This is a genomic window from Thermodesulfovibrio sp. Kuro-1, assembly GCF_006538445.1.
Classification (GTDB): domain Bacteria; phylum Nitrospirota; class Thermodesulfovibrionia; order Thermodesulfovibrionales; family Thermodesulfovibrionaceae; genus Thermodesulfovibrio; species Thermodesulfovibrio yellowstonii.
In genome coordinates this window covers 1-57,671 of record NZ_BJKS01000005.1, presented here as the reverse complement: position 1 = coordinate 57,671, position 57,671 = coordinate 1, and the positions used below count along the sequence as shown (strand labels likewise).

Annotated in this window: 52 protein-coding genes, 1 tRNA gene, 1 pseudogene and 1 CRISPR repeat array (1 of these 55 running past the window's edge); of the genes and pseudogenes, 32 read left to right on the top strand and 22 right to left on the bottom strand. The window is 33.9% G+C overall.

Features of this window, described 5'->3' with window-relative positions; all coding sequences use genetic code 11:
* The 6 genes in view from FLY87_RS07595 to FLY87_RS07570 are tightly spaced (at most 48 nt apart) and all read right to left on the bottom strand, a layout consistent with a single transcriptional unit that may run on beyond the window.
* Nucleotides 1-328, bottom strand: the 5' portion of a protein-coding gene (locus tag FLY87_RS07595; protein ID WP_012546622.1) for a response regulator. 47 nt of this gene lie to the left of the window's left edge; only the first 328 of its 375 coding nucleotides appear in the window; its start codon is at nt 326-328; its stop codon lies off the left edge, out of view.
* Entirely contained in the window at nt 309-2,165 is a 1,857-nt protein-coding gene (locus tag FLY87_RS07590) for an ATP-binding protein (RefSeq protein WP_181406009.1), read from the bottom strand. Before FLY87_RS07590 ends, FLY87_RS07595 begins: the two co-directional genes overlap by 20 nt.
* A gap of 2 nt (nt 2,166-2,167) precedes the next feature.
* Nucleotides 2,168-3,427: an ABC transporter substrate-binding protein gene (locus tag FLY87_RS07585; RefSeq protein ID WP_028842634.1), complete on the bottom strand. Its 1,260-nt coding sequence runs from the start codon at nt 3,425-3,427 to the stop codon at nt 2,168-2,170.
* Complete coding sequence (locus FLY87_RS07580; RefSeq protein WP_012545978.1) at nt 3,409-3,633, bottom strand: sulfurtransferase TusA family protein; 225 nt, start codon at nt 3,631-3,633, stop codon at nt 3,409-3,411. The genes FLY87_RS07585 and FLY87_RS07580 overlap by 19 nt, the downstream gene beginning before the upstream one ends.
* On the bottom strand, nt 3,614-5,440 hold the full coding sequence (locus FLY87_RS07575; protein WP_012545046.1) for a 4Fe-4S binding protein: 1,827 nt from the start codon (nt 5,438-5,440) through the stop codon (nt 3,614-3,616). The genes FLY87_RS07580 and FLY87_RS07575 overlap by 20 nt, the downstream gene beginning before the upstream one ends.
* A gap of 48 nt (nt 5,441-5,488) precedes the next feature.
* On the bottom strand, nt 5,489-5,716 hold the full coding sequence (locus tag FLY87_RS07570) for a ferredoxin family protein (RefSeq protein WP_012545602.1): 228 nt from the start codon (nt 5,714-5,716) through the stop codon (nt 5,489-5,491).
* A 102-nt stretch (nt 5,717-5,818) separates the two neighbouring features.
* On the opposite strand from FLY87_RS07570, the gene aspS reads away from it, so the two are divergent.
* Genes aspS through FLY87_RS07550 form a run of 4 tightly spaced genes read left to right on the top strand, consistent with a single transcriptional unit; the run spans nt 5,819 to nt 9,662 of the window.
* Entirely contained in the window at nt 5,819-7,603 is a 1,785-nt protein-coding gene (gene aspS, locus FLY87_RS07565) for an aspartate--tRNA ligase (RefSeq protein WP_012546812.1), read from the top strand.
* Nucleotides 7,604-7,616: 13 nt separating this feature from the next.
* Nucleotides 7,617-7,907, top strand: coding sequence for a hypothetical protein (locus FLY87_RS07560; protein WP_012546626.1), 291 nt, complete (start codon nt 7,617-7,619; stop codon nt 7,905-7,907).
* A complete protein-coding gene (locus tag FLY87_RS07555) occupies nt 7,904-8,740 on the top strand; it encodes an HDOD domain-containing protein (RefSeq protein ID WP_012545798.1) in 837 nt (278 codons plus the stop codon). The genes FLY87_RS07560 and FLY87_RS07555 overlap by 4 nt, the downstream gene beginning before the upstream one ends.
* A complete protein-coding gene (locus FLY87_RS07550; protein ID WP_012545261.1) occupies nt 8,733-9,662 on the top strand; it encodes a GGDEF domain-containing protein in 930 nt (309 codons plus the stop codon). Before FLY87_RS07555 ends, FLY87_RS07550 begins: the two co-directional genes overlap by 8 nt.
* Here FLY87_RS07550 and FLY87_RS07545 read toward each other — a convergent pair.
* Genes FLY87_RS07545 through FLY87_RS07525 form a run of 5 tightly spaced genes read right to left on the bottom strand, consistent with a single transcriptional unit; the run spans nt 9,659 to nt 13,845 of the window.
* Nucleotides 9,659-9,934, bottom strand: a complete 276-nt coding sequence (locus tag FLY87_RS07545; RefSeq protein ID WP_012546407.1) for a cell division protein ZapA — start codon at nt 9,932-9,934, stop codon at nt 9,659-9,661. The two genes, FLY87_RS07550 and FLY87_RS07545, sit on opposite strands and share 4 nt — an antisense overlap.
* Nucleotides 9,927-10,133 carry a cell division protein ZapB gene (gene zapB / locus FLY87_RS07540; RefSeq protein WP_012545009.1) on the bottom strand — a complete coding sequence of 69 codons (207 nt, stop codon included), beginning with the start codon at nt 10,131-10,133 and terminating at the stop codon, nt 9,927-9,929. The genes FLY87_RS07545 and zapB overlap by 8 nt, the downstream gene beginning before the upstream one ends.
* Nucleotides 10,130-12,040 carry a transglycosylase SLT domain-containing protein gene (locus tag FLY87_RS07535; protein WP_141266746.1) on the bottom strand — a complete coding sequence of 637 codons (1,911 nt, stop codon included), beginning with the start codon at nt 12,038-12,040 and terminating at the stop codon, nt 10,130-10,132. The genes zapB and FLY87_RS07535 overlap by 4 nt, the downstream gene beginning before the upstream one ends.
* Before the next feature lie 6 nt (nt 12,041-12,046).
* The gene (aroC, locus tag FLY87_RS07530) at nt 12,047-13,258 is read right to left on the bottom strand and encodes a chorismate synthase (RefSeq protein WP_012545839.1); all 1,212 of its coding nucleotides are present in this window, start codon (nt 13,256-13,258) and stop codon (nt 12,047-12,049) included.
* A gap of 50 nt (nt 13,259-13,308) precedes the next feature.
* Nucleotides 13,309-13,845 carry a flavin reductase family protein gene (locus tag FLY87_RS07525; protein WP_012546732.1) on the bottom strand — a complete coding sequence of 179 codons (537 nt, stop codon included), beginning with the start codon at nt 13,843-13,845 and terminating at the stop codon, nt 13,309-13,311.
* 79 nt (nt 13,846-13,924) lie between these two features.
* Between FLY87_RS07525 and ftsH the strand changes: the two genes are divergently transcribed.
* Both ftsH and folP read left to right on the top strand, forming a co-directional pair.
* Nucleotides 13,925-15,736: an ATP-dependent zinc metalloprotease FtsH gene (gene ftsH / locus FLY87_RS07520; RefSeq protein ID WP_012545429.1), complete on the top strand. Its 1,812-nt coding sequence runs from the start codon at nt 13,925-13,927 to the stop codon at nt 15,734-15,736.
* Nucleotides 15,733-16,569: a dihydropteroate synthase gene (folP, locus tag FLY87_RS07515; RefSeq protein ID WP_141266744.1), complete on the top strand. Its 837-nt coding sequence runs from the start codon at nt 15,733-15,735 to the stop codon at nt 16,567-16,569. The genes ftsH and folP overlap by 4 nt, the downstream gene beginning before the upstream one ends.
* Nucleotide 16,570: 1 nt before the next feature.
* Here the strand turns inward: folP and argS are convergent, their stop codons facing one another.
* Genes argS through rho form a run of 4 tightly spaced genes read right to left on the bottom strand, consistent with a single transcriptional unit; the run spans nt 16,571 to nt 23,733 of the window.
* The gene (gene argS / locus FLY87_RS07510) at nt 16,571-18,187 is read right to left on the bottom strand and encodes an arginine--tRNA ligase (protein WP_141266742.1); all 1,617 of its coding nucleotides are present in this window, start codon (nt 18,185-18,187) and stop codon (nt 16,571-16,573) included.
* Complete coding sequence (purL, locus tag FLY87_RS07505; RefSeq protein WP_141266740.1) at nt 18,180-22,091, bottom strand: phosphoribosylformylglycinamidine synthase; 3,912 nt, start codon at nt 22,089-22,091, stop codon at nt 18,180-18,182. The genes argS and purL overlap by 8 nt, the downstream gene beginning before the upstream one ends.
* The gene (locus FLY87_RS07500) at nt 22,088-22,486 is read right to left on the bottom strand and encodes a PaaI family thioesterase (RefSeq protein WP_141266738.1); all 399 of its coding nucleotides are present in this window, start codon (nt 22,484-22,486) and stop codon (nt 22,088-22,090) included. The genes purL and FLY87_RS07500 overlap by 4 nt, the downstream gene beginning before the upstream one ends.
* Complete coding sequence (gene rho, locus FLY87_RS07495) at nt 22,483-23,733, bottom strand: transcription termination factor Rho (RefSeq protein WP_028842629.1); 1,251 nt, start codon at nt 23,731-23,733, stop codon at nt 22,483-22,485. The genes FLY87_RS07500 and rho overlap by 4 nt, the downstream gene beginning before the upstream one ends.
* A 599-nt stretch (nt 23,734-24,332) precedes the next feature.
* Here rho and csm6 point away from each other — a divergent pair.
* From csm6 to cas2 (FLY87_RS07420), 15 genes are all read left to right on the top strand, one after another.
* Nucleotides 24,333-25,466, top strand: a complete 1,134-nt coding sequence (csm6, locus tag FLY87_RS07490) for a CRISPR-associated ring nuclease Csm6 (protein WP_181406008.1) — start codon at nt 24,333-24,335, stop codon at nt 25,464-25,466.
* 79 nt (nt 25,467-25,545) lie between these two features.
* The gene (cas10, locus tag FLY87_RS07485) at nt 25,546-28,131 is read left to right on the top strand and encodes a type III-A CRISPR-associated protein Cas10/Csm1 (protein WP_141266737.1); all 2,586 of its coding nucleotides are present in this window, start codon (nt 25,546-25,548) and stop codon (nt 28,129-28,131) included.
* Entirely contained in the window at nt 28,128-28,559 is a 432-nt protein-coding gene (gene csm2 / locus FLY87_RS07480) for a type III-A CRISPR-associated protein Csm2 (RefSeq protein WP_141266736.1), read from the top strand. Before cas10 ends, csm2 begins: the two co-directional genes overlap by 4 nt.
* A 3-nt stretch (nt 28,560-28,562) precedes the next feature.
* Nucleotides 28,563-29,297, top strand: a complete 735-nt coding sequence (csm3, locus tag FLY87_RS07475) for a type III-A CRISPR-associated RAMP protein Csm3 (protein ID WP_012545508.1) — start codon at nt 28,563-28,565, stop codon at nt 29,295-29,297.
* A gap of 3 nt (nt 29,298-29,300) precedes the next feature.
* Entirely contained in the window at nt 29,301-30,215 is a 915-nt protein-coding gene (locus FLY87_RS07470) for an RAMP superfamily CRISPR-associated protein (RefSeq protein ID WP_012546365.1), read from the top strand.
* Between the two features lies 1 nt (nt 30,216).
* The gene (gene csm5 / locus FLY87_RS07465) at nt 30,217-31,302 is read left to right on the top strand and encodes a type III-A CRISPR-associated RAMP protein Csm5 (RefSeq protein ID WP_012546605.1); all 1,086 of its coding nucleotides are present in this window, start codon (nt 30,217-30,219) and stop codon (nt 31,300-31,302) included.
* A 1-nt stretch (nt 31,303) separates the two neighbouring features.
* Nucleotides 31,304-32,200, top strand: coding sequence for a CRISPR-associated endoribonuclease Cas6 (gene cas6, locus FLY87_RS07460; RefSeq protein WP_012545702.1), 897 nt, complete (start codon nt 31,304-31,306; stop codon nt 32,198-32,200).
* Between the two features lie 407 nt (nt 32,201-32,607).
* A CRISPR array of direct repeats spans nt 32,608-34,831; the repeat unit is 36 nt; unit sequence GTAGGAAACAAGACCTCATTTAAAAGGGATTGCGAC.
* 243 nt (nt 34,832-35,074) lie between these two features.
* Nucleotides 35,075-35,425, top strand: a complete 351-nt coding sequence (locus FLY87_RS07455) for a hypothetical protein (protein ID WP_012546826.1) — start codon at nt 35,075-35,077, stop codon at nt 35,423-35,425.
* A gap of 31 nt (nt 35,426-35,456) precedes the next feature.
* Nucleotides 35,457-37,082 carry a DEAD/DEAH box helicase gene (locus FLY87_RS07450; protein WP_141266735.1) on the top strand — a complete coding sequence of 542 codons (1,626 nt, stop codon included), beginning with the start codon at nt 35,457-35,459 and terminating at the stop codon, nt 37,080-37,082.
* Nucleotides 37,083-37,231: 149 nt separating this feature from the next.
* Nucleotides 37,232-38,395, top strand: coding sequence for a DNA repair exonuclease (locus FLY87_RS07445; RefSeq protein ID WP_141266734.1), 1,164 nt, complete (start codon nt 37,232-37,234; stop codon nt 38,393-38,395).
* Nucleotides 38,382-41,477 (top strand): AAA family ATPase, encoded by a 3,096-nt coding sequence (locus FLY87_RS07440; protein WP_141266733.1) that lies wholly within the window; start codon nt 38,382-38,384, stop codon nt 41,475-41,477. The genes FLY87_RS07445 and FLY87_RS07440 overlap by 14 nt, the downstream gene beginning before the upstream one ends.
* 9 nt (nt 41,478-41,486) lie before the next feature.
* Nucleotides 41,487-41,765 carry a CRISPR-associated endonuclease Cas2 gene (gene cas2, locus FLY87_RS07435; RefSeq protein ID WP_012545199.1) on the top strand — a complete coding sequence of 93 codons (279 nt, stop codon included), beginning with the start codon at nt 41,487-41,489 and terminating at the stop codon, nt 41,763-41,765.
* A 4-nt stretch (nt 41,766-41,769) separates the two neighbouring features.
* The gene (gene cas1, locus FLY87_RS07430) at nt 41,770-42,726 is read left to right on the top strand and encodes a CRISPR-associated endonuclease Cas1 (protein ID WP_012546247.1); all 957 of its coding nucleotides are present in this window, start codon (nt 41,770-41,772) and stop codon (nt 42,724-42,726) included.
* The gene (locus FLY87_RS07425) at nt 42,683-43,501 is read left to right on the top strand and encodes a CRISPR-associated endonuclease Cas1 (protein ID WP_012546877.1); all 819 of its coding nucleotides are present in this window, start codon (nt 42,683-42,685) and stop codon (nt 43,499-43,501) included. Before cas1 ends, FLY87_RS07425 begins: the two co-directional genes overlap by 44 nt.
* A complete protein-coding gene (cas2, locus tag FLY87_RS07420; protein ID WP_012546007.1) occupies nt 43,498-43,773 on the top strand; it encodes a CRISPR-associated endonuclease Cas2 in 276 nt (91 codons plus the stop codon). The genes FLY87_RS07425 and cas2 (FLY87_RS07420) overlap by 4 nt, the downstream gene beginning before the upstream one ends.
* Before the next feature lie 157 nt (nt 43,774-43,930).
* On the opposite strand, the gene FLY87_RS07415 is transcribed toward cas2 (FLY87_RS07420), so the two are convergent.
* Nucleotides 43,931-44,003 (bottom strand) — tRNA-Lys (locus tag FLY87_RS07415).
* 89 nt (nt 44,004-44,092) lie between these two features.
* Here FLY87_RS07415 and FLY87_RS07410 point away from each other — a divergent pair.
* Both FLY87_RS07410 and FLY87_RS07405 read left to right on the top strand, forming a co-directional pair.
* Entirely contained in the window at nt 44,093-44,566 is a 474-nt protein-coding gene (locus tag FLY87_RS07410; protein WP_051345863.1) for a methylated-DNA--[protein]-cysteine S-methyltransferase, read from the top strand.
* A 7-nt stretch (nt 44,567-44,573) separates the two neighbouring features.
* A complete protein-coding gene (locus tag FLY87_RS07405) occupies nt 44,574-45,311 on the top strand; it encodes an ATP-binding protein (RefSeq protein ID WP_028842625.1) in 738 nt (245 codons plus the stop codon).
* On the opposite strand, the gene FLY87_RS07400 is transcribed toward FLY87_RS07405, so the two are convergent.
* Genes FLY87_RS07400 through ilvC form a run of 4 tightly spaced genes read right to left on the bottom strand, consistent with a single transcriptional unit; the run spans nt 45,291 to nt 49,201 of the window.
* Nucleotides 45,291-46,805: a 2-isopropylmalate synthase gene (locus FLY87_RS07400; RefSeq protein ID WP_012546793.1), complete on the bottom strand. Its 1,515-nt coding sequence runs from the start codon at nt 46,803-46,805 to the stop codon at nt 45,291-45,293. The two genes, FLY87_RS07405 and FLY87_RS07400, sit on opposite strands and share 21 nt — an antisense overlap.
* A complete protein-coding gene (pssA, locus tag FLY87_RS07395) occupies nt 46,783-47,559 on the bottom strand; it encodes a CDP-diacylglycerol--serine O-phosphatidyltransferase (RefSeq protein ID WP_200855677.1) in 777 nt (258 codons plus the stop codon). Before pssA ends, FLY87_RS07400 begins: the two co-directional genes overlap by 23 nt.
* Nucleotides 47,560-47,573: 14 nt before the next feature.
* Nucleotides 47,574-48,191, bottom strand: a complete 618-nt coding sequence (locus FLY87_RS07390; RefSeq protein ID WP_028842624.1) for a phosphatidylserine decarboxylase family protein — start codon at nt 48,189-48,191, stop codon at nt 47,574-47,576.
* A complete protein-coding gene (gene ilvC, locus FLY87_RS07385; protein WP_012545824.1) occupies nt 48,188-49,201 on the bottom strand; it encodes a ketol-acid reductoisomerase in 1,014 nt (337 codons plus the stop codon). Before ilvC ends, FLY87_RS07390 begins: the two co-directional genes overlap by 4 nt.
* A 130-nt stretch (nt 49,202-49,331) precedes the next feature.
* On the opposite strand from ilvC, the gene ileS reads away from it, so the two are divergent.
* The 9 genes from ileS (at nt 49,332) to FLY87_RS07340 (ending at nt 57,005) form a co-directional block, all read left to right on the top strand.
* Nucleotides 49,332-52,079, top strand: coding sequence for an isoleucine--tRNA ligase (gene ileS, locus FLY87_RS07380; RefSeq protein ID WP_141266732.1), 2,748 nt, complete (start codon nt 49,332-49,334; stop codon nt 52,077-52,079).
* Nucleotides 52,060-52,503, top strand: coding sequence for a signal peptidase II (gene lspA, locus FLY87_RS07375; protein ID WP_012546319.1), 444 nt, complete (start codon nt 52,060-52,062; stop codon nt 52,501-52,503). Before ileS ends, lspA begins: the two co-directional genes overlap by 20 nt.
* Nucleotides 52,500-52,907, top strand: coding sequence for a tRNA (adenosine(37)-N6)-threonylcarbamoyltransferase complex ATPase subunit type 1 TsaE (tsaE, locus tag FLY87_RS07370; RefSeq protein WP_012545586.1), 408 nt, complete (start codon nt 52,500-52,502; stop codon nt 52,905-52,907). The genes lspA and tsaE overlap by 4 nt, the downstream gene beginning before the upstream one ends.
* Complete coding sequence (locus FLY87_RS07365) at nt 52,908-53,759, top strand: NAD(+)/NADH kinase (RefSeq protein WP_012546443.1); 852 nt, start codon at nt 52,908-52,910, stop codon at nt 53,757-53,759.
* Nucleotides 53,744-54,457: a uracil-DNA glycosylase gene (locus FLY87_RS07360; protein WP_012545862.1), complete on the top strand. Its 714-nt coding sequence runs from the start codon at nt 53,744-53,746 to the stop codon at nt 54,455-54,457. The genes FLY87_RS07365 and FLY87_RS07360 overlap by 16 nt, the downstream gene beginning before the upstream one ends.
* A complete protein-coding gene (locus FLY87_RS07355) occupies nt 54,454-54,939 on the top strand; it encodes an HIT domain-containing protein (protein WP_141266731.1) in 486 nt (161 codons plus the stop codon). The genes FLY87_RS07360 and FLY87_RS07355 overlap by 4 nt, the downstream gene beginning before the upstream one ends.
* The gene (locus tag FLY87_RS07350) at nt 54,939-55,544 is read left to right on the top strand and encodes an SIS domain-containing protein (RefSeq protein WP_012546496.1); all 606 of its coding nucleotides are present in this window, start codon (nt 54,939-54,941) and stop codon (nt 55,542-55,544) included. The genes FLY87_RS07355 and FLY87_RS07350 overlap by 1 nt, the downstream gene beginning before the upstream one ends.
* Nucleotides 55,541-56,011, top strand: a complete 471-nt coding sequence (gene ruvC / locus FLY87_RS07345; RefSeq protein WP_012545358.1) for a crossover junction endodeoxyribonuclease RuvC — start codon at nt 55,541-55,543, stop codon at nt 56,009-56,011. The genes FLY87_RS07350 and ruvC overlap by 4 nt, the downstream gene beginning before the upstream one ends.
* A 79-nt stretch (nt 56,012-56,090) precedes the next feature.
* On the top strand, nt 56,091-57,005 hold the full coding sequence (locus tag FLY87_RS07340; protein ID WP_141266729.1) for a histone deacetylase: 915 nt from the start codon (nt 56,091-56,093) through the stop codon (nt 57,003-57,005).
* Here the strand turns inward: FLY87_RS07340 and FLY87_RS07335 are convergent.
* Nucleotides 57,002-57,424: a PPC domain-containing DNA-binding protein gene (locus FLY87_RS07335; RefSeq protein WP_028842621.1), complete on the bottom strand. Its 423-nt coding sequence runs from the start codon at nt 57,422-57,424 to the stop codon at nt 57,002-57,004. The two genes, FLY87_RS07340 and FLY87_RS07335, sit on opposite strands and share 4 nt — an antisense overlap.
* Nucleotides 57,421-57,671: pseudogene (locus tag FLY87_RS07330) on the bottom strand (methyl-accepting chemotaxis protein); the annotation flags it as partial. The pseudogene FLY87_RS07330 and the gene FLY87_RS07335, both read right to left, overlap by 4 nt.

The following is a 57,671-nucleotide window of genomic DNA, read 5'->3' as shown; positions in this document are numbered from 1 at the left end:
TTTTAAATGGTTTTGTAATATACCATTTTACTCCTAATTCTTTAGCAGTTTGTTTATCTATTTCCTGCCCTTTTGCTGTAAGCATAACAACTTTCATGTCCCAAGAGGGAGGCTCTTTCTGCAAAATTCTACATATTTCAAATCCGCTCATCTTTGGCATCATTATGTCCAATAAGACTATATCGGGTTTTTCTTTTTTTATTAACTCAAGCCCTTCAACTCCATCACAGGCTTCAATTGTTTCTATATCCATATCTTCTAACTCATCAATTATTTGTAAAATCAACTCTCTGATAAGAGATTCATCATCAACTATTAATATTTTCATTAAACTCCTCCTTTCTTTTTAAAGGGATTGTAAAATAAAAGGTGCTTCCTTTTCCTAATTCACTTTCAACCCAAATTTTTCCTCCATGAGCTTCCACAATCTGTTTTGAGATTGCAAGTCCCAGTCCTGTGCCTTTTGGCTTGCCTCTTATTAAATCTCCTACCTGTTTAAATTTCTCAAAAATCCTTTCTTTTTCTTCTTCTGGAATACCTATTCCGCTATCTTCCACGCTCACAACAATCTCATCTGCATTGAGTGCGGTTTTGCATTTTACATATCCTTTTTCTGTAAACTTTAAAGCATTTGAAAGAAGATTAATAACTACCTGAATGAGCCTTTCTCTATCAGCATTGATAAATGGAAGAGAGGGCTGAATTTCTATATAACAGGGGATTCCTTTTTGCTCAAAAAGAGATGAAAGCGCTTTATACGCATCTGTGATTACTCCCTGTATTGAAATTTCTTTGAAATTCCATATAGCTTTGCCTGATTCAAGTTTGGAGATATCAAGAACATCGTTTATTAATGAAGTTATTCTCTCTCCTTCAGAAAGAATTATTTTAAAATTTTTATTTATCTTGTTTACAGCTTTGGATAACCTGAAGTTATTCATATCAAGATGTGGAAGAATATTTTCTGTAAATTTTTTATTTATTATTTCAATAAATCCGAGTATTGAAGTAAGCGGAGTTCTTAGTTCATGGCTTACAACAGTAATAAATTCCGTTTTAAGCCTGTCAACTTCTTTTTCCTGAGTAATATCTCTTATTAAAATTACAGAGCCAAGAATTCCCTTAGCTTCGGATTCTTCAGAAAAATATTCTTTTTTAATACTTTTTGCAACAGCCTTTCCAACTCTTTCATTAACGAGATTTATTTCATTAGAAACAATCTCCTCAGTATTAAGTGATTTTTTTACCAGCTTATCAAGCTCCTTTCCAAGAATCTTTACATTTTTCCCTATCATCTCAAACTCTGCTTTGCCAAACATTTCTGAGGCAGCAGGATTAATATGGTTTATCACACCATCTTTATCAACAACAATAAGTCCATCTGCCATGTTATCAATTATTGTAGTTAAGTAAGCAAGCGTATCCTGAAGTTCTACTACAGCATCTTTAAGTGCAAATTCATATCTGTCAAATACTTCATTTATATTGTTTGCCATTGATTGCATTGTATTTGAAAGAAGACCGATTTCATCTTTTGATTTGATATCTACTTTAGCATCAAAATCATGAGCAAGGAGTTTTTTAGCATACTCAGTGAGCTGGTTAAGGGGTTGTGATATTCTATTTACCATAAAATAAGCAAGAAGAACACTGAAAATAAAAATTAAAGAAAGAAGGGTGACCTGTTTACCAAGCACAGCCCACATTTTCTGATTAATGTTGTTTTTATTCATGCCTACATGAACATATCCAACAGCTCCTTCTGTAATTGGAGAGACTATATCTGAAAAATCTCCAATACCTTCTATGCTTACATCTCTTATCCCGGTTTTATGTATTTGTGAGATTCTTTTAATTTCTTCTGGAATTGTTGGAATAAATGTATGCGAAATTATCTCACCTGTTGAGTCCACAACAAAAACATAGGAAACTCCTTCAATTTCAAGAAATTGGTCTATCATCGCCTGAACAGTTGCTGAATCAAGATTGAGTATTGTTTCTGCAGAAGATGAGGCAATACTACTTGCAATAGCAGTTCCTTTTGATTTGTATTCTTCAGATAGATTATTATAAAGATGCCAGCCAGAAAAAACACTTATTGTTATAAATATAATAGCAAAGAGAAATATTATCCCCAAGAGAGTTTTCTGAAATAACTTTGACATTCTCATTTTTTCCACTCGCTCCAGTCCTTGATTGGAACAAATTTATTATTTTTATAAGTTGTATAATAAACTTTATCCAGTGCCTGATGCTTTATTGAAGAAAAACTAATTTTTTCATCAATTCCAATATCCAGATTTTTTATGTTTTCTACTACCTTTTTAATGTTTTCTCTTTTTGGTTCTTTACCGAGTCTTTTTAGAACTTCAACAATAACTTTTGCATTGAGAAAGCCTTCAAAGCTTACGAAGCTATATTTGAGAGGTTTATAGTCTTTTTCCATAATTTCTGGAGGTATCATTGGATTATAGTTATCCATAAGAGTTCTATATTGTCTTACTGCTGATAGGCTCATGTCTTCATAACTGGGTACAACCTGAGAGTTTATTAAATTGTAAGTGTATTTTTTGCCTGTTTTTTTCTCTTCTTCAAGAAGAAGATTTATCATAAACTCGCTTCCAGTAAAAGATACATTCGCAATAGGAACATCCCATCCTGCATCTCTTGCGTCTCTAATAAATCCTGCGCAGGCAGCATAAGCACCTACAGATATGACAGCATCTGCTCCTGCATTTTTCAGAATCTCAACTTGTTTCCTAAAGCTTTCTGAATATTTTGCACCTCTTTTGTATGTTGCTTCTGCAACTATTTTAGAGCCATACTCTGCGAGCGTTTTTCTTACACCATCCCATCCACTTCTTCCGTAAGCATCTGCTTGATAAAAAATTCCTATTTTTTTTCTGCCAATTTTTATGAAATTTTCAACAAGCCCACCTGTTTCCTGTTCATAGGATGCTCTTAAATTAAATACATATTCATTATAAGGAGGTTTTCTATGAGGAAGAGCACCTGTAAAAGGAAAAAATAAATAAATATTTCTGTTACTGTAACTTTTAAGTATTGGTAGTATTCTGGTTACAGTTGGAGTTCCCACATAGTTAAAAAGCGTAAACACTTTATCTTCTTCAACGAGTTTTATAGTGTTTTTTATAGTGGGACTTGGGTTATAGCCATCATCATAGGCTTTAATAACAATCTTTTTTCCGTAAATACCGCCATTTTTGTTAATATGTTCAAAATATGCCATTGCTCCTCTGTAAAGCTCTATTCCAAGTCCTCTTGAAGGTCCTTTAAATGCTGCAGACATGCCAAGAACTATGGAATCATTTTGTTGTTCAGCAAATAGTAATTGTACGCTGGTGAACAAGGAAGGGATTAGTAGAAGACAGATAACCAAAAAAACTTTCAAAACTGAACCTGACATCTTTTTACTCCATTGCCTTCATCCCTAATCCATAAAAGAGTTTTATTATTTCTTCTGCACCAGTTTTTTACATCATTTTCAAAAGTTGGGCAATCTGCGATAACTTCAAGAATATCGCCTTTTTTCATTTTTAATGCTTTGATTGTCATCTGAATTGTTGGCTGCGGGCATTTTAATCCTCTGGCATCAAGCAACAGTACTTCCATTATCTACCTCCTTGGTTGCATTCAATATTCCATATATTTCAGATAAAATTTCTTCATCAGAGTAACCATTAAGTCCAATTGCATTTGAAGGGCAGGAAGCTACACATGTTCCACATCCTTCACATAGAATTTCCATCATTTTTACTTCTCCCATTTCAATTTCAATTGCTTTATATGGGCATTGGAATATACATATACCACAACGGCTGCATTTATTATAGTCTATTTTAGCTATAAATGGCTGTTTGATTATTTTTTCTTCTTTAAACAAACAGAGAAGATTCCCAACCTGCGCCATTGCATCATTTATTGTTTCGTTTATTGTCAGTGGCTCTTTAATAGAACCAGTTAAAAATAATCCTGAAATTTCTTCAATTTTTCTATCTGAAATAATTGCAGGACATAAAACAACAATATCACAGGAAATTTTATCATTTTTAAAATACACATTTAATAAATCTTCTTTGGTAATTTTTAATTCTTTTAAATCGTTATATCTTAGAATTTTTGTCAAAGGGTCTTTTAATGCCTGTGAATAAAGTCTGTATGCATTTTTACCTGGAAGAACTATTTCTTTAACAAAATGAACTATTTCTGTCTCAGGAAGCCTCTGCCTTAGAACCCTATTAAACTTGAAAGCATATTGACAGCATATTTTGCTACAGTAGGGATAATAATTTTCATCAAGACTTCCAACACAGTGAACAATAGCAATTTTTTCAGGTATTTCCCCTGAACTGGTGATTATTTCTCCTGATGTTGGTCCTTCAATGTTTAGTATCTCTTCAAACTCCAATGAATCATAAACATCTTTAAACCTTCCATAACCAAACTCTGGTAGAACTTTGCAATCCATAAGCTCAAGCCCTGTTGCCCATAGCACAGCACCAACTTTTAAACTTTCTTTTTTTTCTGATTCATCAAAGTTTATTGCTTCCGGCACTGGACACTCTTTTATACATAAATCACAGTCTTGTCCTTGAAGATAAAGACATTTTTCAGAATTTATCCTTGCAACCACAGGAAGTTTCATTGGTTCTACTTTAATGGCTTTTACAGGGCAAATCTGTTCACATTCAGAACAGCCAATACATTTTTTAGGATTAACGTACATTGGCTTCGATAAAATCTTAGCAAAAATAGCTCCATAAAAGCCCTTTAATTCTTCTACTTTTGAATTAAGCCTTAGTTCTATATTACTGTTTAAAACTTCTTCAATCATTGGATGAATCATGCATGGACCACATGTAAGGTCTGGGAAAAGTTTTTCATATTTAACAATTTTGCCTCCCAAAGAGCATTCTTGTTCAATGAGATAAACCTTTTTGCCAGCTTTGGAAAGACTATTTGCTGCGACAATTCCTGCAATGCCGCCTCCCACTATCATGATATCATTGCAGATAGGTATTTTTATTTCAAAAAGAGGCTTTTGTTTTTTTAGCCTTTCTAATGCTCCACTGAAAAGTATAAATGCTTTTTTAAGAGCCTTATCTCTGTCTTTAATAACCCATGCAACCTGTTCTCTAATGTTAACTATATTTATCATATATGGATTGATTCCCGCTTTTTCCCCGAGCTTCTGAAATACAGATTCTTTATTTTTGGGAGAGCAAGCAAGAATAATCAGACCTTCAGGTTTTTTAAGGCTTAAAAAATTTATAATTTTTTGATGTGTTTTTTCAGCGCAGGCTAATTCAAATTTTTCAATCCATGCTACTTTGTTACGTATGAGATTCTGTAATTTTTCAAAATCAATTTTTTCAGTTATTTGACCAGCACAGCTACAAAAAATAGCCCCGATTTGCAACAAAAACCCCTATTTAATAAATTTAAGGATATTTTACCACAAATACGGTTAATCCTCTACGAAGACTTCTATAGCTATTTCAGGGCAAACAACTGCACACATTGCGCATCCTATACAATTAGCAGGATTAGAAAATTTAGCAGGGAAATATCCTGAAGAATTAAAATCAGAAGAAATTTCAATACAGCCTTTTGGACATGTCAAACCACAGTAATTACAGCCTTTACATCTTTCCGAATCAATTACAATTAAGCCTTTTTTTACCTTTGTTTGCATGAATCCAATTTTAAATATTTTTTAAATTTAAAGTCAAATTTTTATCACTTGGTTTTGTTTTGCTATAATAAAAATTTATGAAAATCTATAGCAGGAGGAAAAATGTTTCGCGATAAATATTGTGCTGAGGTTAAAGAAGAAGAAATCGGTAAGGAAATAAGTCTTTGCGGCTGGGTTTTTCGTAGAAGAGATCACGGAGGATTGATTTTTATTGATTTGCGTGATAGAACCGGAATTATTCAGGTTGTATTTAGCCCTGAAATTTCAATTGAAATGCATCAAAAAGCTCATGGTTTAAGAAGTGAATATGTCATAGCTGTAAAGGGTATCTTAAAAAAGAGACCTGAAGGCACTGAAAATCCAGAACTTATTACAGGCAATGTAGAATTATGGGCAAAAGAGCTTGAAATATTGAGTTTTTCAAAGCCTTTACCCTTTCAGCTTGATGAAATGGCTGAGGTTAGTGAGCTTTTAAGATTAAAATATCGTTACCTTGACCTTCGCAGGGCAGAGATGCAGAAAAATTTTCTTCTTAGGCATCGCATAACAATGGCGGTAAGGAATTTTCTTGACAGTAAGGGATTTGTTGAGGTAGAGACTCCTATGCTTACAAAATCTACACCTGAAGGAGCAAGAGATTTTCTTGTGCCGAGTAGACTTAATCCCGGAACATTTTATGCTCTTCCTCAGTCTCCGCAACTTTTTAAACAGATTCTTATGATGTCAGGATTTGATAGATACTTTCAGATTGTTCGTTGTTTCAGGGATGAAGATCTAAGGGCAGACCGTCAACCAGAGTTTACTCAGATTGATTTTGAGATGTCTTTTGTAAAACCTGAAGACATTATTGAGATTGTTGAAGAGATGCTTTTTAAATGTTTTAAAGAAGTTTTGGAAGTTGATATTGAAATTCCATTCAAGAGGCTTACTTATGAAGAGGCTATCAATAAATATGGTTCAGATAAACCTGACTTAAGATTCGCACTTGAAATTCAGGATGTAAGCGAGCTTGTAAAGAACTCTCAATTTAAGGTTTTTCTTGATACTATAGAAAAAGGCGGAGTTGTGAAAGCAATTTGCGGAAAAGGTTTAGCCTCTCTTTCAAGAAGTGAGATAGATAAACTTACAGCATTAGCCCAATCATTTGGTGCTAAGGGACTTGCATGGATAAAAGTTAAAAATGGCTTTGAATCTCCAATTGTAAAATTCTTTTCTGAAAGTCTTCTAAGGGAAATTGCGGAGAAAGTAGGTGTAGAAGATGGAGATATGATACTTTTTGTTGCTGATAAAAAATCCTTAGCTAATGAAGTTTTAGGAAGACTAAGACTTGAAATTGCTGAAAGAGCTCAGATTAAAAAAGAAGGATTTTATTTCGCATGGGTTCTGGATTTTCCTTTATTTGAATGGGATGAAGAAGAAAAAAGATTTGTAAGCATGCATCATCCATTTACATCTCCTAAGGATGAGGATATTGATAAACTTTTAAAGATACCTCAAGAAGCTTTTTATGACCCGCAAAGTTCTGTGAAGGATATAAAGGCAAAGGCTTATGATATTGTTCTTAATGGTTATGAGCTTGGCGGTGGAAGTATTAGAATTCATAAAGCAGATATTCAGGAGCATATATTCAGAATACTTGCTATTTCAGAGGAAGAGATTAAGAGAAGGTTTGGATTTTTTGTGGAAGCTTTACGATATGGAGCACCCCCACATGGTGGAATTGCTCTCGGTCTTGATAGGCTTGTTATGGTTATGACAGGAGCAAATTCTTTAAGAGATGTTATAGCTTTTCCCAAAACGCAAAAAGCTTTCTGCCCGCTTAGTGAAGCACCTTCAGAGGTTAATTTGAAACAATTAAGAGAGTTACACATAAAGCTTGATATTTAGGGTATAATTAGCTATGATAAAAATTTCAATTGATAAAGCAAAACCTGGTATGAAGATTGCGAGAGATATAGTGAATGAAGCAGGTATGGTGGTGATTACTGCTGGTAAAGAATTAACAGATGCTCTTATAGAAAAACTTTCAATAATGAATATAGATTTTGTGTATGTGGAAGGACAAAAAGAGATGCCTCCCAAAGAAGAAGTTTTTGAGGAAATTGAGAAAAGATTTAAGAAAGCAACAGATTCATATACACTTTTGATAAAAAAAGCTTTGAAGACTCATATTGAGGAACTTTATAAATGAATGCTCAGGAAGTAATCGCAAGAATTGAAAAAATAGAAGCTCTTCCTACAATCCCTCCGATTTTAAGAAAGATTTTATCAGTTATAGAAGACCCTAAAGTATCTTTACAAAAAATAACAGAGTTTGTTTCATCTGATCCTACTTTGACAGCAAGAATTCTTAAAATGGTTAATTCTCCTGTTTATGGATTCCCTGGAAGAATATCTTCTGTAAGTCATGCAATGGTAATTCTTGGATTGAATGCTGTAAAAGGACTTCTTTTAGGAGTATCAGTTTTTGAAATAATGCAAAAAAACATGATAGGGCTCTGGGAACATTCTCTTTCTACAGCCATATTTGCAAGAATTATTGCAATAAGAAAAGAACTGCAATCTCCAGAGGAAATATCAATAGGAGGACTTTTGCACGATATTGGCAAAGTTATACTTATGATGTCTTTTAAAGATGAATATTTAAAACTAATTGAGTCTGTTCAAGAGAAAGATGATTTTTTATATGAGATTGAAAAACAATATTTTGGACTAACACATGCAGAAGTTGGAGGAATTATAGCAAAAAAATGGCATTTTCCTTTAAAATTGATAGAACCAATAATGTATCATCATAAGCCTAAACTATCTGAAAAGTTTCAAGTAGAGACTGCTATTGTTCATTTATCAAATATACTTGCAATGGCAAGAGGAGTAGGGTATTCAGGAGAAATTTTTGTTCCTTCAGTTCATCCTTTTGTTTGGGAAATATTAAATCTTAAAGAAGAGGAAATTTTAGACATATTTAGAGAAGCAGAGGAACCTATCACCACTTCAGGAGAAATATTTCTTTCTGATGAATAAAAAAGCTATTGTTATTGTAAAAGATTGTGAAATAAAGAAACTTATTAAGAAAAAATTTTTTTCCTCTCCATATGAAACATATTATTTTGAAGATATTAAAGACGCTCTTCAGATTATATATGATGAGATTCCTGACCTGGCAATTGTAGAAGCTATAAATAATTCAAAAATTGAAATTTCAATCATAAATGAACTAAAAAGTGACCCTATTTTTGTATCAATGAATGTAATCGCAATAGTCTCCCCTGATTTTTATACTGACGATTGGCAGAATTTTCTTGTAGATGATTATATAAGAGTTAATAACTTATCACAGGATTTGCTCATGAGAATCAATCTATGCTTTGAAAGAGTAGAAAGAGTAATAGCAACAAGTCCGTTGACAAAGCTTCCTGGTAATCTTGTTATTCAGAAGGAGATTCAGAGAAGACTTAGCAGAGGAGATGTTTTTGCTTTGGCGTATGCGGATTTAGACAATTTCAAACCTTTCAATGACAAATACGGATTTTCAAGAGGTGATGAGGTAATAAAGATGCTTGGAAGGCTTATCCTCAATATTGTAAGGAATGAACAGCCAACAGGAAGTTTTGTAGGGCATATAGGAGGTGATGATTTTGTATACATTATGTCTCCTGAAATAATTGAAAAAACAACCCAAAAAATAATAAATATATTTGACAATCTCATTAAGAATTTTTATGATGAAGAAGACATTAGAAAAGGTTACATAGAATCAATAAATAGAGAAGGCAAAATTCAATTTTATCCGATTATGACAGTTTCTGTTGGAATAACCTCCAATCGTCACAGAATTTTTAATCATTTTAGTGAGATGGCTGAAGTTGCCTCTGTAATGAAATCTGTTGCAAAAAAACAAAAAGATAAAAGATACGCAATTGACCGAAGAAGAGACATCATTTAGTCAAGGAGTAGCAGTAATTCATTTGTTTTTTCTTCAAGTTTTTTAAGCTGATGTTTTGTATCTTCACAGTCTTTTTTCATTTCATAAAGTTCATCAGCTATATAAAAACAAGCAAGGATGGCTGCCCTTAAAGGAGGCATTGCAGAGTTTTGTTCATAAACCTTTCTCAATTTTTCATCAACATAGGCAGCCAACCTCTGGATATACTCTGGTGATTTTTCTCCTTTTATTGTATATTTTTGACCCAATATGTAAACTTCAGTTTTATACATTTGCTTCTAAATCAAGCTCTTTAAGAAGTTCTTCTATCTGTTTTTTAATTGCTTCTCTTTCAATCAATAAGTTTTCAATTTCTTGATTTTTTGTTTTTAAAACTTCTTCTAATGTGTTAACTTTTTTTTGCAATTCTTCTTTTTCCTGTTTCAGAATTTTAATTCTTTCCACAGCAGATACAATCTTTTCCTCAATCATGGGTTTCCTCCTTTAGTTTTTATTATGTTTGAAATAGTTTCCTGTGTCAAAGCTTTGTTAATGCGAAGATATTCAAAATATGAAGTAAGAACTCTTTGCACATATCCTTTTGTTTCAGCATAGGGAATATCTTCTAAGAACTCATCAATATCATTATAGGAATTATTTTTAAGCCATGAAGATACTGCTTTTTCTCCAGCATTATATGCTGCAATAGCCATTACAGTATTGCCAAATTCTTCAATTAGCTTTTTTAAATAAGAACTGCCGATAAATATGTTTTTTTCGGGTTCAAATATTTCAGAATCGTTTTTAAGTGTAATACCTATTTTTTTACCTTCTTTTTTCGCTGTTTCTGGCATCAGTTGCATTAACCCCAATGCTCCAGCAGGTGAACGGGCAAGAAAGTCAAATCTTGACTCTTCTCTCATAACAGCGAGGATAAGATAAGGATTAATATTGATTCTCTTTGAAGCATTTAAAACTGTGTCTTTGTATACCTGCGGATATAGAAGTTCAGAAAAGTTAAATTTACCAGGAATTTTTGATATAAGCCTTACTGAAGTAGGATAATCTCCTATTTCATAAAGAATTTTGCTCAGCAAAGGAATGTTTTCAATGTTTCTATTGTCTTTTAATAAGGCTTTTATTTCTCTTATAGCCTCCTCTGTAAATCCTGCTTTGATAAGTATGTCAACTCTTTTCGGGATTGCTATTTGATAATTGATAGGCATAGATTCAGGAATATTTGAAATTTTTCCTTTTATATAAAGTAGATATGAATAAATATCTCCCTGTTGAAATGAAACAGAGTATTGTTTTGCAGGAATAACTCCTTTTAATTCTTTAACCTTTTCAAGCCAGTAAAGATATTTAAGTTTACCAAATGAAGAGTATAATTCCTGAAAAATCTTTTCTGCTTCATTATAGTCTTCTTTGAGATAGTAATTCCATGCTAAAAACCATAATCCTTCTTCTTTTGCAGATGGGTATTTGTTAACAACCATTTTGAGCATTTTTATAGCTTTCTCAGGTTCTCCATTTCTTCTTTTAATGTTTGCATAGTTTATAAGAATCTCTGAAATTTTCTGATCGCCTAAATTAATATAATTTGGCAGTTCTTTTTCAAAAGTTTCATAATTTTTTGCTCTTAGAAGAGCTCTTGCTCTCCAGTAATATTCACCAGACTTTTTGAAAATATCAGCAGCTTCAGAATATCTTTTTTGCATAAAAAGAGAATATCCAAGTAATGAAAAAACATCTAATTTTTGAGAAATATTTGATTTTGAAAGAACTTCCATCAAGTATTTTTCTGCTTTTTTGAATTGATAAGCATTATTTAAAGCTTTAGCCTTTTTTATCAAATCATTTATTGTTATATCTTTTTCAGAGAGTTCTTTTTCTGCTTGGTCTGCAAGGGATGAAGCGGTTATGAAAATATCTTTAAATATTTTTTTTGCTTCGGTAAACTTTTCGTGTTCTTTAAGATAAACTCCATAATCAAATTTTATTTTTATTTCTTCAGGATATTCCTTGACAAAAGATTGATAAAGCTGTTCAAGTTCTGGTAAATCAAGGAGTTTTGCCAGTTCAATTTCTTCCTTTCTTGCATCCTTAATAAGAGGTGATTTTGGATAGTTTCTCTTTAATTCATTTATATCTTTTAAAGCTTCTTCATATCTATTCATCTTTTTATAGGCATTTGCTCTCCACAATAAAATATAATCACCAATTTCTTTGAATTCCTGTAAAGATTTTGTAAGGTATTCTTCTGCTTTTTGAAAATTACCTGAATTTAAAGAATTTTTTCCTTTAATGAGAGAGTCTAAGGAGGAAAGTTGAGATAAACTATCAGAAGGAAGAAAAATGAATATTAAAAAAACAGTTAATAAACCTAATAGTTTCATCTCCCTTTAATCCTTAATAGTTGGGTGTTTGAGCCATTTGTTTTTCATTATCTGTTTATAGTAGGAAGAAAAATTTGCTCTGATTTCTTCCAGACTGTCACCTCCAAATTTTTCTATAAATGCCTCTGCAATATGCCATGCTAAAACAGCTTCTCCTATAATACTGGCAGCAGGTACAGCACATACGTCACTTCGTTCATAGGAGGCTAAGGAGCTTTCCTTTGTAAAGATATCAACAGAATTAAGAGGTTTTCGCAGTGTTGGGATAGGTTTCATAGTAGCTTTTACAATCACAGGCATTCCATTTGATATTCCTCCTTCAATTCCACCCATATGATTGGTTTTTCTGTAAAATTGTTTGTTTTTATTATAAAAAATCTCATCCATAACCTCTGAACCATACTTTTTACCAAGCAAAACTCCATCACCAATTTCAACTGCTTTTATTGCTTGAATGCTCATCATTCCCATAGCTATTTTTGAATCAAGTTTTCTATCCCAGTGAACATGGCTTCCAAGCCCTACAGGAACACCTATAGCAAAAACAGTGAAACAACCACCAACTGTATCTCCATTTTTTATTGCCTGTTCAATGACTTTTATAAACTCAGCTTCTGCATCTTTCCATGGACATCTCACAGAAGAAGTTTCTGCTAAAACTGAAAGTTCTAAAAGCTCCTTTTCACTTAAATATGCTGTTTCAATCTCTTTTTCACCAGAACCAATTCTTGTTACAAAACTTCCTATTTTTATATCAAAATTTGTTAAAAACTGTTTTGCCACTGCTCCAATTGCAACTCTCATTGCAGTCTCACGAGCAGAGGAACGTTCAAGAACATTTCGGATATCAGAGTGTTGATATTTAAGTAAGCCTGCTAAATCAGCATGTCCTGGTCTTGGTCTTGTTACAGGAGGATGTGTACCTTCAAAGATTTTATCAGAGTTCATTGCTTTTTCCCAGTTTTCCCAATCACGATTTTTAATAAAGAGCGTAATTGGTGAACCAAGAGTTTTACCCCATCTTATACCTGAAACTATTTCAACTTCATCAGACTCTATTTTCATTCTTCCGCCTCTGCCATAACCCTGTTGTCTTCGCTTGAGTTCCTTATTAATTTCTTCTTTTGAAATTGGTATACCAGCAGGTATTCCTTCAATTATACCAGTAAGTCCTTTACCATGCGATTCTCCAGCTGTAAGAAATCTGAGCATAGGCATATTTTAAAAAATCTTAGCTTATTTTTTCATCTTTAAAAATGCTTTGCATTTTATTCATGCGAAGACGAGGAACTAAAATAAACAATTTTTCTACCACCAAGATGCATAGGAATGTTATCAGCAATCCAGATGCCTTTCTTAAAATATCTTTCATCAGCCTTTGATTCAACAACATCAGATAGAAAAGCATAACATTCACCAGCATCAATTGTTTTGGTAACTTTACATTCAATAAAACCAGCACATCCTTCTATGAGAGGTGCGGAGACCTTAGATGCTTTAAACGTTTTTAGCTTTGCTTCTTTAAATTTATCAACACTTCTACCAGATTTACTTCCACATATCCATATAGCTTTAACCATATCCTTAGTAGGAATATTGATTGCGAACTCTTCTGTCTGAAGGATTAACTCTGTAGTATAATGTTCTTTTGAAACACATACAATAACCTTTGGTGGTTCTTCAGATGCTGGAGTTGCCCATGCACAAGACATAACATTGTGTTTTCCGTCTTTACCTGCAGATGTAAGTAAAAAAACAATCTTTGGATGCAAAAGCCGATAAAAGTTTTCTTTTAAGGTTATCATTTTAACCTCCTTATTGGATTTTATTTATATTTTACTGCAATTTTTTACTTTTATACTTATTTTAAGTTAAAATTAATTTATGAACGGACAGGCAAAAGGTTCATTAAAAACATTTCTAATCTGGTTAATTATAGGTATTTCAATAATTGCGCTTTTTAACATTATAAATGTTCCTCAGAAAACAGAAAAAGAAATAATATTTTCAGAATTTCTTCTTAAGGTGCAGAATTCTGAAGTAGATGAAGTTTTAATCAAGGACAATACAATAACAGGCAAATTGAAAGACGGCTCGCAATTTAAAACTTACTATATAAATTATCCAGAGCTTATAAAGGAGCTTTCTTCTCATGGTGTAAAAATTTCAGTTAAACCTCCTGATCAGACACCATGGTATATTAATTTTCTCATATCATGGGGACCTGTGATTTTTCTTGTATTCTTATGGATTTTATTTATGAAGCAGATGCAAGCAGGAAGTAGCCGTGCAATGTCATTTGGTAAAGCAAGAGCAAAAATGATTTCAAATAAATCAGTTAAAGTAACTTTTTCAGATGTTGCAGGTATTGAAGAAGTAAAAGAAGAAGTAAAAGAAATTGTTGATTTTCTTACGAATCCTCAAAAATATATAAAGCTCGGAGCAAAAATTCCTAAGGGCATTTTACTTGTTGGTTCGCCTGGTACAGGTAAGACTCTTCTTGCAAAAGCAATTGCCGGTGAGGCAGGTGTTCCTTTCTTTTCCATATCTGGGTCAGATTTTGTTGAGATGTTTGTTGGAGTTGGTGCAAGCAGAGTCAGAGACCTTTTTGATCAGGCAAAGAAAAACTCACCATGCATTGTTTTCATTGATGAGATAGATGCAGTTGGGAGACAACGTGGAGCAGGTCTTGGTGGAGGACATGATGAAAGAGAGCAGACTCTCAATCAGCTTCTTGTTGAGATGGATGGATTTGAAAGTAATGAAGGAATAATTGTACTTGCAGCTACAAATAGACCTGATGTCTTAGACCCTGCACTTTTAAGACCTGGAAGGTTTGATCGTCAGATTGTTGTTCCTCTTCCTGATGTAAAAGGAAGACTTGAAATACTCAAAGTTCATACAAAGAAGATTCTTCTTAACAGTGATGTTGATCTTGAAAAGATTGCAAGAGGAACTCCGGGATTTTCAGGAGCAGACCTTGCAAATTTAGTAAATGAAGCTGCGCTAATCGCTGCCAGAAGAAATAGCGATACTGTGCATATGAATGATTTTGAAGCTGCAAAGGATAAGGTTTTGATGGGCGTTGAAAGAAAAAGTATGGTTTTGAGCGAAGAAGAAAGGAGAATTACAGCATATCATGAGGCAGGACATGCTCTTGTTGCAAAACTTACACCCGCAACTGACCCAATTCATAAAGTTAGCATAATTCCAAGAGGAAGGGCTCTCGGAGTAACCCAGCAGCTTCCACTTGATGATCGCTACACTTACTCAAGAGAATATCTCTATGGTACACTCAAAGTTCTTCTTGGAGGAAGAGTTGCAGAAGAAATAGCACTTGGAACGATGACAACAGGTGCTGGAAATGATCTTGAAAGAGCTACAGAACTTGCTCGCAAGATGGTTACTGAGTGGGGAATGAGCGAAAGGATGGGACCGCTGACATTTGGTAAAAGAGAAGAGCATGTATTTCTTGGAAGAGAAATTGCAAAACACAGAGACTATTCTGATAAAACCGCTGAAGAGATAGATGAGGAAACAAAGAGAATTGTAACTGAGGCTTATAGTCAGACCAGAGAATTACTTGAACAGAATAGAACAATTCTTGATGCAATCGCCAGAGCTTTACTTGAAAGAGAAACTCTTGAAGGTCCTGAAATAGAGGAGCTCATTTCAGAGAGCAAAAAGGCTGCATGAAGCTCAAGTTTCATAATTTTGAGTTCAATTTTCTCAAAAAAACCTACATAATGGGAATTATCAATGTAACCCCTGATTCTTTTTTTGATGGTGGAAAATATTTCAATTTTCAGAAAGCAGTTGATCACGCATTTCGTTTAATTGATGAAGGCGCTGATATACTTGATATTGGTGGAGAATCAACACGTCCTGGAGCAGAACCAGTAAGTATTGATGAAGAACTTAGAAGAGTTATACCAGTGATTGAAGCAATTTCAAAGAGAATTTCCATTCCTATTTCCATTGATACATACAAAGCTCGTGTTGCAGAAGAAGCAATTAAGGCAGGTGCAACTATTATAAATGATATAAGTGGATTGAGATTTGACGCTGAGATGTCAGCAATAGCAAGTAAATACAAAGTTCCTGTTATTGTCATGCATATAAAAGGAACACCCAAAGATATGCAGAAAAATCCTTACTATGAGGCTCTTATCCCTGAAATTATTGAATATTTGAGGGACTCTGTGGTTATTGCCAAACAGGCAGGAGTTGATGAGAATATGATAATTATTGACCCAGGTATTGGATTTGGTAAGTTACCTGAACACAATCTTACAATAATAAAAAATCTCAGAGAATTTTCTAATCTGGGGAAGCCATTACTTATTGGAGTCTCAAGAAAGAGTTTTATTGGTAAAGTTTTAAATGAAAGTTTACCTGAGAAAAGACTTGAAGGTACTGCTTCAGCTGTTGCTATATCAGTTATTAATGGAGCAAATATTGTAAGAGTGCATGATGTGGGATTTATGGCTAAAGTTGTAAAAATGGCTGATGCTATTAAATTCAGCTAAATTACATCTTTTCAGGAGCTTTAACTCCAAGCATTCTGAGTCCATGTTTTAAAACAAACATTATAGCCTTGCACAGACTGAGTCTTGTTTCTGTTAATTCATCATTTTCAGAGATAACTCTGTATTTGTGGTAATAACTGTGAAACAATGCTGCAAGTTCCTGTAAATAAAATGTTATTCTATGTGGTTCTCTCATTTGAACGCTCAGTTCAAAAATCATTGGATAAATGAGCACCTTTTTAATAATTCTTAATTCATCTTCGTTGAAAAGTTCTCCAGAAAATCTTTCTGGTTCACTCTGAGCTTTTACAAAAATACTATTAATTCTTGCATGAGCATACTGAACATAATAAACAGGATTTTCATGAGACTGTTTTTTTGCAATCTCTATATCAAACTCAAGATGGCTATCATGTCTACGGGTTAGAAATATAAATTTTGTAGTATCAGCGCCTATTTCATCAATAAGCTCTCTTAGAGTAACAAATGTTCCCGCTCTTTTTGACATTTGAACAGGCTTTCCTTCCCTGAGCAGATTTACCATCTGCACAAGAAGTATTTTAATTTGAGAATCAGACATGCCCAATGCCTGTACAGCAGCCTTTACTCTCTGAATATACCCGTGATGGTCAGCTCCCCAGATGTTTATAAGTTCATCAAATCCTCTTTCAATTTTGTTTTTATGATAGGCAATATCAGAGGCAAAATATGTATATGTTCCATCACTTTTTACAATAACTCTGTCTTTGTCATCTCCAAAAGCTGTTGAATGAAACCACAATGCTCCATCTTTTTCATAAATAAATCCAAGTTCTTTAAGCTTAAGAATCGCTCTCTGAACCTCACCTGTATGATAAAGTTTTCTTTCACTTATCCAGTTATCAAAATTTACTCCGAAATCATCAAGGTCTTTCTTTATTTCATTGAGCATTTTTTTATAAGAAAAATCAATTAAAAAATCAGCGATTTCATCAAATTCCTTATTTTGTAAACTATTGCCATACAAATCATATAGTTCCTTTGCAATTTCATTTATATACTCTCCTTTATAACATTCCTCTGGCATTTCAAGGTTTTTCCCAAAAAGATTTTGAAGAGCAATATAGACACTCAATCCAAGAATCTCAACCTGTTTACCAGCATCATTTATGTAATACTCAGTGAAAACATTATATCCAGCTTCCTTTAAAATGTTTGCTAATGCTGCTCCCAATGCAGCTCCTCTACCATGCCCAAGATGAAGTGGACCTGTAGGATTTGCACTGACAAACTCAATCTGAATTTTTTTACCATTCCCTATATTCTGGGTAAAAAACAACTCTCCCAGTTTAAGAAGATTTTCAAGCTCAGAAAAAACAAAATTATTTTTGAACTTAAAATTTATAAATCCAGGTCCTGCTAATTCAACACTTTCAAATGAGCTTTTATTTATTGATTGAATTATATCCTGAGCAATCGTTCTTGGGGGTTTTTTTAATTTTTTTGCAATTTCCATTGCTATTGGTGTGCTTAGGTCACCAAAGGCTTCATTTTTAGGAATTTCTATTTCAGGCTCAACTTCTGGTAAGCCAAGTATTTTAATTGTCTCAATGATTTTATTTTTCAAAAATTTATGCATGGCTATCACACCACAATCTTGCATTCTGAAAAAGTTTAAGCCATGGAGATGCTTTCAGTTTTTTCCAGTCTTGAGGTAGCCATGGCAATTGCCACAGTAAAAATGTTCTTTCCGGATGAGGCATCATAGCAAGATGTCTGCCATCTTCACTGCATAAAGCAGTTATACCATAAGGTGAGTTATTTGGATTAAATGGGTAGGTTTCTGTAATATTTCCACTATCGTCAACATAACGCACAGGTGCAAGATTTTTCTCAAGAACTTTACTGAGAATATTTTTATCAGGGAAATATGCTCTTCCTTCTCCATGAGCTATCCATACTCCAATTTGAGAGTCTTCCATCTCTTTAAGCATAATTGATGGAGAAGGTAAAATCTTTACAGTTACCCATCTGGATTCAAATCTTCCAGATTTATTCCATATAAATCTGGGCTGTTTTAGTTCTTCAATCCCATACCACGGAACCCATCCAAGAAGTGCCATAAGCTGGCATCCGTTACAGACACCGAGACTGAAAGTATCATTACGCATATAAAAGTTTTCAAATTCCTTTTTTAGATGAGAAAACTTTATACAGCCAGCCCATCCCTTTGCAGAGTCAAGAACATCTGCGAAACTAAAGCCACCAACAAATGCGATTCCCTTAAATTTCTTGAGAGAAATTTTTTTATCTATCAAATCCTGCATACATACATCCCATGGTTCAAATCCAGCCATGTAAAAGGCAGCTGCCATTTCTCTATCACCATTGCTTCCTTCTTCACGAATGATTGCAATGAGCGGTTTTGTTTTCTTTTTAAGAATTATTTCAGGAGTACGTTCAGGGGTAAAGCTAAGTTTGTAATGAGGAGCAATTCTTCCATATATTGATTTTTTTTCTTCCTCCACGCACTCAGGATTTGCCTGAAGCATATCAAGACGATAACTGGTTTCTTCCCAGATGTCTCTAAGGGATGTCATGGGTTCATCAAAAATGATTTTATTAGAATGTTCAATAATAATTTTATTTTCTTTTAAAGTATCGGCAATTCTGTAAAAAGGTATCTCATTTTGTATAAGAAACTTCTCTACTTTATCAAGCTTTTTAATATCTACTTCAATTGCAAGCCCTGGTTCTTCATTAAATAGTTCTGCCATAATATTAGATAATTTAGGCTCTTTTATTTTTATATGAAGTCCGCAAGAACCTGAGAAAGCCATTTCAAGAAGAGTTGTAATCAATCCTCCATCTGAACGGTCATGCCCTGAGAGTATTAATTTTTTATCAATTAATGTTTGGATTGCTCTGAAACTTCTCTTTAGAAGTTCAGGATTTTCCATATCAGGCGTTTCATCACCAAGCTGTCCCATACATTGAGCCAATGCTGTGCCACCAAGTCTTTTCTTTCCATTAGAAAGGTCAATGAAAAGAATCACACTTTTATCTGGAGATTTTATATCAGGTGTAATAATCTTCTGTATATCAGGACATGGCGCATAAGCAGAAATTACAAGACTTCCTGGAGATTTTACAACTTCAACTCCATCTGGTGTTTTAACTTTTGCAGCCATTGAGAGAGAATCTTTACCTCCATCAATTGCTATACCCAGCTTTATCATAAACTCTGCCATAGCCTGTGCAGCTTTATAGAGTCTAACGCCTTCTCCTGGAAGTTTTGCAGCCCACATCCAGTTAGCAGAGCATTTAATATCTTGAATATCTGTAATCTTTGCCCATACTATGTTTGTTAAAGCTTCTGTGACAGAAAGCCTTGCCATAGCCTCAGGATTTATAAGTCCTTTTATTGGTTGTTCTCCTATGGCATGGGCAATTCCTGTTTTATTAAAATAGCTCTGAGCAACAACGCACACGTCTGAAACTGTAAGTTGCACAGGTCCGGCACACTGCTGTCTAACAATAAGTCCTGTAACTGAACGGTCTACTTTATTTGTTAGAAATCTTTTTGAACCTACAGAAAGAAGCCTCAAAACCCTATTTAATGCATCTTTCAGTGTTAAAGTTTCAGGAATTTTTAACGGTTTAAGTTTTTTTTCAATTGTTTGAAGTTTGAATTCTTTTTTTGGAATTTCTCCTAAAACATCCTTAAGATCAAAATTGACAGCTATTTGATTATTTTTACTGTCATAAACAATAAGTTTCCCATCTCCTGTTACTTCTCCAATAATTGACCATGGAAGCCTTTCCCTTTTACATAGAATACCAAAAAGTTTTACATTTTCTTTTTCTATTAAAATAGCATCATTTTCCTGATATTCTGCTCCCCATATTTCAAGAACAGAAAGAGTTTCGTCTCCAAGTATTACTTTTCTTATATCAATTTTTGCTCCTTCTGGATAGACAAGCTCTTTAACTACATTACAGTTTCCACCAGCGCCCTGGTCATGAATGCTTACTATAGGATTTTTTTTGCCAAGTTCAACACAGGCTCTAACAACTCTGTTAAGTTTATTTTCCATCTCAGCGTCTCCGCGCTGCACAGCATTAAAATCAAGCTCTTCACTAAGTTCTCCTGAAACCACAGAAGATGCAGCTCCGCCTCCCATTCCTATTCTGTAAGCAGGACCGCCAATTTTTACAACATACATTCCCTTTTTAGGTGAATCTTTCTCAGTATGAATTGCATTTATCTGACCTATGCCACCAGTAAACATTATGGGTTTTATCCACTCAACTCTTTCTCCGTCAGGAAGCCTCATACCAAATGAACGGGTAAATCCTGCTATTATAGGTTCACCAAATTTATTTCCATAATCAGAAGCACCATTGCTTGCTTCAATCTCAATCTGTAGAGGTGTTGCAAGATTAGAAGGATATTTAAAGGACTTATCTTCCCATGAAAGCTCATAGTTTGGGATATAAAGATTTCCAACACAATAAGCTGCTGTTCCTGCAATTGGGATAGCACCTTTACCAGTTGCATGAACATCACGGATTCTTCCTCCTGTCCCTGTCTCAGCTCCAGGGAAAGGAGCTACACCTGTTGGAAAATTATGAGTTTCAGCTGTGAAAATAAGATGATGTAGTTCCCTTTTTATTGCGAATCTACAAGACTTTCCAGGTATTTCAGGTTTTAAATATCCTATTTTTGCTCCATATATAGCGCTTGAATTATCTTTAAAGGCTATAACAGAATTTTTCGGATTTCTTTTCAAAGGTTCTTTTACTATATCAAAGAGCGTTTTTTCTGCCGGTTTCCCATCAATAAAAAGAGTTCCTCTGAAAAACCAGTGTCTTGAATGTTCACTGTTTGATTGAGCAAGATCAAAACATTCAACATCTGTTGGATTTCTCTTTAATCTGTCCTTGAAAAGCTTTAGATAAAACTCAATATCCCACTCATCCCATCCAAGACCAAGTTCATGATTTATTTTTTCAAGTGCTTTTTTCCCTTCTTCCAAAACAGGCACCATTCTTAAAGGTTTTGGAGATATGCCATGAGAAAAGTCATTAAGGGGCTCTGGATACGGACACTCAACCATTCTGTCATGAATCATGTCAAGAAAAAGTTTCATAGGGAAATTTTTAATTACAGGTATCAATTTATATCTTCTTGAGCGTTCTATTCTTTGAATTTTATTGATTCCGATGCTATGGCATACAGATACAGCACAGGTAGACCAGGCAGTAGAAAAATTAAGACGAGGTCCTACTTCAAATATCATTCCATTATCTGAAGATAGAAAGCTTTTATCTGAAAAGTTTTCTGGTTCAAAGGTTTCAGCTAAAAGCCATTTTAAAATAGTTAATTCATACTCTGATAGTTTTTTATCTGTCAGGATGTAGTAGCAAAATTCTGTTTCAACTTGTTTAATTTCATCTGAAATTTCAGAATTTATACGTTTGAGCAGTTGTTGTGTTTTATATTCTGAAAGAGCACCTTTTCTATAAAATTTCAGAATCATTCAGTTTTTTCCTTTATAATTAATTTACTTTCAGCTTCTGCTATTAATGTTCCATTTAAATTTTTTATCCAGGCTTTTGCTTCAATTAGTTTTGATTTTATATGCTCTGCATGAGCCTCTACCACTATTTTTTCCTGAGGCGCTACAGGATTTTTAAATCTTATTTTTAGCTCTGCTGTAACAGTATGATATCCAAGAGAATTTCCTGCATAAACACAGGCTTCATCAAGAAGCGAGGCAATAACTCCACCATGAATTATTCCACTCCAGCCTTGATATTCTTTCGTAAGAATTAATTCTGCAAAGGATTTACCTTCTCCGTGATTAAATTTTACTTTTAGTCCAACAGGATTTTGTTTTCCACAGACAAAACAATAATCTTCAGTTTTCATCATTTATTCATCATCTCAAGAAACTCTTTATTGGATTTTGTTCCTTTAAGTTTACTCAATAAAAATTCCATTGCCTCAATTGGACTGAGTGTACTCAGAACTTTTCTTAAAATCCAGACTTTGTTTAAAACATCAGGAGCAACAAGGAGTTCTTCTTTTCTTGTGCCAGAAGCACCAATATCAATACTTGGAAAAATTCTTTTGTCTGCAAGTTTTCTATCCAGATGAACTTCCATGTTACCAGTTCCTTTAAACTCTTCAAAAATAACATCATCCATTCTGCTTCCTGTTTCTACAAGAGCTGTTGCAATTATTGTAAGAGAGCCGCCTTCTTCTATATTTCTTGCTGTACCAAAAAATCTTTTAGGTTTCTGCAAAGCTGTTGCTTCAAGTCCACCAGAAAGAACCTTTCCTGAAGCTGGAGTAATAGCATTGTATGCCCTTGCAAGTCTTGTTAAACTGTCAAGTAATATTACAACATCTTCTCCCTCTTCCACAAGTCTTTTCGCTCTTTCAATGACCATTTCTGAAACCTGGCAGTGTCTCTGAGCGGGCTCATCAAAGGTAGAACTTATAATTTCAGCTCCTGTAACCTGTCTGCGCCAGTCAGTAACTTCTTCAGGTCTTTCATCAATAAGCAGAACTATAAGGTATATTTCAGAATGATTCTTTTTTATAGCTTTTGCAATTGACTGAAGAAGCATGGTTTTTCCTGTTCTTGGAGCAGCCACAATTAAACCTCTTTGTCCCTTTCCAACAGGAGTGAGTAAATCCATCACTCTTGTTGAGTAATCTGCTGGATTATACTCAAGATTAATTTTTTCAGTAGGATAATAAGGAGTTAAATTGTCAAAAAGAGGTCTAATAATACTCTCTTCAACAGGCTTTCCATTAATTGATTCTACTTTAAGAAGTGCAAAATATCTTTCATTTTCTTTTGGAGGTCTAATCTGTCCTGTGATGAGGTCTCCTGTCCTCAAACCGAATTTTCTTATCTGGGAAGGCGAAACATAAATGTCATCAGGGCTTGGTAGATAACTGTAATCAGGACTTCTCAGAAAACCGAATCCTTCTGGAAGAATTTCAAGTACACCTGCACCGTAAACAGTTCCAATTTTTTCAATCTGGCTTTGAAGTATTGCAAAAATTAAATCCTGTTTTTTCATGGAAGTGGCATTCTCAATGTTCAGAGAATTTGCCATATCCATAAGCTCTGGAATTTTTTTCTGTTTTAATTCAGAAATAGAAATTGGAATGGTATTGTTTTCCATTATATTACCTCATTATGGATTTTTAAGGATTTTTTTCACTTTTTAAAATTGTTTAACCCTTCAGGAGGGCAACTTTAATGATAAATTAAGCTTACAAAATCTGATAAATTTTGTCAATACTTTTTCTCTTTCAGGTTAGGATATAGTATCCATGGTAAGAATAAACTATGAAGACTGTTCAATTGCTAAATGTCATTCCTCAGGATCTCAATGTTCTTGAGGAATTTCTGAAATTGTTTAAAAAATGAGGAGATTCCTCGTAGACCCTTCGCCTAAGGCTCAGGGCTCGCTTAGCTCGGCTTGGGATGACCTTTTACTGTCACCCTGAGCGTAAGCGAAGGGTCTCCTAAAAGTCGGAATGACAGTTGGAGGTAATTGAAAAATAGCAGGAGTTGTAGTTTATTGATTTTCAATAAATTACAAGTTTTTGAACAGTCTTTATCTGTGATTCTGAGAGGTGAAGCCCCGAAGAATCCGGGCAGAAATTGTTATCCCGAAAAACTTATGCTTTTTAGTTAATCCTGAGAAAAACTATAAAATCTATTGAAATCCTCAAGGATTTTTATTAAAATTGAGCAATGTATCAAAAATTTAAAGAAGTATTGGTATGTGTTGCTGGTGCTACTCCACAGATAATTACTGAAACAATTTATGCCTTAGCTATGAAAGACCCTCCCATTTACATAGATGAACTCTACATTATTACAACTAAAAAAGGTGAAGAGATAATAAAAGATGTTCTTATAGGAGGAGGTATTTTAAATTCTCTTTTTAACGAGTACGGTCTATCGCGAACAAAAATTACAGATATAATTACTATCAAAAATGACAATATAGAGATTGATGATATAAGAAACACTGAAGAAAGTGAAGCAACTGCTGAAACTATAATTAGTTTCATAAGAAAGATTACTCAAAATCCAAATATAAGGCTTCATTGTTCAATTGCAGGTGGAAGAAAAACAATGAGCTTTTATCTTGGCACAGCCCTTCAATTTTTTGGAAGGCCGCAAGATAAACTCTATCATGTACTAGTCTCGCCAGAATTTGAGGCTAACCGAGAGTTTTTCTATCCACCTAAAAAACCACGGTGTATTAAATGTAGGATTGAGAATAGTTCTTTTAAAATGATAAGCACAGCTGAAGCAAAAATTGAACTTGCAGAACTCCCCTTTTTAAGGCTAAGGGATAAAATTGAATTAAAGGAAGGAACATTTAAGGAGCTTATGAAAATAAGTCAGAACGAAATTGATATTGCAATAATCCAGCCACAAATAAAAGTTAAATTAAAAGAAAGAGAAATAAAAATTGTCTCAGATGTATTGCTCCTTCCACCTGTAATGTTGACAATTTACTCCTTTTTTCTAAAAAGGAAAATTGAATGTGACAATGCAAAAGCTTGTCTGTCTTGTAATGACTGCTATCTTAGTCTTAATAAGTTGACTGAAGAACCATTTATTGATGAATTGGCTTCACTTTATGGATTTATTTACGATAAAGATCCAGTGAAAAGCAGCGAATTCAAGGAAAATTATACTCAAAAGTATGCCACTGAAAACTTAAGAAGCTATATTAGTAAGATAAATAGAAAAATCTCTCAAATTGTAAGTGATGGCTCTTCGTATCACTACTGTCTCATTAAATCCATAAGGAAGTATGGTTCAACTCTGTATGGAGTTCCAATTGATAAAAGAAGGATAAAAATAGTTTGAAATATTGTTGCAACATTTTCTTTTAACGAAATGAGTGTAAAAGTTCAGTAAAATAAAAAAAACAATGAGGAGTTAAAACATGGTGGACAGAGAAATTTTAAAAATTGCCATTGCAGCTTTACTTCATGACATAGGTAAATTTTCAGAGAGAGCATCAGTTGAAATTCCTCAGGACTATGTTATTAATAATCAGGCTCTTTATCAACCTAAGTATAACCACAGATATACCCACAGGCATTCTCTTCACACAGCTTACTTTTTTGATAGTTTTTCAAAATACTTACCAAAGCAAATACTTACTGATTCAACTGCAGATACTTCTCTCATAAATCTTGCAGCAATGCATCATAAACCCACCTCAGCAGAACAGTTAATTATAAGAGAGGCTGATATTTTAAGTAGTGGTATAGAGAGAAAAGAATTTGAAGAGCAAGACGCTCAAAGCCGAATGCCCAAGGAAATCCCCCTTTCAACAATTTTTGAGGATATTTCAATAAATGAGAACTGGAAAGAAAACAAACCAGAAAGTTTTAAGTTTGTTTATCCGCTGGCAACTTTATCCCCTAAAAGCATCTTCCCTGTTGAGAAGAGTTCACTAAAACAAATTGATTATAAAACCCTTTATGAACAATTTATAGAGCTTTTTAAAAAACTTCCTCATATTGAATATTCACCACTTTGGTTTGAACATCTTGACAGTTTACTTTTCCTGTTTACCAGCTCAATACCATCTGCTACCGTTACCAGAGATGACGCTGGAGATTTTAAAGAGATTATCACTGACATATCTCTCTATGACCACAGTCGCCTCACTGCTGCAATTGCCACAGCATTTTATGCCTATCACAGAGAGACAAATTCTATAAATATAGATGCCATAAAAGACAGAGATATTGAAAAGTTTCTTCTCATAGAGGGTAATTTTTACGGTATTCAGGATTTCATATTCTCTGATACAGGAGACACGAGAAAAAATGCTGCAAAGCTTCTAAGAGGAAGGTCTTTCTATGTGTCACTCCTTAGTGAGCTTGCATCAGATTTTATAGTTGAAAAGATAGGGCTGCCCTCAACCTCTATCGTTGTAAATGCAGCTGGCAAATTTAGAATGATCCTTCCAAATACTGAGAGAGCTATAAAACTTTTAGCGGAAGCAGAAAATGAAATTAATGATTGGCTTATTAAAAACTTCTATGGTGAAGTATCAATCGGTATAAGTAGTGTAACAGCATCTTTTAATGTTTTAATAGATACTGAAACTCTGTCAGACATAGGGAAAAAACTTGGTAAAGTCTCAGAGGAAAGAAAATTCCATAAATTTGACATTTTAAAGTATGCAGGGGCTAAAACAACCTATCTTAATGAATTTTCTTCTGAATTTGGCATATGCCCCCTATGTAACAGAAGACCTGCAGGGGACAGAAACAAGATAGATGACGAGCATCTTTGCGATGTGTGTTTTGATCATGTAAATATTGGAAGAAATCTAACATCAAAGGATTATATTGCGATTACTTATAAAGATGCAGACTTGAAGGATAAGCTTAGAATTCCTATATATAACCGATATCAATTAGCTTTCATCACAGGCAAATTAAGAGACCTTGTTGAAGCAGGAAAAGTAAGGCATTTCTGGGATATAAACTCTCTCTGGCAGGAAGAACTACATTTAAGCAAAGAACTCTTTTCCATAAAACTTATTAACGCTTATGTCCCGAGATTTACAGAGGAACATAAGGATGCTGAGATATTGGAAAAATTGAAATATGATGAATCTGAAGAATCCCTCAAAGAAATAGATAACTTAATTAATTATGGCGGAATTCTCAGCTTTGCTCACTTAGGAAAACTAAGTCTTCACAAAATTGATTCAGAATATCAGGGAGTCCCAGCTTTGGGAGTTTTCAAGGCAGATGTAGATAATCTTGGGACAATATTCATGAAAGGGCTAAGGAAGGAAAAGAGAACTTTTTCCCGATATACAACTTTATCCAGACAGCTTAATCTGTTTTTTACTCTTTATGTTCCTTATCTCTGCCGCACAGAATTTAAAAATATCTATACAGTTTTTACAGGCGGTGATGACTTGTTTGTTATAGGTCCATGGAAAGACACCTTTGAATTTGCTCTTAGAGTGAAAGAGGATTTCAGTAAATACTGCTGTGAAAACAGGGAGATTTCCCTATCTGCAGGACTTTTCATTACAAAGACAGAAACACCAGTTATAAACATGGCTAAATTTTCAGAAGAAGCCCTTGATAAAGCAAAACAGAAGGGTAAAAACAAGCTTACAGTTTTTGATGTTTCAGTCTCTTGGGATGACCTTTCAAAACTTGCGGAGATTGAATCACATTTGCACAATTGGCTTGAAGAAGAAATAATAACAAAGGCTTTTTCTTATAAACTCAACGAAATAGTAAAAATGGTGGAAGAAGAGATACATTTAAGACAGAGCAATTCTTTTGACCTATCAAGTTTGAATTCACTTACATGGAGGGCTAAACTTTACTACTCAACTATAAGAAATGTGGCGAAAGGATATCCGAAGGACAAAAGAATTGAAATAGCAGAGGAAGTGCTTACACATCTAAGCCTTTGGCTTGAAAAATACAGGGAATCCATGAGGATTCCTCTCTGGAAAACTTTATACATGAGGAGGAAAGCATGAGTAATGGAGGATTACCAAAAATTGTTTTTTGGGCTGACGAGAAAGCTGAAATGATTAATCCAGATCTTTTTTCAACAGTAGCTGAGGCATGGGCAAAGAAGATTAAAGAAGTAGGTAAGATAGCTAAAGATAAAAATAAGATATCTCAGATACGAAAGTTTTATGATGAGGTATTATTGTTTTCAGATAGAGTAAAAAATGAAGATCAGTTCAAAAAAATGCTTCCTTACCTTAAAATGTTAAATGCAAAAGCAGCCTATGCAGATGGAAGGAATCATATAACAAAGGAATTTAGAGATTTCATTCAGGATTGTGTTTCTTTGGTTAACACTAAAAAAGATTTTGATATTTTTGTGAAATTTTTTGAAGCATTCATGGGTTTTTACAGATACTATGATGAATTATTTGATAGAAGAATGAGGAGGTAAAACATGCAACTCAGAGAGATTAAAACAATCAAGGGCACAATCAGACTTAAAACAGGCTTACATATCGGTTCAGGAAATACAGAAATGCAGATAGGCGGAACAGACAATCCTGTAATTAAGCATCCCTATACGAATGAGCCTTACATACCAGGGTCATCTCTGAAAGGCAAGATAAGAAGCCTTGTGGAGCTTTACTATGGAGTTGTTGCTGAGGCTACAAAACATGATGACATGATAAAGGCTGGAGGACTTGCGTCATCAAAAATGCTTGAGCAATCAAATGGTGGGATAAAAAAACACATTGAAAACATTCTCAAAGTTTTTGGCTCTGGAGCAGGAGATACAGATGAAAAGCTGGCAAAGCAACTCGGTCCCACAAGAGTGTCTTTTAGTGATTGTTTTCTGACCGATCAATTTATTAAAGAAGCAGAGGAGAAAAGATGGAGCTATATTGAAGTTAAGTCCGAAAACAGAATCAACAGAATTACAGGAACAGCCGAGCATCCAAGATTCATAGAAAGAGTTCCAGCTGGAGCTGAGTTCAAATTAGAGATAAGCTTTAAGATTTTAAATAATGGAGAAGAGGAACTCTTTAAGAATTATCTATTGAAAGGGCTTAAACTTCTTGAGTATGACAGTCTTGGTGGGTCTGGTAGCAGAGGATATGGAAAAGTAGAATTCATCTTTGATGATGAAACTTTAAAAAGGGAGTATGATGAGATTAAACTTTGGGGGTAAACCTTGAAAACCTATTCAGTTAAAATAAAACCTCTCACAGGTTTTGGAGACTTTATAAAAGGAGACACGCTTTTTGGGCATATTTGCTGGCAACTATGCTATGACCCAAAAATATTTGGAAAGAGTCTTGATGAACTTCTTAATGACTATGATAAAAATCCTTTCATAGTCTTATCTTCAGCCTATCCTGTAGTAAACAACAAGATTTATCTCAAAAGACCCGCGTTACCGCTAAGCATGCTTTTTGATATCTCTGAGGAAGAAATTGTAAAAAATAGAAAGGAACTTAAAAGAAGAAACTATTTTGCTTTTGAACAACCACTAAATTTGCTAAGAAAAATCAATTATGAATCCTTATCTTTTTTCAAAGAGCAGGAGCAGACAAGGTGTAGCATAAACAGGCTTACAAATACAACAACTGAACCACCTTTTGCTCCTTACAATGTAGGCAAAATTTTCTTTAATTGCGACTTGGTAGTTTTCGCAGGTTTGCGGGATGATATTAATATAAATTCGTTTCTTGAAATTTTGAGTCGTATTGGAAAACATGGTTATGGTAAAGATGCAACTGTTGGATACGGAAAATTTGATATTATCAGCTGGGAAGAGATTGATTTGTTAAATACCGCTAAGTCTCCAAATGCTCTATATACTCTGTCTCCTCTATGTCCTGACTCGGCTCAAACTGAGAAAATATATTTTAACCCTTTTGTAAGATTTGGCAGACACGGAGATATACTTTCAAAAAGCAAAAACCCCTTTAAAAATCCTGTAATATTTGCTGATGAGGCTGCTATAGTTTTTACAAAGGCAGAGATAATCAAGCCCTACATCGGAAAAGTGGTTAGAGATATCTCAAAAGCTTTACCAGAGGCAGTAACCCAGGGATATAGCTTAGTAATTAAAGTGGAGGTATGAGATGATTTATAATGTAAAATTACACACCGTAAGCCCGATTCACATTGGATGCGACCAGAGTTACACTCCTGTTAATTTTGTAATAGATACTGACAAAAGTACTCTCATAGAGTTTGACCTTTGGGATTTCATCAATTCACTGGATGAAAAAGAGTATATAAAATTAAGGGATATATCAGAGAATAAATCACCCATTGCACTTGTGTATCTATATAGATTCTATGCTGAAAGAAAAAACAGAATAAAGGGTAGAACTATTCCAATTCCAAAAGAACTTGCTGATAGATACAGAGATGTTAAGCAATTCCAAAATGAAAGTGATGTTATCAGGGAATTTAATGAATTTGAAATACCAAAGACATTTTATAATCCCTACACAGGTAAACCTCTGATTCCAGGTAGTTCCTTAAAGGGCTCTATAAGGACAGCATACATTGAAGGATTAATCAAGGAAGAGGGTAACGTTGCCCACTATAGAGATAGAGAGAAATACCCAAAATATACTGACATAGAAGAAAAGATACTGCAGGGTAAAACAAAAACCGATCCTTTTAGACTCTTAAAACTCAGCGACTTTGAACCTCAGGGAGAAGTAAAAACAGAGATAATCTTTCAAGTAAATGTACGAAAGCTAAATAACACATCAAAAGAATCTCTTTCTATTCCGATAGAGATTATTCCTACAGGTAATGTTTTTAAAGGAACATTAGCAATAGAAGAGCCATTAGCTCATTCAGGTATATCTAAAAAGCTTGATTTGACTGAGCTATTGCTTAAGACTCATTCGCACTATGCAGGAATTTTTAACAAAGAGATTGACTTAAGAAAAATCAAGGGATTCAGTCTACCAAATCTTTCAGAGTATAGAGAGATGTTTAAGCAAAAGTATTTTCTACTAAGACTGGGTAAGCACTCCGGTGCAGAGGCAGTTACATGGGAAGGGCTAAGAAAAATAAAAGTAAAAACAAAAGAGGGGACACAAATAATGGATTCATCAACTACAATATGGCTTGCCTCAAAGCAAAAAAAACCTTCTAATCTTTCAAGTACGACACCATTTGGCTGGGCTATTTTAGAGGTTTTATGAGATGAGGATAGAATATAAAAACATAGAATTTGAGCTTAAAGCTTTGACAGAGATAAAACTACCAGATTTCAAGGGTTCTGCCTTCAGAGGAGGTTTTGGGCATATCTTTAGAAAAATCACCTGCGTACTTAAGAGGCTTAATTGTCTTGAATGCCCACTAAAAAATCAGTGTATCTATTCATATGTTTTTGAAACACCCCCTCTGGAGAATTCAAATATATTAAATATGAGCAATTATGAGAAAATTCCTCATCCTTTTATATTTGAGCCACCTGAAACAAAGAAAAAATTATTTCAACCAGAGGAAACTCTAAATTTAAAAATACTTCTAATTGGAAAAGCAATGGAATTTGCCCCTTATTTTATTTACACCATATCTGAACTTGGAAAAGTTGGAATTGGAAAAGGTAGGGGTAAATTCACTGTAGAAAATATAAACATAGGTGAAAAGCTGTTGTTTCATCTTAATAACATAAACATAAGAGAGTCGTACAGCGTTCTAAAAATCAGAGCAATAACTCCATTAAGAATTAAATACAATCGCGACCTTGTAAGAGACATTGAATTTCACATACTGATCCGCTCCTTATTAAGAAGGCTTAGCCTTATTTATTATTTTCACATAAAACCTGAAATTTTAATACATGAACCAAAAGAACTTATAAGGAAAGCAGAGACGGTCAAAAAAGTTCAAGATATAACATTCTGGTATGACTGGGAGAGGTATTCATCAAGACAGGACAAACGAATGAAGCTTGGTGGAGTTATTGGAGAGATAATCTATAAGGGGAATATATCTATATTCATTCCATATGTAAAGGCTGGTGAAATCCTGCATGTTGGCAAAGGAACAAGTTTTGGATTGGGCAAGTACGAGATTGTTGAGTTCTCAACTTGACAAACATACAATGGTTATGATTTGATTTAATAAATTGCTCTTTGACAAGGCTGGTTTGTTTTAATCTCTAATGATTAAAACATACGAATATTCACTCCGAGCTTGGCGCTTGGAAGAATATTATTTTGCATTATTTTAATGGAGAGCTAACACTGTTTATGAATAGTTATTCCGAGCCTGCGTAAACAGGCGATGAATCTCAATCTCTATTTTTGAAGAAAAGAGATTATTTTCAACCAACTATTGGATATATTCACGCAAAATATTGCAAATATTTGTTTTGCTGGGAATATAAAATTAAGCATTATCAATGTTTTGAACCTCATGCGGAGGTGGGAAAATGCGAAAAAATTTGCACACCCATTTTTATAACATGTTGAAAAATAAACAAAAAAATATGATAGGCAGTAGGAAACAAGACCTCATTTAAAAGGGATTGCGACTTGTTTGACATTGTCAATTGTCTGACAATGTCAAGTAGGAAACAAGACCTCATTTAAAAGGGATTGCGACAATAAAATAAAAAATATTATAATATCACCCCCGTAGGAAACAAGACCTCATTTAAAAGGGATTGCGACGCTCCTCAATCTCCTCTTGTAGATTGAGGAGATTAGTAGGAAACAAGACCTCATTTAAAAGGGATTGCGACTTTTATCTTTTTTAATTTTTGTTACCATTTTGTAGGAAACAAGACCTCATTTAAAAGGGATTGCGACCTCCAGTTCCATCAAAATTAATCTTTGCTTTTATTTGTAGGAAACAAGACCTCATTTAAAAGGGATTGCGACATTGTTTTCATTTATTAGCTTAATTTGATTGTCAGTAGGAAACAAGACCTCATTTAAAAGGGATTGCGACTTTTACTTCAGCAATGCATTTTTCAATCATATCAGGTAGGAAACAAGACCTCATTTAAAAGGGATTGCGACTGTGTTTTTTTGCCCCTTCCATTCTCACTGTAAGGGTAGGAAACAAGACCTCATTTAAAAGGGATTGCGACTTTGATATAAAGACCTAATTCTTGGCATACTTTTGTAGGAAACAAGACCTCATTTAAAAGGGATTGCGACTGAGGAGATTTTCAAGAATAGACACAGGCAATTTGTAGGAAACAAGACCTCATTTAAAAGGGATTGCGACTAAGCTCAAAATTTCATTTATCATTTACCCTCCAATGTAGGAAACAAGACCTCATTTAAAAGGGATTGCGACAAGCATCCTTTTTCAATTTTAAACTCCACTTTTCTGTAGGAAACAAGACCTCATTTAAAAGGGATTGCGACAAGCAGTTGTTACTATTTCAAACAAAAGCCCCTCGTAGGAAACAAGACCTCATTTAAAAGGGATTGCGACAGTTAACTGATTAATTAATTGGCTTGCTTCTTGAGTAGGAAACAAGACCTCATTTAAAAGGGATTGCGACACACATTTTGTTACTTTTAATGGATAAGGGTCTTGTAGGAAACAAGACCTCATTTAAAAGGGATTGCGACGTCGTATATGGTGAGGAGTATTTGTTCCTCACCGTAGGAAACAAGACCTCATTTAAAAGGGATTGCGACCTCATAAATCTTAAAGGATACATCAAAGCATCCTTTGTAGGAAACAAGACCTCATTTAAAAGGGATTGCGACCTGCAACAGTCTGTTTTTTCTGTTTAACTATGTGTAGGAAACAAGACCTCATTTAAAAGGGATTGCGACAAAAATTCCAGAGATTGCCTTCTTTCATAACTGAGTAGGAAACAAGACCTCATTTAAAAGGGATTGCGACCAAAATCCAAAGCATAAGACCTTGAGTAAGTTTCTCTGTAGGAAACAAGACCTCATTTAAAAGGGATTGCGACTTCAATCTCTGTCACGTTATCACAAAAAAAATAAAAGTAGGAAACAAGACCTCATTTAAAAGGGATTGCGACAATGCAGGAATTACCCCACCCTGCAAAATAAAAGTAGGAAACAAGACCTCATTTAAAAGGGATTGCGACTTGTTACAATTGAACACCTATTCTCATGATTATCGTAGGAAACAAGACCTCATTTAAAAGGGATTGCGACTTTGATATATTGAAGTATGTTTTACAAATTCAATTCGTAGGAAACAAGACCTCATTTAAAAGGGATTGCGACACATGAAATTAGCCTTCTCATACTACAATGTCTCTTAGTAGGAAACAAGACCTCATTTAAAAGGGATTGCGACCTGGACTTTTCTCATTTTAACACCACATTTTACAGTAGGAAACAAGACCTCATTTAAAAGGGATTGCGACAATCATATTGATTACTTCTTCTATGAACCTTTTGTAGGAAACAAGACCTCATTTAAAAGGGATTGCGACAGAAAAACCCTCTCTATCACTTGTAAAAAAAGCAGGGTAGGAAACAAGACCTCATTTAAAAGGGATTGCGACAGTTGCATAATTTGATAGTTCTAAATCTTGTCCTAGTAGGAAACAAGACCTCATTTAAAAGGGATTGCGACTTGTTTGACATGGGAAAGTTAGGTGGTGGTTTTTGTAGGAAACAAGACCTCATTTAAAAGGGATTGCGACATGATGAGCCGTCAACATCTATTTTCAACATTCCATCCGTAGGAAACAAGACCTCATTTAAAAGGGATTGCGAGTTTCTAAAAAGGAGGTTTTAATGAACGTTGACAACAGCAATCAAGAGCCTTTATTAGGTTTTTTATCTCTTTATGAGACAACTTCGCATGATGGATATATTGGAAGCTTATTGATAACTGATCCTCATGGTATACCACAAGAATTTAGATGCACTCATCCTATTAAACCTACGGCAATCCAAAAGGATATTATACGGAGAGAGTTTAGAAACCTATGTTGGTGTCAATTTATGCGGATTTTCTTTGCTCAAATCTCTTCAAACTGTTCCATCAATTTTAATTGTTGGCAAGAATTACCTACTTGACACACGAAAAGTAACTTCTTATCCCGTTGTATATGTTAGAAAAGCTGGTGAAACAATAGATTTAAGTTCATCGGAAAGTTCAAAAATTGGTAAAAGGGAAAGAATTGAATGCCCTACCAGTAAATTTCAACCGATAATAGTTATCTCTCATCCAGATTTTAGTGATGATTTAGCAGTGGCAAAACAGATGCTTGAAAATATTTTTATTTTACTTGATCCTTTGGAACCATTTAATAGAATGTTAAAAGCAATTGAAGTCTTAGGCAAACAAGATAAAACATTTCAATGAACATAAGAAAACATAAGATTTCTAAAATATTATGAAATTTCTTAAAGATTTACGGATTAATTTAGCTAAAAAATTAATACTTAAAAAGAAAGAAGACATATTTTTACTTGATAAGATTGAAATAGACTTAAAGGGAGGAAGCCCAGTTAAACTTAAAATTCCTCCTTTCCCTACGCCTCAGAATATAGAACACCAATATTTTCAGAAACCATTAGTTAAGGATTATAATGTAAATTTCCCCGATTGTAAACATACTTGTATGTATCGTATTTCAAAAGATAAATTACCTGAAATCTCTGTTTTTGAAATAAGGGGAAAACTTTTCTGCCCTAAAATAAAAGCTTTTGCAGTTAATTTAGGTAACCCCGTGGTCATTGGAATGTCTTATAAAAAATACGAAAGAAAGGATAGGGTGTCAACCTTATTCCCTGTTAGTGATGATAAACTTTGTATTCACGGTATTGAAAGAAAGTTATGTTCTATTTGCAATCAAAGATTACAAAATAAAAAAACACCAATTAAGTCTAATTTTTTTCAATTAATTTTACCCATTCTCCAACCTCCATTAGGTGAAAATTTTGATAATCCGATTGCTTTTCAAAATAAATTGAAGTTATATCCCTTTAAAATAGATGGAGTTAAATTTTTAGCCAATCATAAACAGGCAATACTTGGAGATGAGATGGGACTGGGAAAATCTATACAAGCAATTGTTGCAATAAGATTACTATTCAGAATTGGGGAAATAGTCAATGTAATAATAGTTTGTCCAAAATCAGTGCTAACTGATTGGAAGAAAAAATTAAACGATTGGGCTCCTGAATTGAAAGTTGTAAAAATATGTGGCACTCCAGAACAAAGAAAAATTATCTGGTATTTTCCCGCGCATGTTTATCTAATAACTTATGATACGTTAAGGCAGGATGAGAATGTATCAAAAAAAGATTTTGATCTGGTTATATTAGACGAAATTCAGAAAATAAAAAATCCAAGCTCTGGAATTCCAAAAGCAGTCAGACAAGTTAATGGTAAAATTCGCTGGGGATTGTCTGGGACACCATTGGAGAATCACCTTGATGAGCTTGTGTCTATTTTTGCTTACATTAAACCAGGGCTTTTAACTTATAATGATGTTCAAAATCTTAAGAAGATTAAAGATTTAATTAATCCATTTTTTCTTAGGAGAAGAAAACAAGATGTTCTGAAAAAACTTCCTAAAAAAGTTTATGAAGAAGTTTGGCTTGAACTTACACCTGCTCAGAGGAAAGCATATAATAAAGTTGAGCAAGAGGGAATTGTTACTTTAAAAAAGCAAGGAACATCTGTAACAGTTCAACATATTTGGGCATTAATTTCAAAATTGAAACAAATTTGTAATTTAGACCCTATATCAAATGAAAGTTGTAAACTTGAATATCTTCCTGTTGCCATTCAAGCAGAAGACAGAACTCATAGAATTGGGCAGAAAAAAACTGTATTTGTTTCATCACTTTTTACTGTTAATACAATAGAAGAGCGAATACAAAATATTCTTAACAAAAAGAAACAACTCTTTAAAGAGGTTATTGATCACTTGAGTGATACAAGATTATCTAAAATTTTATCTGAAGAAGATTTGTTCAGCCTTTTTAATATCAAAAAATCTAAGAGTAAATAAAATGTCATAGCCAAGATTTAATCTCATAAGATAATCCAACCTTGACAATATTTCTGCAATGTTTCTGTTTGAAAAATTAATTTCCTCAGAGGTTTATAATTAACTTAAGGGCAAAAGCTCTGAATACAAGTAATAAAAAGAGGTGTGCTATGAGTTTAAAAATTCTTCATACTTCTGATTGGCATTTGGGAAAAGTTTTCAAAGAGACCACCTTTGAGCTTTTACCAATTCAAAAGCAGATAATGGACGAAATCGTTGATATTACCAGAAAAGAAAACCCTGACATTGTATTAATTGCAGGTGATATTTTTGACACATACAATCCTTCCTTTGAAGCTGAGAAAATTTTTTATGAAACTCTTTCAAGGCTTTCCGAGCAAAACTGTTTTGTATTTGCTCTCGCTGGCAATCATGACTCACCTGACAAGCTTCAAATATCAAAACCTTTAATAGCTGGTAAACATTCAATCTTCATAAAGAGCACAGCCTTTGATGAATCTAAGGATATTGAATTTGAAAATGAAAATTTTAAGCTCGCTCTTGAGAATTCATTTCTAAAACTACACTTAAAAAATGAAGGAACAGTTATAGCATTAAAATGTCTGCCCTATCTTTCAGAGGTTAGATTAGGATTAGCCGGTGATGAATATCTTAAAAAGGTCAATGAACTCCTATCCATTGAGCCACAATTTAGTTGTGATTACTTTATATTGACGAGTCATTTGTCTATAGCAGGTGCTCAACAGTCTGGTTCTGAGAGGATTTTTCAAATTGGTGGCATTGAATATATTCCTATAGATTTTTTACCCAAAAGTGCTCACTACATAGCTCTCGGGCATCTTCATAGACATCAAAAACTAAGAAATGCTACTTACTCAGGTTCAATCTATCCCTTTGACCTTGCTGAGATAGAGCATAAAAAGGGAGTTTCTGTATGGGAAAACGGTAAGCCTGATTTTATAGAATTTAACAAAATTCCAAAGATAAGAAAGATTGAATTTGATTCTCTTGAAGATGCAGTAAAGAATGCACCAGAGGATGAGGCATACTATTATGTATTAATAAAAAATCCGCATGCTTATACTACCGCTTCAATTGATGCATTACTTAAAGCATACAGAAATAGACTGGTAAATTGGCAGTTTTATGCTCCTGATGTTCCAGAAGAAATTTCAATTCCAGAACTTCACTCTTTGAATGAAGAAGAGATGTTCATAGAATTCTATAGGGCAAAGTTAAACAAAAAACCTTCTCAGGATATTTTGAGTCTTTTTCTAAAAACATTGGAAGAGGTGAAAAATGCTACCAATTAGCTTAATTTTTGAGGGATTAAACAGCTATGCCCGTGAGGTAAAAATTGATTTTACAAAATTTTACAGGACAAAGCTATTCGGTATATTCGGTATCACGGGAGGAGGTAAATCAACTATACTTGATGCAATAATTCTCTCAATTTACGGTAAAACACCAAGACTTGCTTCAACAAAAATCAAAGAAGCAATAAATCCACAAAGAGGGGTAATTAATATTGAGTTTACCTTTGAAATCGGGAGAAGAAGATTTAAAATCCAAAGGGGTATAGACCAAAGGGAGACCAAAATAAGGCTTTACAGGCTTGAAGAAGACAAAGAAATCCCTATTGCAGAAAAATCAAACGAATTTAATGAAAAAATAAAGGAAATAATAGGGCTCTCCTATGAAGAATTTTGTAAAGTCGTGATTCTTCCACAAAATCAGTTTGCGGAACTTTTACGGCTTGAACCTGCCAAGAGAGCTGAACTAATAGGTAACTTATTTGACCTAAACTACTTTGGTGAGCCTCTATATAGCAAGTTTTCAGAAAAATTTTTAAAACTTGAGTCAACGATTCAAGACAAACAAAGAAGACTCAATGAACTTTCTGAAATTTCACAGGAAAGCATTATTAACAAAGAAAGAGAGGTTGATGAGATAACAAAGGCTCTCGGCGAACTAAGACAAAAACAGAAAGAATTGATGGAAAAGCTTAATATTCTTAGAAATTTCAAACAACTTAGCGATAAAAAGAAAGAACTTGAGAGAGAACTCCAAAAAATGGAAACAAAAAAGATAGAAATAGAGAGCTTAAAAAATAAAATTCAGATGGATGATGAACTTGCTCCGTATAAAAAATCATTTGAAGAATTAAAAAATCTTAAAAAATCAATAGAGGCTAATAAACAAAAACATGAAGAACTTGCCAGAGAATTAAAAATCATTGAAAGCAGGTTTGAAAAACAAAGAGAACAAAAGGAAGAATTTGAAAAGTTTTTTTCTCAGAGAAATGAAGAGTTAATAGGAAAAATCAAAGAAAGTGAGCAATTGGTTGAGCTTGAACAAGAGATTAAAAGTCTTTTAGATAAAGAGCAGCAGAGAGCAAAAGAGATGAAAAAGCTTAATCTTGAGTTTAAAGAAGTTGATGAACAGTTGAAAAGAATTGACACTGAAACTACTCAATTAATGAAAAATATTGAAAAAAATAAAGCTCTTTTTGAGAACACTCAATTGAATGATGAAGAATTAAGGCTCTATGATTTGCTTCCAAATGCTTTATTAAAACTAAATGAGATAAAAAATCTTAAAGAAGAAATTGAGATATTAATCAAAAAAACTGAAAGAGAAAGAAAAAAGTGGGAAGAAAGCTTTGCCCAAATTCAGAAAGAGTTTAGGGATAGATTTAATTTAACGATAGCTACTTATGAGGAGATTGATTCGGTCATAGTCGCAAAAACCGAAGAAATCAAAGAGTTAAAGGATAAGCTTTTAAGAGAGCTTGATGAGTTTAAAGTTAAGAATCTGGCGTTTACCTTAAGCAAAACATTGTTGGAGGGGAAACCTTGTCCCGTGTGCGGAAGCACTGAACATCCAAAACCAGCAGAGAGTATAGATGATAAAAATATTGCACTGAGGGAAGAAAAACTCAAAGAAGTGGATGAAAACATATTTAAAATTGAGGACGTTAAAGCAAAAATAAAACCCTTAATGGAAAAGGTGTTTATTTCAAAGACAAATATTGAAACCTATGCTAAAGAGATTTCAGACAAAAAATCCAAACTAACAAAGGCTGAGCATGAACTTTCTCAGATTATTTCGGTGAAACTCTGGGCTAATGCTGAACAATTATTTGAACAAATTAAGAACAAGAAAAAGAAAAATGATGAAGTAATGAAAGAGTTAAATTATCTAAACAGCGAATTTCATGAAAAGATGAAACTCAAAAATGATGTAACTCAAAAAAGAGTTGAGATTTTCACAAAGATTCAGCAAACACATAAGGAACTGGAAGAAATTAAAAAAGATACAAAGGAAAAGAAAGATAAATTAAATGAAAAGACAGGGGGTAAAACTTCTTATGAAATCAAAACAGAAGCAGAAAAAGAACTTGAGATAATCAAAAAGAGAAGTTTACAACTTGAAAATGAACTCAAAGACTTAGACATTAAAAAACAAAACACTCTCATTGCAATGGAGAGAATTACGGAAGGAATCAAAAAAGACGAACAAAAGCAGAAAGAGATAAAGGCAAGCTTAGATTTAAAAGCAAAGGAAATGAGAATTGATGTATCCGAGCTTGCTGCCATAATTCTTGATGAGGAAACAAAGAAATCCTTAAAAAACACAGTGGAAGAATTTGAGAAAGAATTTAACAAAGCAAAAGGAGCTCTGGATAACATACTTAAGAATCTTGAAGAAATTCCCATAAAGGCAATACAACCTGATGAATTACAGGAGACCGAAAAATTTATTGCTGAAACAAACGACAAAATTGCTCAATCAAATGAAAAATTGGGCACACTAAAGGAGCAGATAAGAAAGGAAAAAGATATGCTCAAGGAAAAACAACTTCTTTCAAAAGAAATAACTTTAATGGAAAATGAATTTGAAAATGTAAAGCTACTCAAAAATCTTACCTATGGGAAAGAGATGGTTAAATTTTTTTCCTGGCAGTTATTAAAAGAAATCGTTAAATTGACAAACGGAATCCTCAGAACTCTCATTGGCAGAAGATTTTCAATCAACGTAAATCCTAATCTTGAATTTACCGTTTCAGACCTTCTTTATAACAAAGAGCGTTCAGTAAATACTCTTTCTGGTGGTGAGACTTTCATAGTTTCTTTTGCTTTAGCCCTTGCCCTTTCAAGCTATATTCAGAGCAAAAGAATGAGAGCCATACAGTTCTTTTTTATAGATGAGGGATTTAGCTCCCTTGATAGAGAACTTCTTGATTCTGTATGTGCTGTATTAAATGAACTCAAATCACAGGATAGACTTGTTGGGCTCATATCTCATATTGAAGAACTTAAACAGGTTATACCGAATAGTATAAATATAAAAAGGGATATAACAGGCTCAAGCATAGTAACCTTTAATGTGTAGGCAATAAATATGAGAGTACTTTACATAATAGCCTACGATATAACAGATGCGAGAAGACTTGGACAGATAAGATATTTTCTTAAAGGTTACAGCACGGGTGGTCAAAAGTCTGTTTATGAATGCTTTCTTGAAAGAGAAGAACTAAAATTTATAATTAGCAAAATAAAACGATTAATTAATCCCAATGAAGATAGAGTTCACATTTTCAGAATTGATGGAAGAAGCAAAGTTATTACACTTGGCATAGCAGTGCCCCCAATTGATCCAGAGTATTTTTACATAGGATAGAGTCATGAGTACAGTGTTTATAGACAGAAAAGATATAGAGATAAGAGTTGATGGAAACTCAATCAGCTTTTATGCGAAAGGCAAGAAAGACGGTAGCCTTCCTTTGTCACCTTTAAAGAGAGTGGTTATAGTAGGAAATGTTAAGATTGAGACCTCGGTTTTGTATAAACTGGTAAATCACGGAATTACTGTGCTTTTTCTTACTGGCAAACTTAAATATAGTGGTATATTAAATGGTCCACTCCACAACAACGGATTGTTGAGAGTTAAGCAGTATCAAAAATCTCTTTCTGGTTTTTCTTTAAAGTTTGCAAAAGAGCTAATAAAAAGAAAAATAGTCTCTCAAAGGGATTTTCTCTCTGAAATCAGGGAGATAAAAAAAGCTTTGGCTATGCAGGCAGATAGAGCAATTGAAATACTTAATAAAGCTATATCAAACATTGAAGTAACACCCATATCAATAGATTCCTTAAGAGGTATAGAAGGTGCTGCTTCTTCAATTTACTTTATTACCTATTCAAAAATTTTTCCAAACTCTTTGAAATTCGTTAGAAGAATTAAGCGTCCACCAAAAGATCCTGTAAATGCTATGCTTTCTCTTTGTTACACTCTGCTACATTATGAAATTGTGAGAGAAATTCAATTAATTGGACTTGACCCTACAATTGGTTTTTATCATCAATTTGAATATGGAAGAGAGTCTCTTGCCTGTGATTTAGTTGAACTTTTCAGAGTTAATGTGGACAGATTTGTATATGAACTTTTTAAGGCAAAACATTTGGGGAACAGAGACTTTATGAAGGATGAAGAGTCAGGTGGAGTATATCTAAAAAAAACTGGCAGAAAAAAATTTTATCCCCTTTATGAACAATGGGTTCAACAACAGAGAACCATTTGGAGAGGGGAGGTGCAAGGATTTGCAAGAAGAATACTTGAAGAAAAGGACATTATATCTGGTTGAAAAAGGCAACGGAACAACTGTAAGCAGAGATGGTCCTTCAGTTTTAATAGAAAGAAATTTTGCCGCGCCTGTAAGAATTCCTGCAGATTATATTGATAAAGTCATAATTTACGGAAATGTAGAAATTGATGCCTTTTCAATAACGCTTTTTTCTTCTAAATTTATACCAATTTTGATTATAGGCAGACATGAGGAATCCTCTATAATACTCCCAAATACAAGTGAATTAAAAAGCTATACTAAATATCAGATAATGATGCTTGATTCAAAGAAAATTGTTGAGAGCTTTATTAATTGGATTAAAGAAAGAAGAGCACAGAATCAGAAAAAAGTCCTAAATAGTCTCTTTGAAAACATCTCTATATCAATAGAGGCAGAAGATAGAAACTACAATGTAATGATTAACAAAATCAAACCCTCCGATTTTCTATGGAGCAGGGTAAAAGAGATAATGCAAAATTTAATAATCATAACAATTCTTTCAAACCTTATAAAATTCAAATTAGATCCTCACATAGGAGTAATCAATCAGGGATATAATTATGGTTTAGTGTTTGATATATATCAGATCTATGAACCCTATGCAGACTTTTTAACCTTTCAATTTTTTTATGCTGACGGAGCGAATATTGATTTTATAAAAAATCCAGATTTGAACTATGATAGACTCAGGTTTCTGATAGATAAATTTGAGAAGAAGAAAGATGACATTGAGCAAGAACTTAATTCGTCAATAGCTCAAATACTTTCTTTTCTAAGGAGTATATCCACATGAGATTGCCTTATCTTGTATGTTATGACATATCAGATGAAGGCAGACTTAATAGAGTTTACAGATTTATGAAAGGAAAAGGTTTTCATATTCAGTATTCAGTATTTTATTGTATTTTAACTGATGTTGAGTTAAAAGAGATGAAAGCAGAAATACTAAAGTTAATACACTCAAGATACGATGATGTAAGAATATATCCCTTGCCAAACAACTCACTTGTAGCAGTTTTAGGAGTTGGAGACAGGATTCCAGATGGTGTAGAGGTTTTTTATTGATAAAACATAGTACCATCTTTTTCTGATTGATAGCGAAGAATCCTGCCTCGAGTCTTCTTCATCTGCGCGAAAGTTACTGAAAATAGAGACTAAAATGTAGATAAAATATTGCCCTAAAGGGAAAGGAGCATTTTTAATAAAGATTTTATCAATTAAGTGAGCCGTGCAGGATTCGAACCTGCGACCCGCTGATTAAGAGTCAGCTGCTCTACCAGCTGAGCTAACGGCCCACAAAAATAGGATACAAAAAAGCGTGTTAAAAGGTCAACTTATCTCATTTCTCATTCTGTTATAATAGAAAATGTATTTTGCATGTGTGATGACTCCTATTGGATTACTTGGAATTGTCTTTGACTCTTTTTTGTCAGTAAAAAAAATATTCATAACAGACTCCAATAAAAATGCAACTATTCCTGAATTTGCATTAAATTTTGTTAAGCAGTTGAATTCATATTTTAAAGGTGAACTCTTAGAGTTTAACTATCCTGTCAATATCCAAAATATCTCAGAGTTTGATAAAAAAGTTCTTGAAGTAACTTGTGAAATTCCATACGGGCAAACTGTTACATATAATTGGCTTGCGAAAAAGCTTAATACATCGCCAATAGCTATTGGACAGGCTTTAAAGCGAAATCCTTTGCCAATCATTATTCCCTGTCATAGGGTGATTAAGTCAGATGGAACATTGGGTGGATACAGTCTTGGAATAGAAATAAAAAAGTGGCTTATAGAGCATGAAAGGTCTACGCTTTACAAATTTCAATTAATGAAACTTCCTCACAGGATGTTATAATAGATACATGTTTGTTCAACATCAAGCATTTATTTGGAATGGTAAAGAAAAAAGCTTGAAAATTGTTAACAGGCTTCCCAAATATGATATCAAAGAACTTTTTGGAATTGACAAGCAAAAAGAGTTACTTCTTTCAAATACAAAAGCTTTTATTGAGGGCAAAAGGGTTAATAATGTCCTTTTATGGGGAGAAAGAGGAACAGGTAAGACTACCCTTATAAGAAGTTTGCTTGGTTATTTTAAAAAATCTTCTTTAAGAATGATTCAGGTTTTAAAAAATGATATTATCACAATGCCTTATCTTTATGACATTATCTATGAACACAGAGATTTTAGATTTATTATTTTTATAGATGACCTGTCATTCAATGAAAATGAACAGGAATTCAGAGATTTAAAAATCGTCATGGATGGAGGTATAGAGGAAATTCCTGAGAATTCTGTTATTTATGCTACTTCAAACAGGAGAAATCTCATGCCTGCTGTATCCCAGAGTGACAATGAGCTTTTTCCCGAAGACAGCCTTCAAGAGCGCGCTTCATTGATTGAGAGATTTGGTTTAAGAATAGGATTTTATAGATTTTCACAGGAGCAGTATCTTGATATTGTTAAACATTACGCAACAGTTGCTGGGATAGATTTAAATCCTGAAGAACTGACCAAAAAAGCCAGAGAATGGGCTTTAATCCATGGAACAACAGGGCGGTCTGCCTATCAGCTTGTCTTAAGTCTTCAGATTTTTTAAAGCAAGCTTATTCAGGGCATTAATATAGGCTTTTGCAGAAGCAACAATTATATCTGTGTCAGAACCATGTCCTCTTACAGTATGTCCTCCTTCTTCAAGAATAACTGTTACTTCACCAAGAGCATCTGTTCCGCCTGTAATTGCTTTTATCTCAAACTTGTTTAGTTCCGCCTTTGAACCTGTAAGTTCTGTGATAGCTCTATACACGGAATCAACAGGACCATCTCCAGACACTGTTATTTCCTTTTCATCTCCGTTTATTTTCATTTTTACTGTGGCTGTTGGTTTTTTCTTGGTTCCACTTGCTACCTCAAGGTCTATTAACTGATAAACCTCTGCAATTCTTAGAACTTCATCTGAAACAAGTGCTTCAATGTCCTCATTGAATATATACTTTTTTTGGTCAGCAAGCTTTTTAAATCTTTCAAATGCCCTGTTTATTTCTTCTTCTGTTAAGCTAAATCCAAGTTCTTCAAGTCTTTTCTTGAATGCATGTCTACCAGAATGTTTACCAAGAACAATCTTTGAACTTGGAATTCCTATGTCTTCTGGTCTCATTATTTCATAGGTTGTTCTTTCCTTTAGCACACCATCCTGATGGATTCCTGCTTCGTGGGCAAAGGCATTTGCTCCAACAATTGCTTTATTAGCCTGAACAACCATGCCTGTAATTTTACTTATAAGTCTGCTTGTTCTATAAATCTCCTGAGTTACAATTCCAGTATCAGCTTTGAAAAAGTCGTTTCTTACCTTTAAAGCCATAACTATTTCTTCTAAAGCAGCATTCCCTGCTCTTTCACCAATGCCATTTATTGTGCATTCAACCTGTCCTGCACCTTTAAGTATTGCAGTAAGTGAGTTTGCAACAGCAAGTCCGAGATCATTATGACAGTGAACACTTATTGTGGCTTTGTCTATATTGGGGACTTTATTCATAAGATACTCAATAAGTTCTCCATATTCCTGTGGAATTGTGTATCCCACTGTATCTGGTATATTTACAGTTGTAGCACCTGCTTTTATTACTTCTTCAGTTACTTTGCAGAGATAGTCCCAATCTGACCGAGTTGCATCTTCAGCTGAAAACTCAACGTCATCAGTGTACTGTTTTGCTTTTTTAACAGCTTTAACCGCAGCCTGAATTACTTGGTCTCTGTCCATTCTGAGTTTATATTTAAGATGTATATCTGAGGTGGCAATAAAAGTATGTATTCTTTTCTGTTCTGCAGGTTTCAAAGCCTCAGCAGCTCTTTCAATGTCTTCATCCCGGGCTCTACAGAGTCCTGCAACTACAATACCCTTAACTTCTTTTGAAATTCTATTGACTGCTTCAAAATCTCCTGGAGATGCTATAGGAAATCCTGCTTCTATTATGTCAACCCCAAGTTTTTTAAGCTGTTTTGCCACTTGAATTTTTTCATCAACATTCATTGATGCTCCGGGAGACTGTTCTCCATCTCTAAGGGTAGTATCAAATATTTTTATTCTTCTCATCTTGCACCTCAGGTTTTTGTTTTCTTTTTTTAATTAAAATTATTATATTTTCAATTATACCTGATAATACGTAAATGCTGGCAAGTGTAAATATTGCAATCTGTGGATGAATTACTATGAAGAAGATTAAAAGAATAAAAAACAAAAGTATCCAAAAAGGTTTTTTTTCCTTAAAATCAACTTCTTTAAGTCCATGAAATTTAAGATTACTAACCATCATAAAAGATAATAAAAAAGTCAAAGCAGGGAAAAATATATTTTTTTGAGGAGTAAAATTCAGTATGTCCTGACAGAAAATAACTGTAGCAGCAATCATTGTTGCAGCACCAGGAATGGGTAAGCCTTTAAAAGATTTTATTCCTCCTCCTGACTGAATATTAAATCTTGCCAATCTTAAAGCACCGCATGCAGCAAATAAAAAAGCTATGGCAAAACCAACTCTGCCAAAATCAAACAATGCCCATTTATATATAAGAATAGAAGGCGCTACTCCGAATGCTACAAGATCAGAAAGAGAATCAAGCTCTACACCGAAGCGTGTTGTTGTTCTTGTAAGTCTTGCTACCCAACCGTCAAGTCCGTCAAATATGTTTGCAAGGATTATAGCCCATGCAGCATAAATAAACTTTCCATTTATTGCTGAAATAATCGCATAAAAGCCAAAAAACATTCCACAAAGAGTTAAAGCATTGGGTAGGATATAAACACCTTTGGCTGGTTTTCTATCAGGATCTCTTATTTTCTTTTTTCTCACTTTTATCATGTTTTTTAAATAGATGCAATAATGTTTTTGCCTGCTTTAACTTTGTCTCCCACCTTAACATTAATTTTGAAAAAGGAAGGTAAACATATATCAACCCTGGAACTAAATTTAATCATACCGAATCTTTCGCCTTTATTGAGACTGTCTCCTTCTTTAATCCAGCAGACAGCTCTCCTTGCAACAAAACCAGCAACTTGTCTTACAACTATATTGCCGTGTTGAGTTTGAATAGTTATTTTTATATTTTCATTTTCTCTGTAAGCTTTTTCTTTAAATGCTGAAAAAAATTTTCCGGGTGTGTAAACCACTTCTTTAACAATTCCATCAAAGGGTGCTCTATTTACATGCACATCAAAGGGAGACATGAAAATACTTATTTCAGTATGACCTTTATCGCAAAAACTCTCTCCATGTTGTTTTATTGATATTACTTTTCCATCTGCTGGAGAAACCACTACATTTGGGTCCGCAGGTGGTGTCCTTTCCGGATCACGGAAAAAATAAAGAAAGAATAGGCTGAGAATCGCAAAAGCTATTGCTACAGGCTCAAGCCATAATAAGTAGAAAAAGGAGCTTAAAAATAAAGCTCCTCCTATATAAGGTAATCCTTCTTTTCTAATCATGCTTTAGATTTATCCACAAGCTTTGAACTTTTAAGCCACGGCATCATGGCTCTTAGCTTTTCTCCTACTTTTTCAATTGGATGTTCCTCCCCTTGCTTTGTAAGAGCATTGAAGGTTGGTTTTCCTACTTTGCATTCAAGAATCCATTCTTTAGCAAATTGACCGCTTTGGATTTCATTAAGAATTTTTTTCATTTCAGCCTTTACAGAGCTATTAATGACTCTTGGACCTCTTGTAAGGTCTCCGTATTGAGCAGTATTACTAATTGAATAACGCATAGTAGAAATTCCACCTTCATATATAAGGTCAGCAATTAATTTTACTTCATGGAGACACTCAAAATAAGCAAGCTCTGGTGGATATCCTGCCTCAACCAGTGTTTCATAAGCTGCTGTGATAAGAGCTGTTAATCCACCGCAAAGAACAACTTGCTCGCCAAAAAGGTCTGTTTCTGTCTCATCTTTAAATGTTGTCTCAATAATTCCTGCTCTACCACCACCAATTCCTACTGCATAGGCAAGGGCAACATCTTTGGTTATGCCTGATGGATCCTGATGAACTGCCATTAGACAAGGAACTCCCATACCTTTTAGATATTCACTTCTTACAAGATGTCCTGGTCCTTTTGGTGCAACCATGAATATATTGATATCTGAAGAAGGCACAATCTGTCCAAAATGAATATTAAATCCATGAGCAAAAGCAAGAAAAGCGCCTTTTTTTATATTCGGCTCTATCTCATTTTTATACAAATCTGCCTGAAGTTCATCTGGCGTAAGAATCATTATGATATCTGCCATTTTTGAAGCATCAGCAACTGTCATTACTGTAAGCCCTGCATTTTCAGCCTTTTCCCAGCTTTTTCCTTTTCTCACGCCTACTATAACATCAAAACCGCTGTCTTTAAGATTATTAGCATGGGCATGGCCTTGACTGCCGTAACCGATTATTGCAATTTTTTTGCCCTTAAGAATATCAGTATTTACATCAGTATCGTAATAAATTTTCATCCTTACACCTCCGAGAAATTGTTATAAAATTTTTAGAATTATAACACATACATTATATAGTTTTCACTTTATTAAGCATTAGAAGCTTTAAATTTGAATTTTAAAAAAATATTGTGGTATTCTTTTATTTATGTCTCAGGATTACAAAGATACCCTTAACTTACCTCAGACAGGATTTCCTATGAAGGCAAATCTTGCTGAAAGGGAACCTGCTATTTTGAAGTTCTGGAAAGAACACAGGGTATATGAAAATCTTGAGAACAAGAATAAATCTCTTGGTGGGAAATGCTTTATACTTCACGATGGACCGCCCTATGCTAACGGACATATACATATTGGTCATGCTTTGAATAAAATTCTCAAAGATATAATTGTTAAATACCATTCAATGCTTGGTCAATACAGCCCCTTTGTTCCAGGCTGGGATTGTCATGGTCTTCCTATTGAGCTACAGGTAGATAAATCACTCGGTAAAGAAAAAGAAAATATTGATATTTTTAAGAAAAGACAACTCTGTAGAGAATATGCAGAAAAATTTATCAATATTCAAAGAGATGAGTTTATTCGTCTGGGAGTCTTTGGTTACTGGGATGAGCCATATATTACAATGTCTAATGAATACGAAGCTACAATAGTAAAAGAATTTTTGAGTTTTGTTAAAAATGGTTATGTTTATCGTGGCAAAAAGCCTGTTTACTGGTGTCCTTCATGTGTAACAGCCTTAGCTGATGCAGAAGTTGAGTATGCTGATAAGGAATCTCCTTCAATATTTGTTGCCTTTGAAGTAATTGATAGAGATAGATTTTCTGTTAAAAATGAACCTTTATATATTGTTATATGGACAACAACTCCCTGGACATTACCTGCAAATTTAGCATTAGCTGTTCATCCAGATTTTGATTATGTCGGAGTTAAAAGTTCAAAGGGAATACTTGTAATAGTTAAGGAAGCAATTAAAAACTTAAAAGACAAAATTGATATTGATGAAACACCATTGTTTGAGATCAAAGGTTCAAAACTTGAAGGCATAAAAGCTAAACATCCATTTATTGACAGAGTATCAAAAGTCGTGGTTGCTGATTTTGTTGAAACAGGTGAAGGCACAGGAGTAGTCCATATAGCACCTGGACATGGAGATGAAGACTATGAGGTTGGATTAAAATATGGTTTTGATATTTATGCACCTGTTGATGATAAAGGCAGATTTACAGAGGATGTTCCTTATTTTGCGGGAGAAAATGTTTTTAAAGCAAATAAAGCAATAATAGAGCATATGAAAGAAAATGGCTCATTAATCTGGGAAGGGAAAATTACCCATTCTTATCCGCATTGCTGGAGATGTAAAAAACCTATAATTTTCAGAGCAACAACTCAGTGGTTTATTTCAATGAGTCATAAAGACCTTCGCCATCGTGCTCTTCAGGAAATAGATAAAGTAAGATGGATTCCTTCATGGGGTAGAGAGAGAATTTACTCAATGGTGGAGAGAAGACCTGATTGGTGTCTTTCCCGTCAGAGAGCATGGGGAGTGCCGATTACTTTATTTGTTTGTAAAAAATGTGGAAGTATAATTAAAGAGGAAGAACTCTTTGATAAAATATATGCTTTTGTTGAAAAAGAAGGTTCTGATGTATGGTTTAAACTAAATCTTCATGATTTACTTCCTGATTACTCATGCCCAGAGTGTGGTTCAAGGGATTTTGATAAAGAAAAAGATATTCTTGATGTATGGTTTGATTCAGGGGTAAGCCATGCAGCAGTTCTTGAGAGAGACCCGAGACTTAGTTGGCCTGCTGACATGTATCTTGAAGGAAGTGATCAGCACAGGGGATGGTTTCAAAGTTCTTTAATAGCTTCTCTTGGTAATAAAGGAAAAGCTCCCTACAAAATTGTTCTTACTCATGGATTTACAGTTGATGGGCAAGGAAGAAAAATGTCAAAATCTCTTGGGAATGTAATATCTCCACAGGAAATTATAAAATCCAACGGAGCTGATATTGTAAGACTTTGGGTTTCAGCAGAAGATTACAGAGATGATATAAAGCTTTCACAGGAAATTTTGCAAAGGCTTACAGAGGCTTATAGAAAGATAAGAAATACTTTAAGATATCTGCTTGGTAATATTTATGATTATGATGCTAAAGACTACACAGACCAACTTCTGGAGATAGACAGATGGGCAATGATGCGACTTCAAAAATTAATTGGGAAAGTAAGGCTTGCATATGAAAATTTTGAATTTCATCAAGTCTTTCATGCGATATATAACTTTTGCGTTACTGACATGAGTGCCTTTTATCTTGATATTTTAAAAGACAGACTTTATACATTTAAATCTGACTCACCAGAAAGAAGAGCAGCACAATGGGTTTTATATAATATTGCTGATTCTTTAATTAAGTTAATCGCTCCAATTCTTTCATTTACAGCAGAGGAGGCATGGCAACATCTTCCATTTAAGAAAACTGAAAGCGTATTCTTAGATAGGATGCCAGAGATAGAAGAAAGTTTTATAGATGAAGAACTACAGTTAAAATGGGAAAAATTGATTGAGATAAGGGATGAAGTTAATAAAGCTCTTGAGATTAAAAGGCAGGAAAAATTCATAGGAAACTCCCTTGAAGCAAAAGTAATACTTTCCGTTAATGCGGAATTGAAGAAATTTTTAAGCCCCTATTATGATTTCCTACCAACGCTTTTTATTGTTTCTCAGGTAAAATTGAGTGATTTAGAATCTAAGGATACTGAATTTACTGTTACTATAGATAAAGCTGAAGGGCAGAAATGTCAAAGATGTTGGAATTACTCTCCAATGGTTGGAAAACTTGAAATTCCTGATTTATGCCCGCGATGTTATCATGTCATTAAAGCTTTATAAAACTTCTATATCAATTTTTCTAATTCTTTTGATTGACCAGATTACAAAATATCTTGCTATTAAATTTCTATCTCCTGATGGAATAGTGAAGCTATTACCTTTTTTAAATTTAGTTTATGTTGAAAATACAGGCACTGCTTTTGGAATGTTTAAATTTCTCGGTTCAGGATTTTTTATAATTATAGCTTTAGTAGTTACAGGGTTTCTTGTTTATATGTATTTCAAAGACACTCAAAACTGGTTTATTTATTCTCTTATAATTGCAGGAGCATTAGGGAATATCATTGATAGGCTGATTTATGGGTATGTTATAGATTTTATAGACCTTCATCTGAAAAATCTTCACTGGCCAGCCTTTAATGTAGCTGATTCAGCTATAAGTATAGGAATTGTTCTTTTTGTCTATAAGAACTTAAAAAAATGAAAATTTTTACTTACTCTGAAAAGGAAACAAAAATTTTAGGAAAAATGATAGGAAGTTTTGTGCAAAAACAAGGAATTAATGTTATAGCTCTTTACGGAGAGATGGGAACAGGGAAAACTGTTTTGACAAAAGGAATTGCTTCAGCATTTGGCATAGAGGAGAAAGATATAGCAAGCTCAAGTTTTGTAATAGTATCTCATTATCCAGAAGCTAATTTTTATCATATTGACCTTTACAGGCTTGATAATGTAAAAGAAGAAGATATTGATTTATGGGAGTATTTTGAACTCGGCACGTGCGTTATAGAATGGGCTCAAAGCATTAATGAGTTGCCTGAAAATGCATTAAAGATTACAATAGATTTAGTTGATGAAACAACAAGAGTTTTTGAGATGGAGATTTAAATGTTTAAGAAACTCTCAATTCTTTATAAGGAAAATGACAATTCAGCTCTGGAAACAGCCATTAAAGTTCAGGATTGGCTGAAAAATAAAGGCACTGAATGCATAGTTTTTCACTCTGTAGGAATCTTTTCCAGTTTTAATCATTCTGAAATAATGGCAATCCAAAATTCTGATGCGGTAGTAGTTCTTGGAGGAGATGGGACCATGTTATCTGCCTCCAGACTCATTGGTGGAAAAAAAATTCCAATAATCGGAATAAACATGGGAAAGCTTGGATTTATCACAGAGATTCCAAAAAGTGATTTATTTGATAGCTTAGAACAAATATTTTCAGGTCATTATGAAATAGAAGAAAGAAGCATGATAAATGCTCAGATTTTCAGAGATGAACAGGTAATAAATGAATATCTTGGACTTAATGACCTTGTAATCGGGAAAGGTATAATGGCAAAGATTTCAGATTTTGGTTTAATTATAAACGATGTTTATGTATCAACAATAAAGGCTGATGGTATAATAGTATCTACGCCAACTGGTTCAACAGCTTACAATCTTTCAGCAGGAGGACCTATATTGTATCCAACATTAAAGGGATTAGTATTTACAACGATATGTCCTCATACTCTCAGTGTCAGGCCTTTGGTTCTCCCTGACCATTTTACAATTGATATAATTATATCATCACATGTCAGAGATATATTTTTGACAATAGATGGGCAAATCGGACTTCCTTTACAGAAAAATGATAGGGTTAGATGTAGAATAGCTAATGAAAAAACCTATCTTATCGCACCTTTAGGTAGAGATTATTTCAGAGTTCTAAGAGAGAAGCTAAGATGGGGAGAGAGATAAATAATATAGTTGAGATTCTGAATTTTTATAAAACTCTTGGATTTAATGAGTTGCCTCAGGGGTTTATTCAGTCATTATTTGGGCAAAACTGTGTATCTGCTTCACCTTTGCATTATAATGAGTCCTCTAAAAACGTGAAGTCACTTATGGAGATTTTGAATGAAGAAATTAAGAAATGTAAAAAATGTCCATTGAGTAACTCAAGAAAAAATCCTGTATGCGGAGAAGGTAATATTAATGCAAAACTTATGTTTGTTGGTGAAGCCCCAGGGGTTGATGAGGATTTACAAGGAAGACCTTTTGTTGGGGAAGCAGGGAAACTTTTAACAAGCCTTATAGAGAAGATGGGTTTTAAGAGAGAAGATGTTTATATAACTAATACTGTTAAATGTCATCCTCCAATGAATAGAGATCCTTTTGAAAGTGAAATATCTACATGCTTTGATTATCTAAAAAGAGAGATAGAGATAATATCTCCTCAAGTTATTATCAGTCTTGGTAAAGTGGCAACCTATACATTAATGGGCATGAATGGGAAGCTTAAAGATTTACATATATCTAAACTACGAGGCAAGGTATTCCCCTACAATCAAATTCCTGTTATTCCTACATTTCATCCAGCTTATTTGCTTAGAAACAAAAAAGATAAATGGCTTACATGGGAAGATGCGCAGGAAGCTTTAAGGAGGCTTAGATGAAGGTTCTATGGGCGCCATGGAGAATTGAATACATATTGGGGCATAAAGAAAAAGGATGTATATTCTGTGACAAACCAAAAGAAGACAAAGACAGGGATAATTTAATTCTTTACAGAGGCAAACTTTCCTTTATTATTATGAATAAATATCCTTACAGTTCAGGACATCTTATGGTTGTTCCTTACAGACATGTGCATAGCCTTGAAGAACTAAAAGTAGAAGAACTTACAGAATGTATGGTTCTTACTGTTAAATGCTTGAAATGTTTGAAAAAGGTGCTTCATCCAGATGGATTTAATATAGGACTTAATATAGGAGTGGTTGCTTCTGCAAGTATTAATGAACATCTTCACTGGCACATTGTACCAAGATGGGCAGGAGATGTGGGATTTATGACCATACTTGAGGATGTGCGAGTAGTTCCAGAGCATATCCTTGTAACTTATGATAAACTCTATCCATGTTTTAAGGGGGAAGGATAATGGAAATAGAAGACAAAATAAGGAAAGCTTATGAAGAATCAGTCAGGGTTAAAGAGCAATTTTTTAGAGAAAATATTAGTTTAATTAAAGAAGTTGCTGAGATTATTGCAAAGTCTCTTAATGAAGGTGGTAAAATTTTGATTTTTGGAAATGGCGGTAGTGCTACAGATGCATCTCATATAGCAGCAGAGTTTGTTAATAGATTTAAAAGAGAAAGACCTGGATTGCCTGCAATTGCTTTAAATACAGATATGGCTGTGCTTACGGCAATAGCAAATGATTATGACTATTCTGAGATTTTTGCAAAGCAGGTTAAAGCATTGGGAGAATCTGGAGATATTGTAATCGGAATTAGCACATCTGGTTCATCAAGAAATGTTATTAAGGCAATTGAGGTAGCTAAAAAAAGAGGGCTTAAATCTATAGCATTTACCAGTAAAAAGGGTGAAAAATTAATTTCAAAAGTTGACTATGCATTTGCAGTTCCATCAGAGGATACTCCAAGAATTCAGGAAACTCATATTACACTTGGACATATTTTATGTGAACTTGTGGAAGATATACTATTTGAGATTCCAGCAGCTAAAAAGAAACTCAAACAATGACAGTTATAGGCATTGACCCAGGTAGCAGACATTTTGGATATGGAATTGTAGATGCTAAACAGATGAAATTAATCCATGCTAATACGATTAATCTTTCCCATGATATCAGTCTGCCTTACAGACTCAAATCTATTTATGAAATTCTTTTGAGCATGGTTGAAAAGTATTCTCCTGATGAAATGGCAGTAGAAAAAATATTTGTTGGCAAAAAGATTACTTCTTCATTTGTTCTTGGATATGCAAGAGCAATAGCTTTTTTAGTGGCAGCTCAAAAAGAGATTCCTGTTTATGAATATAGTTCTACTGAAATAAAAAAAGCACTAACAGGCTATGGAAGAGCGCATAAGGTTCAAGTTAAAAGCATGGTTTATAATTTTTTACATATTGATAAAAAGATTTCCTATGACTGTGCAGACGCTTTAGCTGTTGCTATATGCCATATCAATTCAAAGACAAATTTTATGTAAAGAGAAATTAATTTTCGGATATAGATACAGATTCCCCTTTAAGCTTGACTTTAACTTCAATAGGTGGGTATCATTTTTTATGGATAATGTTGCATTTATATATGATGATATATTTTTAAAACATGAAACACCAGAAGGTCATCCTGAGTCAAAGGAAAGGCTAATAGCCATTGTAAACCACCTTAAAAATAAAGAAATCTGGAGAAAACTTCTGCATATTAAGCCAAGAAAGGCAACAGAAAAAGAATTGGCACTGGTCCATGAGCCTCATTATATTGATAAAATTAAAAATTCTCCTGCTGGATATATAGAGCCAGATACATATCTTAGTGAACATTCTTATGAGGTAGCATGTTATGCTGTAGGTGCTGTTCTTCAAGCAGTGGATGGAGTTTTAAATAAAGATTTTGATGGAGCTTTCTGCGCAGTTAGACCTCCTGGACATCATGCTGAAATAGACAGTGCTATGGGATTTTGTATTTTTAATAATATTGCTGTTGGTGCTGCCTATGCAAAAACAAAGGGATTTAAAAAGATTTTTATCGTTGACATTGATGTGCATCACGGAAATGGAACTCAACATATATTTGAGGATGATTGTTCTGTTTTTTATTTTAGCTCTCATCAATTCCCATTTTATCCAGGGACGGGTAGAGAACTTGAAATGGGAAGAGGTGCAGGAGAAGGATGTACATATAATGTTCCATTAAGGTCAGGTTCAGGCACAAAAGAATATTTGACAGTTTTTCAGGATATAATGCCTCAGAAAATAAGAGAAGTTAAACCAGAACTTATTCTTGTATCAGCAGGATATGATATGCATAAAGATGACCCCATGAGTTACATAAATGTGACAACAGAGGGGGTAAGAAGCATTATAAGAAGCATTCTCAAGTCTTCCTATGCTCCTAAGATATTCGTTCTTGAAGGCGGATACAATGCTCAGGTTTTAGCTGAATGCGTTGGAGTAACTCTTGAAGAAATGCTGAGTTAACTTTTCCATAAAAATAATCCTGTTTCCTCGTCAAATCCTCTTTCAAAATAATTACCTTCAAATTCTATTATCTCAAACTCAAAAGCAAAAACTTCCGCTTCATAGAGATGTCCACCAATGCATGAGAAGTCCTTTTTTGACAGAACAATATGAATATGTGGGAAAGCTTCTCCATCTTTCAGTGAAATATTCCCTTTTAGAGATAGTATCTCCATAGGTTCATTAAAATCATGAGAAATATATTTTTTTTCACTCTGGTCGTAATACCCAATTTTAACCCTTGTTACAGCACCTATTCCGTTTACCAATCCAGCTTTTATAGAATTTTTTTTTAAAAACTTATTGAGTCCAGAGATGATTTCTTCTCCTTTAAAAAGTCTACCCTGAAAAACTTTTTTTACATTGAAATTTTTAATCATTTTTCTTCCTCCTTTTTAGCTTTATGAATACCTATTGCAATATTTAAATCTTTTCCAAGTTTTTTAATATCAGATGCAGTTTTGGCAGTTTGTTCTACAGTAATTGTGATTTCCTTTATTCCCTCTGCTATGCTTCCTATATCCTGTGTTATATGGTCTGTTACTGAAGACATCTCCTCTGTTGCAGATGCTATCTGCTGTATCATTGACTGAAGTTCTTGTGCTTTGCTCAGTATCTGCCCAAGTA

Excerpts from the sequence above, each read along its gene's own strand:
- purL (WP_141266740.1), bottom strand. The coding sequence starts at position 22,091 with ATGATTCTGAAATTTTATAGAAAAGGTGCTCTTTCAGAATATAAAACA.
- ruvC (WP_012545358.1), top strand. The coding sequence starts at position 55,541 with ATGACAGTTATAGGCATTGACCCAGGTAGCAGACATTTTGGATATGGA.
- FLY87_RS07590 (WP_181406009.1), bottom strand. The coding sequence starts at position 2,165 with ATGTCAAAGTTATTTCAGAAAACTCTCTTGGGGATAATATTTCTCTTT.
- FLY87_RS07410 (WP_051345863.1), top strand. The coding sequence starts at position 44,093 with ATGACTCCTATTGGATTACTTGGAATTGTCTTTGACTCTTTTTTGTCA.
- lspA (WP_012546319.1), top strand. The coding sequence starts at position 52,060 with ATGTCATTAAAGCTTTATAAAACTTCTATATCAATTTTTCTAATTCTT.
- cas6 (WP_012545702.1), top strand. The coding sequence starts at position 31,304 with ATGAGGATAGAATATAAAAACATAGAATTTGAGCTTAAAGCTTTGACA.
- FLY87_RS07450 (WP_141266735.1), top strand. The coding sequence starts at position 35,457 with ATGAAATTTCTTAAAGATTTACGGATTAATTTAGCTAAAAAATTAATA.
- FLY87_RS07580 (WP_012545978.1), bottom strand. The coding sequence starts at position 3,633 with ATGGAAGTACTGTTGCTTGATGCCAGAGGATTAAAATGCCCGCAGCCA.
- FLY87_RS07585 (WP_028842634.1), bottom strand. The coding sequence starts at position 3,427 with ATGTCAGGTTCAGTTTTGAAAGTTTTTTTGGTTATCTGTCTTCTACTA.
- FLY87_RS07535 (WP_141266746.1), bottom strand. The coding sequence starts at position 12,040 with ATGAAACTATTAGGTTTATTAACTGTTTTTTTAATATTCATTTTTCTT.
- aspS (WP_012546812.1), top strand. The coding sequence starts at position 5,819 with ATGTTTCGCGATAAATATTGTGCTGAGGTTAAAGAAGAAGAAATCGGT.
- zapB (WP_012545009.1), bottom strand. The coding sequence starts at position 10,133 with ATGATTGAGGAAAAGATTGTATCTGCTGTGGAAAGAATTAAAATTCTG.
- csm2 (WP_141266736.1), top strand. The coding sequence starts at position 28,128 with ATGAGTAATGGAGGATTACCAAAAATTGTTTTTTGGGCTGACGAGAAA.
- FLY87_RS07360 (WP_012545862.1), top strand. The coding sequence starts at position 53,744 with ATGGGGAGAGAGATAAATAATATAGTTGAGATTCTGAATTTTTATAAA.
- FLY87_RS07500 (WP_141266738.1), bottom strand. The coding sequence starts at position 22,486 with ATGATGAAAACTGAAGATTATTGTTTTGTCTGTGGAAAACAAAATCCT.
- cas2 (WP_012546007.1), top strand. The coding sequence starts at position 43,498 with ATGAGATTGCCTTATCTTGTATGTTATGACATATCAGATGAAGGCAGA.
- cas2 (WP_012545199.1), top strand. The coding sequence starts at position 41,487 with ATGAGAGTACTTTACATAATAGCCTACGATATAACAGATGCGAGAAGA.
- argS (WP_141266742.1), bottom strand. The coding sequence starts at position 18,187 with ATGCATAAATTTTTGAAAAATAAAATCATTGAGACAATTAAAATACTT.
- FLY87_RS07405 (WP_028842625.1), top strand. The coding sequence starts at position 44,574 with ATGTTTGTTCAACATCAAGCATTTATTTGGAATGGTAAAGAAAAAAGC.
- folP (WP_141266744.1), top strand. The coding sequence starts at position 15,733 with ATGAAGCTCAAGTTTCATAATTTTGAGTTCAATTTTCTCAAAAAAACC.
- FLY87_RS07445 (WP_141266734.1), top strand. The coding sequence starts at position 37,232 with ATGAGTTTAAAAATTCTTCATACTTCTGATTGGCATTTGGGAAAAGTT.
- csm5 (WP_012546605.1), top strand. The coding sequence starts at position 30,217 with ATGATTTATAATGTAAAATTACACACCGTAAGCCCGATTCACATTGGA.
- FLY87_RS07335 (WP_028842621.1), bottom strand. The coding sequence starts at position 57,424 with ATGATTAAAAATTTCAATGTAAAAAAAGTTTTTCAGGGTAGACTTTTT.
- tsaE (WP_012545586.1), top strand. The coding sequence starts at position 52,500 with ATGAAAATTTTTACTTACTCTGAAAAGGAAACAAAAATTTTAGGAAAA.
- FLY87_RS07400 (WP_012546793.1), bottom strand. The coding sequence starts at position 46,805 with ATGAGAAGAATAAAAATATTTGATACTACCCTTAGAGATGGAGAACAG.
- FLY87_RS07440 (WP_141266733.1), top strand. The coding sequence starts at position 38,382 with ATGCTACCAATTAGCTTAATTTTTGAGGGATTAAACAGCTATGCCCGT.
- FLY87_RS07525 (WP_012546732.1), bottom strand. The coding sequence starts at position 13,845 with ATGATAACCTTAAAAGAAAACTTTTATCGGCTTTTGCATCCAAAGATT.
- cas1 (WP_012546247.1), top strand. The coding sequence starts at position 41,770 with ATGAGTACAGTGTTTATAGACAGAAAAGATATAGAGATAAGAGTTGAT.
- FLY87_RS07390 (WP_028842624.1), bottom strand. The coding sequence starts at position 48,191 with ATGATTAGAAAAGAAGGATTACCTTATATAGGAGGAGCTTTATTTTTA.
- ileS (WP_141266732.1), top strand. The coding sequence starts at position 49,332 with ATGTCTCAGGATTACAAAGATACCCTTAACTTACCTCAGACAGGATTT.
- FLY87_RS07340 (WP_141266729.1), top strand. The coding sequence starts at position 56,091 with ATGGATAATGTTGCATTTATATATGATGATATATTTTTAAAACATGAA.
- FLY87_RS07350 (WP_012546496.1), top strand. The coding sequence starts at position 54,939 with ATGGAAATAGAAGACAAAATAAGGAAAGCTTATGAAGAATCAGTCAGG.
- FLY87_RS07570 (WP_012545602.1), bottom strand. The coding sequence starts at position 5,716 with ATGCAAACAAAGGTAAAAAAAGGCTTAATTGTAATTGATTCGGAAAGA.
- FLY87_RS07555 (WP_012545798.1), top strand. The coding sequence starts at position 7,904 with ATGAATGCTCAGGAAGTAATCGCAAGAATTGAAAAAATAGAAGCTCTT.
- csm3 (WP_012545508.1), top strand. The coding sequence starts at position 28,563 with ATGCAACTCAGAGAGATTAAAACAATCAAGGGCACAATCAGACTTAAA.
- csm6 (WP_181406008.1), top strand. The coding sequence starts at position 24,333 with ATGTATCAAAAATTTAAAGAAGTATTGGTATGTGTTGCTGGTGCTACT.
- FLY87_RS07550 (WP_012545261.1), top strand. The coding sequence starts at position 8,733 with ATGAATAAAAAAGCTATTGTTATTGTAAAAGATTGTGAAATAAAGAAA.
- cas10 (WP_141266737.1), top strand. The coding sequence starts at position 25,546 with ATGGTGGACAGAGAAATTTTAAAAATTGCCATTGCAGCTTTACTTCAT.
- aroC (WP_012545839.1), bottom strand. The coding sequence starts at position 13,258 with ATGCCTATGCTCAGATTTCTTACAGCTGGAGAATCGCATGGTAAAGGA.
- FLY87_RS07365 (WP_012546443.1), top strand. The coding sequence starts at position 52,908 with ATGTTTAAGAAACTCTCAATTCTTTATAAGGAAAATGACAATTCAGCT.
- ftsH (WP_012545429.1), top strand. The coding sequence starts at position 13,925 with ATGAACGGACAGGCAAAAGGTTCATTAAAAACATTTCTAATCTGGTTA.
- ilvC (WP_012545824.1), bottom strand. The coding sequence starts at position 49,201 with ATGAAAATTTATTACGATACTGATGTAAATACTGATATTCTTAAGGGC.
- FLY87_RS07545 (WP_012546407.1), bottom strand. The coding sequence starts at position 9,934 with ATGTATAAAACTGAAGTTTACATATTGGGTCAAAAATATACAATAAAA.
- FLY87_RS07355 (WP_141266731.1), top strand. The coding sequence starts at position 54,454 with ATGAAGGTTCTATGGGCGCCATGGAGAATTGAATACATATTGGGGCAT.
- FLY87_RS07560 (WP_012546626.1), top strand. The coding sequence starts at position 7,617 with ATGATAAAAATTTCAATTGATAAAGCAAAACCTGGTATGAAGATTGCG.